Below are 55,666 nucleotides of genomic sequence, written 5' to 3'. Positions count from 1 at the left end.
TGGACCTGTTGCGCCAGTACTCGATTGCCCATACCGTCAACACCTGGGGCCGGCCGAAGCCGGAAGAACAGGTGGCGGTGGCGCACGCGGTCGGCAACTTCTGGCAGCTGGCCGGCCGCATCCTCGACAAGATGCGCGAAGACCCGTCCGGCCCCGGCTGGATGCAGTACGGCCTGCGCAAGCAGCGCGAACTGCCCGAGGTAGTGACCGACTCCTACCTGCATTCGATGATGATGGCCGGCATCGTCGCCGCACACGAGACCACCGCCAACGCCTCGGCCAACGCCATCAAGCTGTTGCTGCAGCATCCGCACGCCTGGCGCGAGCTCTGCGAAGACCCGGCGCTGATTCCCAATGCGGTCGAAGAATGCCTGCGCCACAACGGCTCCGTGGCGGCGTGGCGACGGCTGGTCACGCGCGACACCGAGGTGGGCGGCATCCGCCTGCCGGCGGGCAGCAAGCTGCTGATCGTGACCTCGTCGGCCAACCATGACGAGCGCCATTTCGCCGATGCCGACCTGTTCGACATCCGCCGCGACAACGCCAGCGAGCAGCTGACCTTCGGCTACGGCTCGCACCAGTGCATGGGCAAGAATCTGGCGCGCATGGAAATGCAGGTCTTCCTGGAAGAGCTGACGCGTCGGCTGCCGCATATGCGCCTGGCCGAGCAGACCTTCACCTATGTGCCCAACACTTCGTTCCGCGGCCCGGAGCACTTGCTGGTGGAATGGGATCCCGCGCACAACCCCGAGCGCCGCGACCCCGCCCTGCTGGCGGTGCGCCAGCCGGTGCGCATCGGCGAGCCGTCGGCGCATACCATCGCCCGCACGGTGGTGGTCGAGCGCGCCACGCCCGCCGCCGACGACGTGCTCCGGCTGCGGCTGGTGGCGCCCGATGGCAAGCCGCTGCCGCGCTGGGCGCCGGGCTCGCATATCGACGTGGAATGCGGCGACACCGGGCTGTCGCGCCAGTATTCGCTGTGCGGCGATCCGGACGATGCGGCGGCGCTGGAGATCGCGGTGCTGCGCGATCCCGCCAGCCGCGGCGGCTCTGCCTGGCTCCATGGCAGCGTCAGGGCCGGCGACCGCCTGCGCATCCGCGGCCCACGCAACCATTTCCGCTTCGACGAGCAGTGCCGGCGGGCCATCTTCATTGCCGGCGGCATCGGCGTCACACCCGTGAGCGCGATGGCGCGGCGCGCCCGCGCGCTTGGCATCGACTACACCTTCCATTACTGCGGGCGCTCGCGCCGGGCCATGGCCATGCTGGACGAATTGCAGGCGCTGCACGGCGCGCGGCTGCATGTCCACGCCAGCGACGAAGGCCGGCGCGCCGACTTGGGCAAGCTGCTGGGGCAGCCTGACGCGGACACCCAGATCTATGCCTGCGGCCCGCAGCGCCTGCTGGATGCGCTTGCCGAACGCTGCGCGGCGTGGCCGGCGGACGCGCTGCGCGTGGAGCATTTCGTCTCGAGGCTGGGCACGCTGGATGCGTCGAAGGAGCAGCCCTTTACCGTGGAGCTGAAGGACTCCGGCCTGGTGCTGGAAGTGCCGGCGGGACAGACTCTGCTGGGCGCGCTGCGCGGCGCCAATATCGACGTGCAGAGCGACTGCGAGGAAGGCCTGTGCGGCTCATGCGAGGTGCGCGTGCTGGCCGGCCAGGTCGACCACCGCGACGTGGTGCTGACGCGCGCCGAGCGTGACGCCAACCAGCGCATGATGGCGTGCTGCTCGCGCGCCTGCGGTGGCGGCCGGCTGGTGCTGGAGCTCTGAGCGCGTGGGCACGGCAAGCGCGCTGTTGCAACGTAGGACAAAGCCTGACAACGGCCGCAAGGACACAGGACTAAAGTAGCAGCGCAACCGCCGCCCCCGTTCTGTCTGCCTCATGCCCCTTGACCCCGCCGCCGTCCACGCCGTTCCCGATCCTGCTCTCTGCCGCTGGCGCCGCACCGCCGTCCACCTGTCGTTGCTGGCTGCGACACTTGCGCTTTCCGCCACACCAGCCGCCGCGCGAGCCGCGACCGTGGCCGCGCCGCCGCTGTCGGAGCTCGCCACGCTGCTGCTGGGCACCGTGCGCGGCAAGCCGACCGGCATGCACGGGGTCACGCGCCTGACCACCGGCGACGCCGACCGGCAACTGCGCCTGGCCTGCCAGGAGCTGATGCGCGCGGGCCCGATCGACCTCGACGACACCACGCGCTTCGACGGCTGCGTGGCGCGGCCCGGCAAGATCGTCGACTTCCACCTGAAGGTCTCCGGCGTGGATGCCGGCCGCGACGACACCCGTGCCTTCATGGCCACGGCCAAGCCGATCCTCGAGCGCGGCATCTGCCGCAACCCGGATGTGCCGGTGCTGGGCAAGCTGGGAATCCGGCTGCGCTATCACTATGCGGTCGGACAAAAGCCGCTGGTCCTGCTCGACATCCCGCCCGAGCAGTGCCGCGTCAGGTGAGGCGACGGACTCAGGCCGTGCGCCCGTTCCCCAGCACCTCTTCGCAGACCGCCAGCCACGCGCGGGCGGCGTGCGACAGGTAGCGCCCCGGCGACCAGATATGGGCCATGGTCCAGTCCACCGCGGGTTCGGTGAGGCGCGCCATGGCCAGCGTGTCCTGCGCCTGCAGGCGCTCGGCCAGCGGCTGGGGCAGGAAGGTGGTGCCCAGCCCCGCTGCCGCCATCGACGCCAGGAAGTCCCAGTGCCCGCTGCGCGCGACCACGCGCGGTTCGATCCGGGCCTCCACGAAGGCCTGCCGTAGCTTGCGCGTCAGCGAAAAATCCTCGGTCAGCATCACCAGCGGCTCGTCGCGCAGCGCCGCCAGCGACACGGTGCGCCCGCGCGCCCAGGCCGCCTTGCGCGGCCCCACCGCCCAGATCGGATAGCGGCCGAACTGGCGCGTTTCCAGCGACAGGCCGCTGTCGCCCGGCAGCACGGTGGCGCCCACCTCGAGCTCGCCGCTGGCCACCAGTTGCTCCACCACCTGCCCGCCGTGCTCGTCCAGCGTCAGTGACAGGTTGGGATAGCGCTGCCGGAACGCGCTGACCGCGGGCGAGAAAAACAGGTTCACCATCGGCGGGATGCCGACCGTCAACTGCCCCCGCCCCAGCGACGACAGGTCGGCGACCTCCAGCGTCAGCCGGTGCACCACGCCCAGCGCCTCCTGGCCGCGCTCGTAGACCACCCGGCCGACGTCGGTCAGGCGCACGCTCTTGCCTTCGCGGATCAATAGCGGCTGGCCAACTTCATCCTCGAGCTGGCGGACCATCTTGCTGATGGTGGACTGGGTCACGAACAGCGACGAAGCGGCCTGGGTAAAGCTGCGCAGCCGCGCGGTCTCGACGAAATAGCGCAGCGCGCGGATATCGATGGGCATGTTGGCGTGGAGGGCGGATGTGCCGATCCATGAATAACGCGAATGGAAAAGCCAATATTAAATCATGAATGGAATGTGAAAGGTGCGGCTACACTTCGCTCCCAACATGTCGCCCCCGCCCGAACCGCGCCCCCAATGAAGCGCGGAACGGCAGGCGGCGGCAAGCGCCCCCAACCTTCCCTTCAAGACCCCGCTCCATGGCTAGCTGGCCGAATGCACGACAGTGGCTGTTCTCGCTGAAGGCATTCGCCGCCGCCATGCTCGCGCTCTACATTGCGTTGGCGCTGGGCCTGGCGCGGCCGTACTGGGCCATGGCGACGGTGTACTTCGTCTCGCATCCGCTCACCGGCGCGACCCGCTCCAAGGCCGCGTATCGCGTCGCCGGCACGGTGCTGGGCGCCACCGCGGCGGTGGCGACGGTGCCGCAACTGGTCAACATGCCGATCATGCTGATGGGCGCGATCGCGCTGTGGATCAGCGTGCTGGTGTACCTGTCGCTGCTGCAGCGCACGCCGCGCAGCTACGTGTACCTGCTGGCGGCCTACACGCTGCCGATCGTGGCCTTGCCGGCAGTCAGCCAGCCGGCGCAGATCTTCGACATCGCCGTGGCACGGATCGAGGAAATCGTGATCGGCATCGTCTGCGCCGGGCTGGTGGGCTCGGTGGTGTTTCCGGCCAAGGTCGCGCCCGCGCTGCGCGCGCGTGCCGCCACGTGGCTGTCCGATGCCGCGGCCTGGGCCTCGGACATCCTTGCTGGCAGTCCTCGCGCAGATCACAGCCGCCACCGGCTTGCCGCCGACATCCTGCAGCTGGACCAGCTGATCAGCCAGCTGGCCTATGACACCGAAGGCGGCGACACGCTGCGCCACGCGCGCGCGCTGCGCCGGCGCATGACCATGCTGATGCCGGTGCTGTCGTCGCTGGAGAGCGTGCTGCAAGCGCTGCGCTGCCATGCCGGCGGCATTCCTGCGGAACTGCGCGAGGCGCTGGCGGCAACGGCAGCATGGCTTGCCGGCGATGCTGCCACGGGGCCTGCCGCTGCGCCCGAAGGCTGGCGGATGCTCTCCGGACATGACGCGAGCGGCTGGCATGCTCGCCTTGCCGCCACGGCGGCCGACCAGCTGCAGCGCCTGTGCGCCCTGTACGGCGAATGCCGCGCCCTGCAGCAAGGCATCGGCGACCACCGCGCCGGCACGCCACTGCCACGTGGCGAATCCGCTGCGGAAGCTGCCGGCCATCACCATGATCACGGCATGCTGCTGTTCGGCGCGGTGTCCAGCGGACTCGCGGTGTTCTGCGCCGGGCTGATGTGGATCTTCTCGGGCTGGGAGGACGGCGCCGGGGCGGTGGTGGTGGCTTCGATCGCGTGCTGTTTCTTTGCCGCGGTCGACGAGCCGCGGCGCATGGCCCGGGCCTTCGTGCGCTGGAGCGCGATCTGCCTGCTGATTTCGTCCGGCTACCTGTTCCTGGTGGTGCCGCATGCGCACACCTTCGAAGCGCTGGCCGCGCTGCTGGCCTTGCCCTATCTCGGCATCGGCCTGCTGATCTCGCGGCCGGGGTTCCAGCTGATCGCGATGCTGCTATCGGTCAACACCGCCGCGTTCGCCAACGTGCAGGGCGTGTTCGACGCGGATTTCCTCGCCATCTTCAATACCTGCCTGGCCAGCGCGGCGGCCATGGTGTTCGCGCCGCTGTGGTCGGTGGCGGCACGCCCGTTTGGCGCGCGCGCGGCGGCACGGCGGCTGGTGCGCGCCAGCTGGAGTGACCTGGCGCGGGCCGCCACGCTGCGCGCCACCGACGGCGATGCGCGGCTGGGGGCGCGCATGCTGGACCGGCTGGGCCAACTGGTGCCGCGCCTGGGCGCCGCCGGCGATCCCTTGTCCGCTGACGGCTTTCATGCGCTGCAGGTCGGCTATTGCGCGCTGGCGCTGCACAAGGCGCTGCCGGACTTGCCGCCGCCGGCGCGCAAGCCGGTGCGACGCGTGCTGGCCGCGGTGGCGCGGCATTTCCGTGCGCAACTGCGCGCGGGCCGGCGCGTACCGGTAGCGGCGGGCCTGGCCGCCGCCGTGGGCGAAGCCATGGCCGCGGTGGCGGCCGGCGGCCGCGCCCAGCGCGACACGCTGGGCGCGCTGGTGGTGCTGCAAATCACGCTGCTTCCGCTTGCGGCCATGTCCCCGTCCCGCTGATCCCCGCCCTCTGCGCTCCGCCTCATGCTTAGTCAAATCGACCTCTACGGCGTGTTCGTGCCCGGCGTGCTGGTGCTGGCCGTACTGGCCTTTGCGGTGGCCACGGCGATCCGCATGGTGCTGGCCGGGCTGGGTTGCTACCGGCACATCTGGCACCGCTCGCTGTTCAACCTTTTCCTCTATGTGATCGTCCTGGGCGCCGTGGCCGCGGTGTTTGCCGCGGTGCCCGGACTGCCGTCATGACCTTCCGACTCCGCTCCCTGCTTCCCGTGCTGCCGACGCTGCTGGCCGCCATCGCCGCGCTGCTGGTGCTGCGCCACCTGTGGGACTACTACACCGCTGCGCCCTGGACCCGCGACGGCCACGTGCGTGCCGACATCGTCCAGGTGGCGCCCGACGTCTCGGGGCTGGTCACGCGCGTGCTTGCGCGCGACAACCAGTACGTTCAGGCCGGCGAAGTCCTGTTCGAGATCGACCGCGACCGCTACGCGCTCGCCCTGGAACAGGCGCTGGCGACGCTGGCGACCCAGCGTGCCGCGCTCGCGCAGGCGCGGCGCGAAGCCGCGCGCAACCGCAGCCTGGACGGCGTGGTTGCCGCCGAAGTCGCCGAGCAAGGGCGCGCGCGCGTGGAGCAAGGCCAGGCCGCGCTGGCCCAGGCCGAAGCCGCACTGCGGCTGGCCCGGCTGAACCTGCAACGCACCAGCGTGCGCAGCCCGGTGGCGGGTTACTTGAACGACCGGCTGCCGCGGCTGGGCGACTACGTGTCCACCGGACGACCGGTGCTGTCGATGGTCGATGCCGGCTCCTTCCACGTCGAAGGCTATTTCGAGGAAACCAGGCTGCACCGCATCCACATCGGCAGCCCGGTCGACGTGCATATCATGGGCGAGCCCCGCCACTTGCGCGGCCACGTCCAGAGCATCGCCGCCGGCATCGAGGACCGCGACCGCAGCGCGGGTTCCAACCTGCTGCCCAACGTCAACCCCACCTTCAACTGGGTGCGGCTGGCGCAGCGCGTACCGGTGCGCATCGTGCTGGAAGACGTGCCTGCCGACGTGCGGCTGGTGTCGGGGCGCACCGCCACCGTGGCGGTGCGCGAGCCGGCCGCAGACCAGGGCGCCGCGCGCCGCCGGGGGCCGCGATCGTGAGGCCGCGCCGCGCCTGGGCGGCATGTCTGTGCGCATGCCTGAGTGCCTGCACGACGGTGGGACCGGACTATCGCCTGCCCGATGACGCGGCGATACGCGCGACCGCGGCCAATGGCCCGTTGCAAGGTGCACAAGCACCGGACGTGGCGATCGCGCCCGTGCCCGACGACTGGTGGCGCCTCTATGACGACGAACGCCTCGACCGGCTGGTGACGAAGGCACTGGCGGCGAACACTGACCTCCGCGCCGCCAGCGCCAACCTGCGTCGCGCGCTTGCGCTGCTGCACGAAGTAGAAGCCGAAAACCTGCCCCAGGGCAGCGCCGGCGCCGGCGTGTCGCGCGCGCAGCTGTCGGGGGAGAGTTTTTTGCAGCAGGCCCAGCCACCGGTGTTCAACCTGGGCGACGTGGACCTGGGCGCGTCCTACCTGATCGACTTCTTCGGCCAGCTGGCGCGCGCCGACGAGGCCGCGCTCGCCGGCGCCCAGGCCAGCGAGGCGACGCTGGACATGGTGCGCGTCACCGTCGCTGCGCAGACCGTGCGCGCCTACGTGCAAGGTTGCGCCGCGACGCATGACCTGCACGCCGCCACGCAGCAGCTGGCGGTGCAGCAGCGCACGCTGGACGCCACCCGCCGCCTGCTCGCCGCGGGCCGCGCCGGGCCCGCCGAGGTGGCGCGCGAACTTGCCCGCAGCGAAGCGCTGCGCGCGGCGCTGCCGCCGCTGCAAGCCGCACGCAGCGCCGCGCGCTACCGGCTGGCGCTGTTGCTGGGCCAACCGCCAGGCGCGCTGCTGGAGGCCGAGGCAGCCTGCGATGCCGAGCCCGCGCTGCGCGCGCCGCTGCCGGTCGGCGATGGCGCCGCGCTGCTGCGACGGCGCCCCGACGTGCGCCAGGCCGAACGCGAACTCGCCGCCGCCACCGCGCGCATCGGCGTGGCCACGGCGGACCTGTACCCGTCGATCCGCATCGGCGCCAGCGCCGGACTGACCGGCGTGCTGAGCCATCTTGGCAGCGGACCCACGGCGCGCTGGAGCGTGGGGCCGCTGCTGAGCTGGAGCTGGCCCACCAATGGCGTGCGGCATCGCATCCGCGGCCTGGAAGCCGCCGCGGATGCCGCCCTGGCGCGCTTCGACGGCGTGGTGCTGCGCGCGCTGCAGGAAACCGAGACCGCGCTGTCGGCCTACACGCGCGAACTGGAACGCCACGCGGCCTTGCATGCCGCCGGCGAACACGCCGCGCAAGCCGCCCGGCAGCAGCGCCGGCTCTGGGAGGCGGGGCGCCTGCCCTATCTGGCGCATCTCGATGCCGAGCGCGACCTCGCCGCCGCGCAGGCAGCGCTGGCAGCGTCCGCGGGCCAGGTTGCCGCGCGGCAGGTCGACCTGTTCCTGGCCCTCGGGGGCGGCTGGCAGAGCGCGCGCAAGATGGCTGCCGTGCCCGCATCGATCGATGAAAAAAACGACTGAAATCCGGAAAGTTAAATCATCACGGGAATAGCCAGGCGTGGCTACACTTGGTTCCGTGCCGGGCAAACTACCAGGCGCGGCACCGCCCACAAGGCGAATCCGGACGGCGCAGGCAGCAAACCCGCCAGCCTGCGCGGCCCCTTGCGGGCCAGCCGTCCCCTTACCCCAAAAAACAGCAGACATGCATAAAAACGCTCTCAAAGCCCTTCTTGCCACGACTCTCTCCCTCGCAGCAATCAGCGCCGCCACCCCCGCCATGGCACAAGGCCTGAACGATCGCGGCGTTGCCGGTGACCGCCACGGCTACGCCCTGCACAACGGCAAGCGCGATCCGTTCACTGACGGCGCGCGGGTCAACGACAAGCGCGACCCCTTCACCGATGGCGCGCGCGTCAACGACCAGCGTGACCCCTTCACCGACGGCGCCAACCGCGCCACCGGCCTGGAAGTTGCTGGCCTCGAAGTTGCAGGCCTGGATCGCAGCGGTGTCTCCGCGGCGCCGGCCCATCGCGGCGCGCGCGCTGCCGCCGCGGCCTGATCTGGCGGCGACACCACGCTGCGTGCTACTGATACGCGCGCTCCGGTGCTAGATTGAGAAGGCGTGCCGCCGCCCGGCGTCGGCGCGCCTGACAAGCCACCCCACCAGACGCGAGGAGCCGCGCATGTCCCTTCCCCACCTAGCTTCCGGACAGATCGCCAGCGTGCTGCCCCTGGGCGTGCGGCTGGACCAGACCGCCACCCAGGCCCTGTTCAAGGAAGGCCCCCTCGAAGTGATGCGGCTGGTGCTGAAGGCCGGCAAGCATGTGCCCCCGCATGCCGTGGACGGACCGATGACCGTGCAATGCCTGGAGGGCGAGGTCCGCGTGCGCGTGGACGGCAGCGAACGCCAGCTGCGCCAGGGCGACCTGCTGTACCTTGGGCCTTGCGTGCGCTACGACGTGACGGCGGTGTCGGATGCCTCGGTGCTGGTGACGATGGTGTTGCCGGCCAGCCTCTGAGCCTTTTCTAAGCCTCTACTGGCTGCCAGCGCGCGCTCGCCGCCACGAAGGCGTCGATCAGCGCCGCGACCGGCGCGCGGCGCAGCGCCGATTCACGCACCAGCACACCAACCTCGCGATAGAGCGGCCCGCCCGGAAGCGGCACCTGCACCACGCCGGCCGCCTCGCGCAGCGGCACCAGCTCGGCCGGAATGATGGCGCAGCCCAAGCCCGCCGCCACCATCTGCAGGATCACCGCCGGCTCGTCCAGCTCCATCCCTTCCCTGACCCAGAACCGCTGCCGCTTCAGATAGCGGTCCACCAGCTGGCCGCCGGTGCTGTGGCGGTTGTAGCGGATAAACGGCAGCGCCTCCACCAGCGCCCGCAGTTCCCGCGGCGCGCCGGCCGGCCCGATGCCGACGAAGCGCTCGCGCACCAGCGGCACCCACTTCAGGTCGGGCGGCAAACCCAGGCGCGGCCGGATCAGCACGGCCACATCGAGTTCGCGCGCATCGACCTGCGTCAGCAGCTGGGTCGACATGCCGGGCACCACGTTGACGTGCGAGTCCGGGAAGCGCTGGCGGAAGTGCCGCATTGCCTCGGCCAGCAAGGTGGCCTGCACCGTGGACACCGCGCCCAGCTCGACCGGCGCGGCCTCGGCGGGCGGGCCGGCGCGGTCCTTCATCGCGGCATAGAGCTCGACAAAGCGGCGCGCCTCCGGCAGCAACCGGTGCCCGGCTTCGCTGAGCGCGACCGACTTGCCGGTGCGCTCGAACAGGCGGCAATCCAGTTCCTCTTCAAGGCGCCGGATCTGCGTGCTGACGGCCGACTGGGTCAGCGCCAGCCGCGCCGCCGCGGCGGAAAACGAGCCGGTTTCGGCAGCCGTCAGGAAGGTCTGGAAGTAGCGGATCATCTATCGAAATCTTTGATGCTCAGGGCAAAAATGATTCGCTTCATATTACGGGTTGTGCTGATTACAATCAACGCGCGGGCCGATCCCGGCGCGCCAGAACCTTTCCCTCGCAAAGCCCCCATGAGCCTGACTTCCCCGATCCCCTTGTTTCACCTGGCGTTTCCCGTGCGCGACCTGGCCGAGGCGCGGCGTTTCTATGGCGGGTTGCTGGGCTGCCCCGAAGGCCGCAGTTCCGAGGCGTGGGTGGATTTCAATTTCTATGGCCACCAGGTGGTGGCGCACCTGTCGCCCGAGGAATGCGGCCATCGCGCCACCAGCGCCGTCGATGGCGACGACGTGCCGGTGCGCCATTTCGGCGCGATCCTGCCGATGGACCAATGGGAGGCGCTGGCCGAACGCCTGCGCGCGGCCGGCACCCGGTTCGTGATCGAACCGCATGTGCGCTTCAAGGGCCAGGTCGGCGAACAGGCGACCATGTTCTTCCTGGACCCGTCGGGCAACGCGCTCGAATTCAAGGCCTTTGGCGACCTGAGCCAGGTGTTCGCGAAGTAAGCCGATCCGGCGCGCGGCGGTCAGGCAATGCGGCGCATCGCCTCGCGGATCGGCTCGGCCTCGCTCGGGCGGACCAGCCTGGCCACTTCCTGGCCGTCGCGCAGGAACACCAGCGTCGGCCACAGCTTGATGCGGAACGACCGGCCCAGCGGGCGTCCGCTGCCGTCTTCGATCTTCAGGTGGCGCAGGTCCGGATGCACGGAAAAAGCCTCGGCCAAGGCCGGCTGGGCCCGCTGGCAGTAGCCGCACCACGGTGCGCCGAACTCCAGCACGGTGGCGCCGGACAGCGTGTCGACTTCGGTGCGGGTCGGCTCGGTGGCGGCGTAATGTTGGGTCATCGGCATGGTGTTTCCTTTCGGTTGGCGCGTGACGGTGTGCCTGCCAGATTCGTTCCAGGCCAGTTCCAGGCCGACCTGAGGCGGAACTACGGCGCCAGCATGCCGCATCCGCGACGCCAGCGTGTAATTTCTACGCCGCCGGCGCGATTTCCCACCATGATGGCAGCAATTCCCGCACCTCCGCCGCGGCAAAGCGGTCATCGATCAGATACAGCACGCCCTGGTCCTGCTGCGTGCGAATCACCCGGCCGGCGGCCTGCACCACCTTGCGCAGACCGGGATACAGGTAGGCATAGGCGTAGCCCCGGCCGAACGCCTGCTCCATGCGCGCGCGGAACTGCTCGTTGACGGCGTTGAACTGCGGCAGCCCCAGCGTTGCGACGAAGGCGCCGATCAGGCGCTCGCCCGGCAGGTCCACGCCCTCGGCAAAGGCGCCGCCGAGCACCGCAAAGCCAATCCCCTCGCCGTCTTCCGTAAAGGCCGCCAGGAACGCCGCCTGCGCGGCTTCATCCATGCCACGCGCCTGGACCCAATGCGGGATGTCCGGGTGCGACCCGGCGAAGCCGGCGACGGCCTGCTGCAGGTATTCGTGGCTGCTGAAGAAGGCCAGGTAGTTGCCCCGGCGCGCGCGGAACTGGTCCGCCATCAGCGCCACGATGGCCGGCAGCGACTGCTCGCGCCGCGCATAGCGGGTGGAGATGCGCGAGGCAATCCGCACCGACAGCTGCTCGGCGCGGAACGGCGATGGCACTTGCACGCGCGCGCAATCGGCCGGCAGGCCCAGCGTGTCGAGGTAATAGTCCGCGGGATCGAGGGTCGCGGAAAACAGCGTGACCGAATGCGCGGCGGCAAGGCGCGGGCGCAGGAACGGGGCCGGGATGACGTTGCGCAGGCAAAGCCGGGCGTGGTGGCCACGGCGGCGCGGCGCGCGCTGGATATCGAACAGCGAATGCGCATCGAGCTGTTCGGCAAGGCGGGCGAAATGCAGCGCATCAAAGTAAAAGCGCTGCAGCGCCGGATCGTGTGCGCCCGGATACTCGGTCATATAGGCCAGCGCCGCGGCACAGCATTCGTCCAGCGCACGGCGAAAGGCCGCGGGCACTTCCGGCAGGACCTCGTAGGCATCGTCACCCTGGCGCGCGAGTATGCTCCACTGCCGCGCCAGCCGTGCCAGCGGCCGGGATAGCGGCGCCGGCGCGCCGCGGCGCAGCTCGCGCAGCGCTTGCGGGTCCAGCTCCGCCGTGTACATCGCGCGGCCGCGCTCGACCAGGTTGTGGGCCTCGTCCACCAGCACGCTGGCGCGCCAGCCATTGGCCACGGTCAGCGCATACAGCATCGCGCTGCGGTCGAAGTAGTAGTTGTAGTCGGCCACCACCACGTCGCTCCAGCGCACCAGCTCCTGTGCCAGGTAATAAGGGCAGATGGCATGTTCGCGCGCCAGTTCGCGTACCGCGGCGCGGTCGCGCACCGGTACGGCGCGGGCCGCTTCGCGCGCGGCCGGCAGGCGGTCATAGAAGCCGCGCGCCAGCGGACACGATTCGCCATGGCAGGCCAGTTCCGGATGCTCGCAGGCCTTGTCGCGCGCAGTCAGTTCGAGCACGCGCAGCGGCTGCGCGCCATGGCCGCGCAGGGCCGCGGCGGCGTGCAGCGCCACCCCGCGCCCGGTGGAACGCGCAGACAGGAAGAACACCTTGTCGAGGCGCTGGCCCGGCATGGCCTTGAGCACCGGGAACAGCGTCCCGACCGACTTGCCGATGCCGGTGGGCGCCTGCGCCAGCAGGTGGCGGCCGGCGCGGTTGGCGTTGTAGACCGCCTGCGCCAGTTCGCGCTGGCCCGGGCGAAAGCCCTGGTGCGGGAACGCCAGCTGCGCCAACGCGGCATCGCGCGACTGCCGGTGCGCCAGCTCGGCCTGGGCCCAGTGCAGGAAACGCTCGCAGGACTGGACAAAGAACGCCTCGAGCGCCGGCGCGTCGAAATGCGCCACCACCGGGTGCTCGCGCTGGCTGACGATGTCGAAATAGACTACCGCGATCTCCAGCCCGGGCAGCCCCAGCTTGCGGCACAGCAGGCAGCCATAGATCCTGGCCTGGGCCCAGTGCAGGTGGCGGTGGTTGTCCGGCACGGCGGCATCGCCGCGGACCGTCTTGATTTCCTCGAGCCGGTTGGCAGCCGGATCGTAGCCGTCGGCACGGCCGCGGACGTGAAGCGGACCGAAATCCGCGGACAGTGCCACTTCCACCTGATAGCCCGCGCCGCGACGGCCGGTCACCACGCCATGGCCCGCCACCCCCTCCTGCGCCGACGGCGTAGGCACGAAACGCAGGTCCAGGTCACCCGCCTTGGCGGTGAACTCGCACAGCGCGCGCACGGCGACGACGTACGCCGGCTGCGTCGGCGCAGTGGGCGGTGCGGGCGGTGCGGGCGTGACGGGAGGGGGCGCGGTGACGGCAGACACAGACAATGGGCACAGCGAAAACTGTACAAATATACAGTAGTGGCTGGCCGAGGAACGCCCTTACCGCTCAACGGGCATAAAGAAAGAGCAAATCGTTATTTCCATGTGCCCCACGCGCCGCTCTATATTGTCCGGCTGACATAACAAGCGCCTGCCTGCCCGGCGGCGGACCACCGGAGCCCGACCTTGACCTGCGGCATCACCCTTGGCGACACCCTGACCTGGCCCGCGCGCAACCTGCCGCACAAGACCGCGCTGGTCAGCGGCATCGGCGCCGGACGGCGCGCGTGGACGTATGCCCAGCTGGATGCCGAGGTCAACCGCCACGCGCACGGCTTGCAGTCGCTCGGCATCGGCAAGGGCGACGTGGTGGCGGCCTTCCTCTACAACACGCCGGCCTTTGTCTTTACGCTGCTGGCCACGGCGCGCCTGGGCGCGGTCTTCAACCCGGTCAACTACCGCCTGGCGGCGCAGGAGCTGGCCTACATCCTGAACGATGGCGGCGCCAGGGCGCTGCTGTTCGAACGCGAAGGCGCGGCCGTCGTGGAAAAAGCCGCCGAACTGGCGCCCGGGACCACGTTGCGCCTCTATGCCGACGCCGACGCGGCGCCCGCTTGCGCCACGCACCGGCTCGACAGGCTGGCGGCAGGTCAGCCCGACACGCCGCCGACGGTGACGGTCGACGAGAACGCCCCCTGCATCCTGATGTACACCAGCGGCACCACCGGCCGGCCCAAGGGCGTCATGCACACCCATCGCAGCAAGCTGCAGCACAACGCGATGATGCACCAGGCCATGATGCTGTCGCGCGAGGACGTGGGCCTGTCGATCGCGCCGCTGAACCACACCGCCGAGCTGCACACCAGCTTCCTGCCGCGCCTGCAGGTCGGCGCCACCCAGGTGCTGCAGCGCCGCTTCGACGCGGGCGAGGCGTGGCAGCTGGTCGAAGCCGAGGGCGTCACGCACTTCTTCGCCGCGCCGACCATGGTCGGCATGCTGCTCGACCATCCGGACGCCGGTACCCGCGACCTGTCCTCGCTGCGGCTGGTAGAGTACGGCGGCGCGTCGATGGCGCCGCACCTGATCCGCGAATGGGACCGCAAGGTCGGCGCCGGGCTGGTGCAGGTCTACGGCACCACGGAAATGGGTCCGTGCATGTCGGTGCTCTACCCGCACGAACAACTGAGCCGCGCCGGCTCGGCCGGGCTGCCCGCGCTGGGCCACCAGCTGGTAGTGGCAAGGCTGCGCGAGGACGGCGCGCCGACCGACCCGTCGCAGCCGTGCGCGCCGGGCGAAGTCGGCGAAGTGCTGGTGCGCGGCCCGTGCATGATGCAGGGCTACCTGAACCGCCCGGACGCCAACGCGCGCGCAATGGCGCACGGCTGGTACCACACCGGCGATCTCGGCAGCCTGGACGCCGACGGCTACCTGTGGATCCGCGACCGCATCGACTACATGATCAATTCCGGCGCCGAGAACGTCTATCCGCGCGAGGTGGAAGACGCCCTGATCGAACATCCAGGCGTGTTCGAAGTCGCGGTACTGGGCGAGCCAGATCCCGCCTGGGGCCAGGTGGTCGGCGCCTACGTGGTGGCGCGCGGCGAGGCCGCGCCGAGCGCGGAACAGCTCGATGCCTTCCTGCTGCAAGGCGACCGGCTCGCTGCGTACAAGCGCCCACGCCGCTACCATTTCGTCGAGGCACTGCCCAAGACCACCAGCGGCAAGATCCAGAAACACCTGCTGCGCGCTGGCGGCGCGGCGTGATCCTGCCTCAGGCCAGGCGTGCGTCGTACTGCCAGCGGCGCACCTTGGTATAGGCCAGCCGGCCGGCATCCGCGTGCAAGGGATTGACCAGCACGTTGTGCTCTTCGGGAATCACGATGGAAGGCACCAGCAGCAAGGCGCTCGTGCCCGCGTGGATCCACGCCTCGCCGGTATCGAGGCTGGTCTTGCCGGCGGGAATGGCATCCCAGCCGACCGGCGCGCTGGCAGCCGTCAAGCGCCCTGCCGCGGCCCACAAGTCGTCGGGAATATCGATGCGGACCAGGTAGCGGTTCAACGGCAGGCCGGCCGAGCCCAGGTGAACCAGCGTTTCCAGGCACGCCAGCGCAATGCTCGAGGCCGCGTAAATCAGGGACGTGCCCTGCCGGTTCCAGCGCCCTCCGCTCGCCTTGGCGCCGGCGCCGCTGGCATCGTCCGCGGTATAGAGGGGCGTGTCGGTCGCGATGCGCCACGCCGGCGTCAAGCGTAGGCCCCGCTCTGCATCCTGGCCACCAGCTCGGAGACGATGCGCTGGCCCGCGACGGTATCCATCAGCGCGGCGGGGCGTTGGCCGCCCAGCGCCGGCGACGGCTGCTCCAGCCACTGCGCCACCCACTGCGCCGCATTGAAGCCGCGCGCATCGCCCGAGCTTTCCACCAGCGCCTGTACCTGGCCCACCAGCCGCACCATGCCGAGCACGCGCTCGCTCTGCTCGCTCGACAGGTTCTGGTGGGCGCGCGCCTTGCGGTCGACGGTGGCACGCGGCAAATCCAGCGTCTTGATCAGCTGTTCCTTGCTCGTGCCCATCGATTCGGCCAGCCGGTTGAGATCGGAAGCCGGCACGCCCTCGCGGATGGCTTGGATCACCGACATGGCGCCTTCGGTCGACAGCGTGGCCTCGTAGACCGCCAGGTAGCTATTGACGCCGAGTTCGCGGGCGGCGCGGCGTTGGTGTGCGAGCGGATAATGGCCTTCAGGCGTGAGCATGCGCGGCATGGCGGGCCTCATCAAATGAGCATTCAGTATAGCTCAATTGATTCCCCGCCAGCATCCCTTGCGCTGCGCTTCTTGCTGGAAGGCACGGTCGGCCTACAACCCCCGGCCGCGCCGTCGTCCCTTGCCGACGGACAGCGCGATGCGGGCCGGACGGCTCCGCCGGGGCGGCGTTGCCACAGCCGTGGGTTCGGCAGGCACCGCGCCAGCCTGCTCCCGGTACTCCGCCAGCAGGCTTTCCCGCTGACGTACCCGTTCTTCGAGCACCGCAATCGCCTGGCCAAGCCGGGTCATTTCGCTGCCCTGGCGCGACGCCGCCTCCGCGGCCCGGCTCAAGCGCTCGACCGCCGCCTTGCGTTCGGCCTCGAGCAGCTTTTGCGCTTCCCTGGCAGCCACGCGCGCCGCATCCAGTTCCAGCGCCATGCGGCGCTCGTTGGCGGCGGTGCGCTGCATCAGCGTTTCGCGCTCCTGGTCCCAGGCTGCGCGCTGGGCGTCGAAATCGTTCTGCATCGCATGGCGCGCGGCCAGCGCCGAGGCATGCTCGGCGCGCAGCGCTTCGGCCTGTTGCTGCCACGCGGCCGCGGCCGTTTCGGCGCGCGCCGCGCGCTCCGCTGCCTCGTCGCGCGCCCGTGTCAGTTGTGACATGGCAGCCTCGGCGCCGTCGAGCCGCGCCTGCATGACCTGGCGCTCCTGCTCCAGCGCTTCACGCTCCTGCTGCAAAGCCGCGGTGGCCGCCGCCAGTGCGGCTTCCCTCTGCGCCAGCGCGGCCTCGGCCGTGGTCCTGGCGCTCTGCAGCGCCGCTTCCCACAGGTAACGCGCGGCTTCGGTGACCGGCTCCGGGCAGCCTGGCGCCGGCGCAAAGCCTTGCGGATCCTGGATCCGCCCGCCCAGCGCCGCAAACCATGTATCGAGGTGCGGGCTGACCGTGTTCGGCGAGCCCCGGCCCAGATGCAGGCGGATGCGTTCGATGGTTGGCCGCTGGCCGGCCTTGAGCAGGCTGTCGGCGGCTTGCCAGACGTCGTCGCGGGTGATGCCTCGGCTGCGGAGCGTTTCCATGATGGGATCTCGGTCGAATTCCTGAAAAGCCACAAATAAGGTTCGATAATGGATGCTTATCGGCTTTTATTCGTTATTTATGTATGATATATTACAGCATACATCATATTTAATATGATCAAAATCCAAGCCGCCCACGAGGCCTATTTCCCACCGATTCCCTCCGATGTCGACTTACCGGCTCCGCTCCGCACGTCCCAACTGGATCCTCTCGCCGAGCAGGCGGCCAACGCGTTGCGCCAGGAAGGCGAATCCCGAAACACGGTGGCAAGCTACCGGTCCGCATTGCGCTACTGGTCTGCCTGGTATGCCCTGCGCTACCGGCAGGCAGTGCGGCTACCGCTCGCGCCCGCTGTCGTTGTCCAGTTCATCGTCGACCACGCCACGCGCCAGACGCCGCAGGGCCCTGTCTGCGAGATGCCGGCCGCGATCGACCAGGCGCTGGTCGCTGACGGATGCAAGGCACGACCCGGCCCGCCCGCGCTGTCCACGCTGACCCACCGGCTCGCGGTCATCGCCAAGGCCCACCAGCTGCAAGGCCTGCCCAACCCGTGCGCCGATGCCGGCGTGCGCGAACTGATGGCCAGCACCCGGCGCGCCTACGCGCGCCGCGGCCACCGCCAGACCCGCAAGGCCGCCTTGACCCGCGCGCCGCTGCTGCGCCTGCTCGATACCTGCGACGGCTCGCTGGCCGGGTTGCGCGACCGCGCGCTGCTGCTGTTCGCGTGGGCCAGCGGCGGGCGTCGCCGCTCCGAAGTCGCGCGCGCCACCATGGACCACCTGACGCGTGTGGGGCCCGGCGACTTTGTCTATGTGCTGGGCTGGTCGAAGACCAACCAGTCAGGCAGCGAGCACGCCGATACCCCCAAGCCAGTCACCGGCGCCGCCGGGCAGGCGCTCGAGGCATGGCTGGCCGCAGCGGGGATCGAACACGGCCCGCTGTTTCGCCGCATCCGCCGCGGTGGACATGTGGGAGAAGGCTTGTCGGATGCGGCGGTCAGCCGCATCGTCAAGGCCCGTTGCGCGCTGGCCGGGCTGGATGGCGACTATTCCGCGCATTCGCTGCGCTCGGGCTTTGTCACGGAAGCGGCGGCGCAGCAAGTGCCGCTGGCTGAAACCATGGCCATGACCGGACATGCCAGCGTATCGACGGTGGTCCGTTATTTCCGCGCTGCGGATGCACGGCGCTCGCGCGCGGCCGATCTCCTGGCACCGGATGCCACCGACAGCCCCTGAGCGACTCGCCATGTCCGCCAACCATGCGCCGCGGCCGGCGCAAATACGGGTATTTCGCTAGCCGGCGCCTCTGGCTCGCCCCGCGGGGCCTGCCTATACTGGCAGGCGCGCGGGACAGTGCCGGCACAGGCCGGACGCCGCGCACGGAACATCCGGCAGACAGTCACCGCCGCGCAAGCGCTGGCGGTACAGGCGCGCGACGACGCGCCGCTGCCCGGACCCGATCAAGTAGAAACGCGGAGATGGGCATGCCCAACGAACAATTCCTCGCCACGCAGGAAACGCGCCGCTCCGGGCTGAAGGCCCTGCGCGCAGCCCTGCTGCAGGTTCACAAGGAAGTCATCGGCTATGACCGGGCCCAGTATGAACGCCTGAACGGTCCGATTCCGGCCGGCCTGTTTGTACAGCTGGTGACTGAAGACAACTACTTCCGCTGGCTCGACCCGCTGTCGCGCCTGATCATCGAGATCGACGAAGAGCTGGAAGCCAAGGAACACCACGACGACACCTGCCGTGCCGTCGGGCGCGCCGCCGAAAAACTCTTCAGCGACGGGGCGGAGCCCGCGTTCCGCAAGCGCTACCAGGAAGCGCTGCAGGACGAGTCCGGCGTCATCGTGGCGCACGGGCGGCTGATGTCCGTGATCGGGCAACTGCGCCAACTGCCCTAGTGCCCGCGTCCGGACGCCTTGGTCCGGGACGCCTTATTTCCCCTGCACTTTACTTGCCCGGCTTCGACTTGCCGGGCCGACGCGTCACGTCGGTGTCGACCGCGACCGGGTCGCTGGCGGGGAAGGTATCCTTCAGCGCCTCATCCAGTTCGCGCTCGATCAGTTCGTCGCTGGATGGCTGCTGCGCTGGCTTCGGCGGTTGGGGCTGGTGCTTCTTAGCTGGCTTGCTCATGGCGATAAGGCTCCGTTGGCGACCATGAGCCGATGGTAATCCTGGCGGCACGGCATTGCCATGCAGACGCCCACCGCTCAGTGGCCTCTGCCGCCACCTCCTCTGCCACCCCCGCGCCCACCGCCATGCCAGCCACCCTGCCCGTGGTGGTGGCCATGGCCATGCCAGTGATGGCCACCGTGTCCGCCGCCGCCATAGATGAAGGCGAAGCTGCCATAGGCCGGCCATGGACGGTAGTACGGATAGCCGTATGCCGGATAGGCGGGATAGGCCGGGTAGGTCTGGTAGTACGGCGTCGACACCGTGTAGGCGGGATATCCCGGATACGGGTCGCCGGCATACGGGTACGCCACGCACCCTGCGAGCGCGGTCGCGACGAGGATCACTCCGATTCCGTATTGCATGATGCTCCCCCAGCGTCAGCGTTAAGCCTGCCAAACCTGCCAGGCACGGAAGTTAGACCGCGCGGCCGGCGCTGCATTCCGGTGAGCCGCTTCGGCCTGGCGCGCAAGGCTAAGCCGTGGGCGTGCGGGTGCCTATATCGGGACAAAACAAAGACATATTTAAGAAGTGTCCGATATTCAGATGAGAAACAACGGAATACATTGTTCTTGCACCCGACCCTGGGTGCCCGACAGAGCCAGGTTGCCCCCCTTCCTGGCTCCTTACGTTGCCACGATGGTCCCCGCCATCGTGGCATTTTTTTATGCCGCGACTTATGCCGCGATGTATGCCGCGGTCAGGGGCTACAGACCCTTCTCGACCATCTCGAGCACGCGCTGGCCCAGGATCTCCGCCTGTTCGCTGGCGCGGCTGCGCAGCGGGCCGTCGATCAGCAGGATCGCCAGGCCGTGCACGGCCGACCACGCCAGGTATTCGGCGCCCGGCCGGCGCTCGGCCGGCAGCACGCCGGCCTCCACCAGTTGATCCAGCGCCGCGCCCAGCAACTGGAACGGATTCAGACCGCTGTTGCCCGCCTTGGCCGGGTCGGCGTCGTCCTCGACTTCGTCCGGCACCGAGAATGCGGTGCGGAACAGGCCGGTTTCCGTGAGGGCAAAACGGAGGTAGCCCGTGCCGACCGCGCGCAGGCAGGCGCGCGCATGCGCGGCGGCGCCGCGCCCCGGGCGCAGCCCGCCGATCTCGGCCTCCATGGCGATCGCCAGCGCAGACAGGGCCGAGGCGCGCACCGCCTGCAGCAAGTCTTGCCTGCTGGCGAAATGGCGGTACGCGGCATTGGGCACCACGCCGGCGCGCCGCGTCGCCTCGCGCAGCACGATGGCGTCAGGCCCGCCCTCGCGTGCCAGGTCAATGCCGGCATCGAGCAGCGCGCGGCGCAGGTCGCCATGGCGGTAGGTCGCCCGTGCGGGCGGTGCGGAGGCTTCCCGGTTCATGCGGGCCTCCCGGAAAACGAATGACAGTTCATGATGTGCAGAGTCTTATAGTGAACAGTGTACACAATCAAACTGTCACAAGCTTGTTGCATCGACGATAACAGTGGCGCTGGCTGGCCGCGGCTCAGAGGATTGGCGCGAACAGCGTCGCCACGTGCATCGCCACGCGCAGCGGAGCCGGCGCGGCAAGGAACTCGTCCAGCCCGACCCGACGGGCCTGCGCGAAATCGGCCTCGAGCATTGCCGCCACCTGCGCCGCAAAGCCCTCGTCGGCAGTCATCACCATCAGCTCGAAATTGAGCCGGAACGAGCGGTTGTCGAGGTTGGCGGTGCCGATGGCGGCGGCCTCGTCGTCGATCAGGATCACCTTCTGGTGCAGGAAGCCGGGCTGGTAGCGATAGACCTTGATACCCGCAGCAATGGCCTTGTGGGCGTAGAGCGTGGAGGCGGCATAGACCACCAGGTGGTCCGGCCGCGCCGGGATCAGGATGCGCACATCCACGCCGCGCAGCACCGCCAGCCGCAGCACCGCGAACACGGCCTCGTCCGGAACGAAATACGGCGACGTGATCCACAGCCGGTGGCGCGCGGACTGGATCGCCTCGACAAAAAACAGCGAGCAGGTTTCCTGCGCATCGGCCGGCCCCGACGGCACCACCTGGCAGGTCATGCTCCCGCCCGCCTCCGACGGCGGCATCAGCAGATGCGGCACCTCGCGCGCGGCCCAGTACCAGTCTTCGGCAAAGGCCATCTGCAAGTCCAGCACGGCGCTGCCGCGCAGCGCGATATGGGTGTCGCGCCAGGGCGCCAGCGGCGGACGCTGGCCCAGGTATTCGACCCCGACATTGTGGCCGCCGATGAATGCTTCGCAGCCGTCCACGACCACCAGCTTGCGGTGGTTGCGGAAATTGAGCTGGAACCGGTTGACGAAACCGCGATGCGTGGAGAACGCCCTCGCCTCGACCCCGGCATCGAGCAGCGTGCGCACGTAGCGGCGCGACATCGCGTGGCAGCCGATGCGGTCGAACAGGAAGTACACCTTGACGCCAGCCTGCGCGCGCTCGCACATCAGCGCCTGCAGGCGCCGGCCGAGCGCATCGTCGTGGACGATGAAAAACTGCACGATCAACACCTGCCGGGCGCGCGCCATTGCCGCGAAGATCGCCTCGAAGGTCTGCTCGCCGTCGATGAGCAGGCGCACATCGTTATTGGCCAGGCAGGGCATGCCGGTCAGGCGCGGCAGCGCGCGCATGCAGGCCTGCACCGGCGCGTGGACCACGCAGGCGCTGCGCGCCTCGCGCTCGCGCGGGGTCATGCCGTGGCGGATTTCGCGCAGACGGTCGTCGTTGAAGCGGCGCGCGTCGACATAGCCGGCAAAGGTGCTGCGCCCGAAGATCAGGTAAGGCACCAGGGTGAAGTACGGCATCATCAGCAGCGAGCCGGCCCAGGCAATCGCGCCCGGCGCGGTGCGCACCGTCATGACGGCATGCAGCGCGGCCACCACGCCTACGACGTGAAAGGCCAGCACGATGATGGCGATGACACTCGGGCTCTGCAGCATCGGTGGGCTTGTGTCCGCTGACCGGGTCGCGATGCGCGCTATTTTGGCACAGCACGGTCCGGATGTTGGCGCCCCGCCGTGCGCGGCCAGCCGCAGCTGCCTTCTTTTTTGGCACGCCGATGGCATCACGGTGCCAGGCCGCTGTCAGGGCAGCATGCCCCCCCTTTGTCCACAGGAGCTGTGGACAACTTTCGGTAGCGCCCGGCAGCTGCCGCACCCTCGTGACAGACCCAGCTTCGATCACGGCTAACCGCGAGAATCGGCAGATATTTCAGCAATGTCTGATTGTTTTTCGGACCGCACTTTTAATACGCTTTCTGGCTAGGCAACGCGGTGCCATCGAGGTGTCGTGGCCAGGGCTGTCCGACCGCGGCCCCGGCGTTCATTGCCGGCTTTCGCCTTACGGTTCGTATCCTGCCCTGTGGTCCGCTCCGATGAATATTGCGCTGCTCATGGGCTTTTCGCCCCAACTCCGTACCATGGCCGAACTGCTGGAGGGCGCCGGCTTCCGCTGCAGCGTGTTCGAGACCGGCCGCGAGCTGATCCACCGCGTCAGCCAGGAGCGGTACGACATGCTGCTGATCGACGATGCCCTGGCCGACCTGCCGGCGCTGGAAGTGGTGCGCGCGGTGCGCAGCGCGCGCTCGCGCGATGTGCCGATCATCCTGCTGGCCGCCGACAACAGCGAAGACAAGCTGGTCGATGCGCTCGATGCGGGCGCCGACGACTACGTTTGCCGCCCGCTCAATGCGCGCGTGCTGATGGCGCGCATTACGGCATTGCGCCGGCGCGTAACCGGCGAACGGGTGCGCCAGGGCCTGGTGGTGCAGGCCGGCCCCTACCAGCTCAACAGCATAGGGCGCTTCGCCACGCTGCACGGCGAGCGCATCGCCATGACGCCGAAGGAATTCGACCTGGCCATGATGCTGTTTTCGAACGTCGGCCGCGTGCTCGCCGCAGAGCGCATCCAGCAGGCGATCTGGCGGCATGAACTGCCACCGCTGTCGCGGGCGCTGGCGGGCCTGATCTCGCGGCTGCGCAAGACCCTGCGCATCGGCGTGGCCAACGGCATTGTCATCACGGTGGTCTACGCGCACGGCTACCGGCTCGACGTGCTCGAAGAAAGCATCGCGCCCAGGCTGCCGAAGCCGCCGACGCGGACCACCATGTCCGGCCCCTCGGGCAACTGAGCCGCGGCGCTACGCCGGCAGCGTCTGCGCCAAGGCCATGAAGTCGAGCACGGCCATGCCGTCGGCGGAGCGCTTGGCCTCGCGCTTGGCCGCTGCCGCCGCGGCGCCGATCTGCTGGCTGCCCAGGCGCTGCAGGCCGGCCACACCCTCGCCGCTGACGCACACCACGCCCACCGCCATCGATACCGGAGGAAAGAACACCGGCCGCCCGTGCCGGTCTTCGCCGTGCATGCCGCCGGCGGCGCGGTCGGGCGGCGCATACATGGCGCGCGCGGCATCGTTGAAGCGCAGGATCGCGGCCCGCATGCGCTCGGCCCAGTCGGCGCTCTGGTACAGCACCAGGAAATCGTCGCCGCCTACGTGGCCCAAAAAGTCGCGGGCCGGGTCGCACGCCTCGGCCAGGATCGCGGCCGCGCCCTTGAGCATCTCGTCGCCTTTCCAGTAGCCATACTTGTCGTTGAACGGCTTGAAGTGGTTCAGGTCGACGTAGCAGGCATGGAACTCGCTGGCGGCCTCGATCAGGCGCTCGATATGCTGGTTCAGCGGGATATTGCCCGGCAGGAAGGTCAGCGGATTGGCGTAGCGCGCCGCTTCCATGCGCACCTCGGTAATCGCCCGGATCAGGTCGGCGCCGGTGCCCAGCCCGATATAGCGCCCCTGGTCGGTGATCACGAAGCCATCGGCGAGCGAGCGCGTGTTCTCGCCCGACAGGATCTGCGCCATGTCCTCCAGGCTGGCACGCTGGTCGAAGCAGGCCGGATCGCGGCTGGCCATGGCGATGCAGGCCTTCTTGCCATAGAGCTCGCGATGGAACGGCGCCGCGTAGCGGTCGATAAACGCCTGGCGGCCAATGATGGCCAGTGGCCGCCCTTCGTCATTGACCACCGCCACGGCCTGCAGCTCGGGCTGGTCCTGGAAGGTGCGCAGCACCGCATCGTTGCTGGCCGAGGGCGATACCGTCGGCGCCGGCCGCAGCAGCCGTCCCGCGGTGATGCCGGACCAGCCCGAGCGCACCATCTGCGGAAATACGGCAATGCGGCGCGACGCCAGCGCCTGCCGTACATGCAGTGCGGCCTGTGCCGCCGGTTGCGCCACCGGCCGTCCCACGTAATAGCCCTGGGCGCCGGTCACGCCCAGATCGCGCACCACGGCCAGTTCGTCTTCGTCTTCAATGCCTTCGGCGATCACGCGCCCGCCAAAGGCACTCATCATGCGCAGCAGCGCGCGCAAAATTTCCAGCCGGCGCGAGCACGACGCGATGCCGCGCACCAGCGACTTGTCGATCTTGACGAAATGCGGCGACAGGTGCGCGAGCAAGTCCAGGTTGGCGTGCCCGGTGCCGAAATCGTCCAGCGCGTACTGCATGCCGAGCTCGCGCAACACCGCCATGGCCACGCCAAAGCTGGCGGCGTCGCCAATCGGGGTTTGTTCGGTAACCTCGATCACCAGCCGCGACGGTGCGATGCCGGCTTCGAGCAGGGCCGCCATCAGCCGCCCCCGGTCCGCCAGCAGGTGGCGCAAGGTCTGCGGGCTGAAATTGAGGAAGAGCTTGCCGGGCAGGTCGAAACCGCGCCAGGCAACCAGCGCGGTTCGCGCCGCTTCCACTTCCAGCGCGATGGTGGCGGGAACGCCCTGCGCCAGCCGGAACAGCGCCTCCGGGGCCGCCCACGGCGAGCCCACGGGCCCGCGGAGCAGTGCTTCGTAGCCGAGGATGGCGCCGCTGTCCGCCTGCACGATCGGCTGGAACACGGCGTGCAGCGGCGGCAGGCGCGCCGGCGCAAGCGCGGTCCCGCCCAGGGCGAAGCTGGCAGCGGCGGAGGCGGGGTGGTGCTGGGGCGTGGCGACAGTCAGGCCATTCATAGGGAGCAAGCGGGGGGTGGTGCGGCAGCGGTCAGGCCGCGGCGCGGTCCACATTGCATGACACTCACATGACAGCGCGATGACAGTCCATAGCGTAAGGATGTCACGTTGGCGTCACGTTGATCGACGACGATCCCGATTCGCCGCGGCGACCGTCCCGTACCGAGGACGGCGCGCGCGGCGAAATCGGGTCAAGCCCGGGCTGCGCAGGCTGGTCAGGCCGGTGCGCCCGTCTGGAGTCATCTCCGTGTTGCAAGTTTTCAAGACATCCCTGCCCGGCCAGCGTCGGGCAGTCGCCCCCGCGCGCTGGCTGGCACGGCTGGGCCGCCTGCCGCTGGTGGCGCGCCTGTGCGCTGCCTTTGCCCTGGTCTACCTGTTCGGCGCCGCGGTCGGCCTGACGGGAATCGCCAATCTGGTCTCGATCAAGGCGCGCACCGATACCCTGTACCAGCACGACATGCATGGCGCCATCTCCGCGGAGCGGGCGCAATCGGCGCTGGCCGCGCTCGGGCGCGCGCAACTGGCGCTGACCATGGCCACCAGCAGCACCGAGCGCGACGGCGCCGCCGACGAGATTGCAGCGGCGCTGGCGCAACTCGATGCGGCACTGGCCGGCGTGGAGCGGGCTGCCCCTGCCCAGGCGGCGCCTCTGCTGCGCGAACGCCAGCGCGCCAGCGAGCTGGCCCAGGCCTACGTGGCGTTGCTGCGCAAGCAGCCGCTGGATCCGCTGCAGTTCGACAGCGCGGTCTCGGTCGACGGCCATTTCGTCACCGGGCAGCTGCAGCGGCTCAGCAGCCAGGTCGAGGCCGTACGCCGCCAGCAAGAGCAGCAGGCCGCCGCCACCGTTGCCAGCGTCGCCGCCAGCCAGCTGCGCGCGCAGGCCTGGATGGCGACCCTGCTCGGCGCCAGCCTGCTCGCTGCCGTCGCGCTGGCGTGGATTGCCGCGCGCAGCCTGCGCGCCGAACTGGGCGGCGAGCCGCGCGATGCCGCCGACATCGCCCGCCGCATTGCCGCCGGCGACCTGACCGCCCCGATCGCGCTGCGCCGTTCGGACCACAGCAGCATGCTGCACCATGTGGCCAGCATGCGCGACCAACTTGCCGGCGTGCTGGCGCGGATCCAGGCCAGCGCCCACGAGGTCAGCGCGGCCAGCCAGCAGATCGCTGCGGGCAACCAGGCGCTGTCGGCACGTACCGAGCAACAGGCCAGCGCGCTCGACGCCACCACCGACAGCATGCAGGCGCTGGCGGCGCACGTCGCCGCCGCGCACGCGCAGGCCACCGAATCGAGCGAGATGGCCAGCGCCGCCCGCGCCGCCACCGACGACGGCGCGGCCGTGGTGCAGCGCATGCGCGGCGCCATGGACGCCCTGCACGGCCATTCGCGCCATATCGCCGAGATTGTCGGCGTGATCGAAAGCATCGCGTTCCAGACCAATATCCTGGCGCTGAACGCCGCCGTGGAAGCGGCGCGTGCGGGCCCGGCTGGGCGCGGTTTTGCCGTGGTGGCGCAGGAAGTGCGCGCGCTGGCACAGCGCAGCGCCGAGGCGGCGCGCGAGATCGGCGGCATCGTCGGCAATGCCACGCACGAGATCCAGCAAGGCGCCAGCCTGAGCGGCAGTGTGGTGGCGGCAATGGACCGCATTGCCGTCACGGTGGGCCACAGCCATGCGCTGGCCGAGGGGTTGCGCACGCTCGCGGACGAGCAGGCCGACCGCGTGCGGGGCGCCGGTCAGGCGGCGGCGCAACTGCGCCAGACGGCCCAGCAGAATGCTGCGCTGGTCGACGAACTGGCGGGCCAGGCGGCGCGGCTCGACCATCAGGCCGCCGCGCTGGCCAGCGACGTGGCGCGCTTTCGCTTCCGGCAGCCGTGACCGGGCAATCGCGGCAAAGATGTGTCGGGTCGAAACATTTGTCATGACGACGTAACCGGCATTTACGTCTTCCGCGACAAAGTTACAGATATGTTGCAACTGAACCAGCACTGGTAACGTGACAGCCCGGTTGCGGCGAGTAATCTTGCTTCACACCAACTGAACTGGCACCCGCACAGGAAACCATGGCTGAACGACTGATCATGCTGGACGTACCCGGCGTCCTGTACTCCGACCGCTCCCGCGCCCGCCTCGGCGGCCTTCCGGATTCGGGCACGCCGCGCGACGTCAGGTTTTTCGACCCGGTCGCGCTTGGCTTCGTGCGCAGGCTGTTCGGCGTGGCCGGCGCCCGTGTGGTGGTATCCGATGCCTGGCGCCGGGGCACGCCGGCTGCCATCCTGCAACAGCTGGACCTGCAGGTCGAAGCCATGACGCCGCCGGTCGCGGGCGGCCACGGTGCCGAGATCGAAGCGTTTTTCGCCCAGGGCGCGTGCCCGGTGCATTACGTGATCCTGTCCTGCGCCACGGCCGAGTCGATGCCCGAGGCGCTGCGCGAGCATCTGGTCACGGTCGACCCGAGCGTGGGCCTGACCCTGGAGAACTTCCAGCTGGCGCTGGATATCCTGGGCGTGGCCTGCCCGTCGACGGTGATGCCGGCGCCCAAGCTGGATGCGGGCCTCAAGGCAAAGCTGGCGCAGCTGCAGCAACTGGCACGGGACAACCCCGCGCGCTTCGGCGGCGCGCTGGCACCGGCACGCGAAGTGACGGCCGTCCACGCCTGAGCTGCCGCTGCCATGCAGTCCCCGACGGGGCGCCCACGGGCGCTCCGTTTTGCATCCGACGATCGTGAACGCGCGATACAAAGAGGCCGGGCTTCGTCGCTCCGGCGTATGCCCGTCGCAGTGATCCCGTATCATGCTCGCTGTCGCCGGCGCCATGCCGGAGCTTTGTGCCAGGACCCGCCATGCCTCACCTCGTCATCGAACTGACTGAAAACACCCGCCTGAACTGCTCGCAGGAAGAACTGCTGGATGAGGCCAATGCCGCCCTGCTGGCTTCCGGCCAGTTCCAGGAGGCGGATATCAAGTCGCGTTGCATCACGCTGTCGACCTACCGCCAGGGCATCGATGCCGTCGAGCGGGCCTTTGTCCATGCGCGCCTGTCGATCCTGGACGGGCGCGATACCGCCGTGCGCCAGGCGCTGGCGCAGGCCGTCTGCGATGTGATTGCCGAGGCCGTGCGCTCGGGCGGCGGCACCGGCCAGAACGTGCAGGTGTCGGTGGAAGTCTGCGAGATGGCGCGCGCCACCTACGCCAAGCAGTTGGTGGCCTGATCCGCCGCGCCGTCGGGCGGCCGCCCAATAAAAAACCCGCGGCCGTTGCGGCCGCGGGCGGAAGCTTCAGGAAGACTCCGGAAGCTCTGTCATGGGGAGCGCCCCCGCACCCATGACGTAGTCGATTCTAGGTGGGCGACACGGCCCCCGACTTGACCTGGATTAAACGCTGCCGGATTGGTGCCGGCGGCCATAAAAAAAAAGGAGCCGGCAGCGGCTCCTTTTCTTTCTGGACAACTGGGGCAGATCAGGCTGCGGCGTCCTTCAGCTTCTTCAGCGGACGGACCTTGACCTTGACGCTGGCCGGCTTGGCCGGGAACCAGCGCTCTTCACCGGTGAACGGGTCCTTGCCGAAGCGCTTCTTCTTGGCCGGCACTTGCTGCGCCGTGACCTTCAGCAGGCCGGGCAGGGTGAACTCGCCAGCGCCCTTCTTGTTCAGCGCGCCGACGATGGTGTTTTCCAGGTGGGCCAGCACCGTCTTCACGGTCTTGGCTTCCAGTTCCGTCTGGGCTACCAGGTGAGCGACCAGGCTCGACTTGTTGAAGGTGTCCTTCAGCGGGCGCGCCACGGGCGCAGCTGCGGGAGCAGCCTTCTTGGCCGGCGCGGCCTTCTTGGCGGCAGCCTTCACGGGTGCCTTGGTTGCCGCAGCCTTCTTGGCGGCGGGCTTGGTTGCAGTCTTCGCGGTCGGTTTCGCTTTGGTCGCCATATCGATATTCGTAAGTTGAACAGATGGATGCCGGCAGGTGTTATGCATTGCTACTGAGCGTTGCGCAATCGCCTGATCGACGCCCACTGAATCATAGCGGAAAGTGCCGTAAGTCAAGGGGTTTTCATGCATGCGACACGCAAAACCCGGTGAAAACCCCGGGTTTTGTCGCGGCTTTGCCTCAGTGCGAGCGCGAAAACGGCCTACGTCCCCCCGTTTTGGCGTGCGCGGCCGCGGCGCGTAGCCTCGCACGCAATGCCGCGCGCGCGTCTGCACGCTACCGTTCGCGTTCGCGTGGAGCGTTCCGTTCAGCCCGCATTCAGCTGTTTTGATGCAAACTCCGAGCCATGACCCCTTGTTTCCAGGCCCTTATGCGTCCGCGCGCGCTGGTGGCCGCCGCGCTGCTGGCACTGGCGGCGGTCCCCGCCGCGCACGCCGACAAGGATGCCGATCGCGCCCGCGCCGCGGTGCAGTCCGGCGAAATCCTGCCGTTGTCGCGCATCCTCGAGACCGTCTCGCGCCAGTACAGCGGCGACGTCATCGGGGTCGAACTCGATCACGACGATGGCATCTGGCAGTACGAGGTCAAGCTGCTGCTGCCCGGCGGCTCGGTGGCCAAGCTCGAATACGATGCGCGCACCGCCGCCCTGCTCAAGGCCAAGGGGCGAGGGCTGGAAGGCGCGCGCCGCAAACCCTGACCCGGCAACGACAACCATGCGCATCCTGCTGGTCGAAGATGAAACCGCCCTTGCCGCGCAGGTCCGTGCCAGCCTGGCCGACGCCGGCTATGCCGTCGACACGGCTGCCGATGGCCTGGACGCCTGGCACCTGGGCGCCGAAGAACCTTACGACGCGGTCATCCTTGACCTCGGCCTGCCGCGGCTGGACGGACTCTCGGTGCTGCGCCGCTGGCGCACCGCGCAGGTCAACGCGCCGGTGCTGATCCTGACCGCGCGCGACAGCTGGACCGAGAAGGTCGAAGGCATCGATGCCGGCGCCGACGACTACCTGGCCAAGCCTTTCCGCATGGAAGAGCTGCTGGCGCGCATCCGGGCGCTGATCCGGCGCGCGCACGGCATGCCCGCGCCGGAACTGCAGTGCGGCCCGGTGCGGATGAATCCCCGCGCTGGCACGGTCAGCGTGGACGGCGCCCCGGTGGTGCTGACCGCCCATGAATTCCGCGTGCTGGACTACCTGATGCACCACCCCGGCGCGATCGTCAGCAAGACCGCGCTGACCGAACACATCTACGCGCAGGACTTCGACCGCGACAGCAATACCATCGAGGTCTTTGTCGGGCGCCTGCGGCGCAAGCTCGGCGTGGATGTCATTGAAACCGTGCGCGGCCAGGGCTATCGGCTGCGCCCGCCGTCGCAGGCGCGCGCCTAGATGCCGGTGCGCCTGCGTCGCTCGCTTGCGCTGCGCCTGCTGGTGGTGGCGGCGATCTGGCTGGCCGCGGCGCTGGGGGTCAGCGGCTGGCTGCTGTCGGCCCTGTTCGAGCGCCACGTCAACCAGACCTATGTGCGCCAGCTCGAGCACCAGCTCGCCAGCCTGGCCGCGGCGCTGGACTGGAGCACCGAGGGCAAGCTGGTCCTGCACCGCAGTCCCGCCGATCCCCGCTACGAACTGCCCTATTCCGGCGCCTACTGGCAGGCGCGGGCCCCCGGCGCGCTGCTGCGCTCGCGCTCGCTGTGGGATACGGAGATGCCGGCGACAGCGCTGCGCCGTATTTCCGATGCGTCCGATACGTCCGATACGTCCGATGCCTCGGACGCCTCGGCTGGAATCGCCGAGGTGCGCTCCGGTCCGAACCACCAATCGCTGCTGGTGGTGTCGCGGCAACTGGTGCTGGCGTCGGCCGATACTCCGGTGGAAATCTCGGTGGCGCTGGACCGCACCGAACTGCGCGCCGCGCGCCGCAGTTTCAACCAGACGCTGGCCTGGTCACTGACGGCGCTGGGGCTGGGCCTGATGCTCGCGGTGGCGGCGCAGGTGCGCTTCGGCCTGGCGCCGCTGGCACGGCTGCGGCGTGCGCTCGGCACCATGCAGGCACGGCGCGAGGCGCGCCTGGTCGGCGCCTGGCCCGCCGAGGTCGAACCGCTGGTGACCGAAATCAATGCCCTGCTGGCGCGCAATGCGCAGGCGCTGGAGCGCTCGCGCCGCCAGGCCGCCGACCTGGCGCATGCGGTCAAGACCCCGCTGGCGGTGCTGGCCAACGAAGCCGCGGCATTACCTGGTGCCGCGGCGCTGGCCGTCTCGGGCCAGGTCGAAGCGATGCGGCGCCAGGTGGACCGGCACCTCGCGCGCGCCCGTGCCGCCGGCGCGGCCGCGGCCCGCGGCGAGCGCATCGACGCCGCCCCCGCGTTGCGCGAGCTCGCGTGTGCACTGGCGCGGCTGCATCGTGAACGGGCCCTGGAACTGACCGTCGACGGTGGCGGGCATTTCGCCGGCGACCGTCAGGACCTGGTCGAAATGCTGGGCAACCTGCTCGACAACGCCTGCCAATGGGCGCGCACGCGCGTGCGCGTCACGCTGCGGGACGACGCTGGCGTGCTGGAAATCCTGGTCGAGGACGATGGCGCAGGCATGCCGCCCGAGGCGCAGGCGCTGGCGACCGCACGCTTTGGCCGGCTCGACGAGGCCGCCGCCGGCAGCGGCCTGGGCCTGGCCATCGTTACGGAAATCGCCGCCTTGTATGACGGCAGCCTGGCGCTGGCATCGAGTCCGCTGGGCGGCCTGGCGGCCTGTCTGCGGCTGCCGGCGGGGCAAGCCTGATCAGTGCGCGCGGGCGGCCATGGCATCGCGCGTATCGCGCGCCAGGCCCAGCGCAAAGGCCGTCTCGGCGACCAGGAACAGCGGCCCGATCAGCAGCCCGACCAGGTCGTCGACAAAGGCCGGCTTGCGCCCTTCGTAATAGTGGCCGATGAACTGGATCACCCAACCCACCACGAACAGGCCGACGCCGAGCGCGAGCCACCAGCTCGTCGGCATCGCCGCGATCTGCGCGCCAGCGTAGAGGAACACCGCGAGGATCAGCGCCATCGCCACGCCAAAGGCCAGCGACAGGCGCAGGTAGAACAGGCACGACAGGATATAAAGCAGCATGGCCGGCGTCAGCACGGCGCTGCCATCGCCCAGTGCCAGCGCCGGCCGCGCCAGCAGCGTGGTCACGGCCAGCACGATCATCGGGATGCCGATGAAATGCGTGAATACATTGCGCGGGTCGCGGTGGTAGGCGGCGTAGTTGGCGAGATGTTCGATCAGGGTTTTCACGGGGCGTCTCCTGGACTGCGCTGTGGTGCGCGCGCGGCGGGCGCGAGGTGGATTTATAGTAATGGGCGCGCACCGGCCGGTCTGTCAGGTTTTTGACATTCCACCAGGTGCCCGGACATGGAGACCGGCATGCGGCTGGCGCGCCCGCCACACCCCGCTCTGCTCGCCCCACACGACCTCAAGATGCAGCCTCCAGACATAACGTCCAGCCCGATGTTGCCATGCAGCGACCCGCTCGCCGCGGTGCGCGCGGGCGCGTGGTTCAGCCAGTTGCCGCCGGCGCTGCGGCAAGCGCTGCTGGACGACGGCAGCCTGCGCCGGCTGGTCGCCGGCGAGACCCTGTTTGCGCGCGGTGACCGCTTCGATGGCCTGTATTGTGTCGCCAGCGGCACCATGCAGATCCACGCCAGCGGCGTATCGGGCAAGGCAGCGGTGCTGGGCCTGCTCGAACCCGGCACCTGGTTCGGCGAAATCTGCCTGTTCGACGGCCTGCCGCGCACCCATGACGCGCGTGCGGCCAGCGCCGCCACGCTGTGGCATGTGCCGCGCGCCGCCCTGGCGCAGCGCCTCGCGCAGCAGCCGGCATGGTGGCAGGCATTCGGGCAACTGCTGGCGGCCAAGACCCGCGAGGCCTTCCACTACGTCGAGGAAGCGCAGCTGCTGCCGCCGCCGGCACGCGTCGCGCGCCGGCTGGCGGCAATCGCGCATGGCTATGGCAACCTGCCGGACGGCAGTGCCGCGCGGCGCGTGCGCATTGCGCAAGAACAGCTGGCGCAGATGCTGGGCTTGTCCCGCCAGACCGTGAACCACGCCCTGCGCGAGCTGGAGGCGCACGGCCTGCTGCGTCTTCAATATGGCGGCATCGAACTGCTCGACCTGGCCGCGCTGGAAACGCTCAACTGATTGCACCCTACCGGAGCCGCACACACCATGACTACCCTGGACGCCGCCCAACTGGACGCCTGGCTGGTGCGCCTCGGCATCGCCGCGCCACCCTCGCCGACGCTGCAAGCGCTGGACGCGGTACTGGCCGCGCACCTGGCCAGCATTCCGTTCGAGAACGTCGACCCGCTGCTGCGCCGCCCGGTGCGCATCGACCTCGATGCCGTGTTCGACAAGCTGGTCAGGCGTCGGCGCGGCGGCTACTGCTTTGAACTCAATACGCTGCTCAGCGCCGGGCTGGGCGCGCTGGGCTACGAGGTGACGCCGCTGGCCGCGCGCGTGCGCTGGGGCGTGCCGGACGACGTGCCGACCATGACCTCGCACATGCTGCTGCGCGTGGAGGTAGCGCACCGCAGCTATCTGGTCGATGTCGGCTTCGGCGGTCCCACGCCGTTCCGTGCGATGCCGCTGTCCGAACCGGCCGAGGATGGCTTTCCCTACCGGCTCGCGCCCTCCCCCGCGCAAGCCGGCACCAGCGCATTCCACAGCTACGACCTGCAGGCACGCGGCGATGCGGGCTGGATCCCGGTCTACCGCTTCGACCTGACGCCGCAGCCGCCGATCGATTTCGAGGCACGCAACTGGTATGTCTCGACGCACCCGGACAGCGTCTTCCTGCAGCGCCTGATGGCCGCGCGCACCGATGGTGGCACGCGCGTGACGCTGGCCAACGGCGAACTGGCCGAGCGCGCCCCGGACGGCAGCGTGCGCCGCACGCACCTGCAGCATGCCGACGCCGTGGTGCAAACCCTGTCGGAGCGCTTCGGCATCGTGCTGGACGACGCGCTGCGCCAGGGCCTGATGGCGGCGCTGCCTGACTTGCTGGCGCCTGCGACCACATCCGCCGGCGGCTGAATGGTAGCGGCTGCGCACTGCAGCATCGGGCTCCATGCACCGCGCGCATTGCCGGCAGAAAGAATGCTGATAAGGCCTGTAACCGCCACCCGGCGCTGTGGACGCGGCCATGGCCGCGCCACATAATGTCCCGGCGATGCTGCCTGCGGGCGCGTCCGCAGGACAACAGCGCGGCACCCCGCCGCCAGCACAAGCCGGCCAGCATCGCTGACGCCGGCGCAGCCATACAGGAGACTCCATGTCATTGTTCGATCTGACGGGCAAGGTTGCCATCGTCACGGGCTCTTCGCGCGGCATCGGCCGCGCCATCGCCGAGCAGATGGCCGTACAGGGCGCCAAGGTCGTGATTTCCTCGCGCAAGGCCGAGGCCTGCCAGGAAGTGGTGGATGCCATCAACGCCCGCCATGGTGCCGGCACCGCGATCGCAGTCCCGGCCAACATCTCTTCGAAGGACGACCTGCAGCGCCTGGTCGACGAGACCAACCGCGCCTTCGGCAAGATCAACGTGCTGGTCTGCAATGCCGCCTCCAACCCGTACTACGGGCCGATGAGCGGCGTCTCCGACGACCAGTTCCGCAAGGTGCTGGACAACAACGTCATCTCCAACCACTGGCTGATCCAGATGGTGGCGCCGCAGATGATCGACCGCAAGGAGGGCTCGATCATCATCGTGTCGTCGATCGGCGGCCTGCGCGGCTCGCCCACCATCGGCGTCTACAACATTTCCAAGGCCGCCGACTTCCAGCTGGCGCGCAACCTCGCGGTCGAGTTCGGGCCGCACAATGTGCGTGTGAATTGCATCGCGCCGGGGCTGATCAAGACCGACTTCGCGCGCGCGCTGTGGGAAGATCCCGAGCGCTACAAGCAGTCCACCCAGGGCGCCCCGCTGCGCCGCATCGGCGAGCCCATCGAGATCGCCGGCGCCGCAGTGTTCCTGGCCTCCGCGGCTAGCACCTTCATGACCGGCCAGGCCATGGTGGTGGACGGCGGCGTGACCATCTGAGCCTCAGACGCGAGCGTTGCCAGGCGGCCGGCGCTGATTGCGCTGGCCGCTTTCCTGCATTTCCCTCAACCTGCAGTGCAGTTCCGGGAGGCAGTCCATGTCGAGCAATCCGCAGTGGGCCGGCACCTGGCCGGTCATGTCGCTGGCCGAGGCGCACGCCCGCCTGACCGCGCCGGGCGCGCCATTCGAAACCGAGACGCGCGTGATCCGCGGCATCCCCACCACGGTCTGGAAGAACGCGCCGCCCACGCTGCGCGAGCTGCTGCTGGCCACGCGCGCGTTTGCCGAGCGCACCTTCGTGGTGTACGAGGACGAGCGCGTCACCTACGATGCGTTCCTGCGCGCCGCCATCGCCATGGCCCACGCGCTGGTGCGCGACGGCGTGCGCAAGGGCGACCGCGTGGCGCTGGCCATGCGCAACCTGCCCGAATGGCCGGTGGCCTTCTACGGCGCGCTGCTGACCGGCGCCATCGTGACCCCGCTCAACGCGTGGTGGACCGGGCAGGAGCTGGAATATGGCCTGGCCGATTCCGGCAGCCGCATCGCCATCGTCGATGCCGAGCGGCTCGATCGCATCCTCGAACACCTGCCCGGCTGCCCGGCGCTGGAACGCATCTACGTCTCGCGCGCGGGCGCCGCGCCGGCCGAGCCGCGCGTGACGGCGCTGGAAAGCGTGATCGGCGCTTCGGCGAGCTGGGCGGCGCTGCCGGAGCAAGCGCCGCCTGCGGTCGACATCGACCCCGACGACGACGCCACCATCTTCTACACCTCCGGCACCACCGGCAAGCCGAAGGGTGCACTGGGCACGCATCGCAATTCCACCTCGGTGGCGGTGGCCGGCGGCTTCAGCCCGCTGCGCAACCTGCTGCGCCGCGGCGAGCCGATCCCAGCGCCGGATCCGGCCGCGCCGCAGAAATCGATGCTGCTGGCGGTGCCGTTCTTCCACGTCACCGGCTGCATGGCGGTGCTCAACGGCGCCATCGCCACCGGCGGCAAGATCGTGCTGCTGCACCGCTGGGACGCGCTGCGTGGCATGGAACTGATCGAGCGCGAGCGCTGCACTGCGGCCGGTGGCGTCCCCACTATCGCATGGCAGATCCTTGAGCATCCCGAGCGCGGCCGCTTCGACCTCTCGTCGCTCGAAAACATCAACTACGGCGGCGCGCCGGCTTCGCCGGAGCTGGTCCGACGCATTCGCGAAGTCTTCCCCATGGCCGCGCCGGGCATAGGCTGGGGCATGACCGAAACCTCGTCGACCTTCACCAGCCACAGTGCCGAAGAGTACGTGATGCGCCCGGACAGCAGCGGCCCGGCGTTGCCGATCGGCGAGATGAAGGTAGTCGACGGCCGCGGCCAGGCGCTGCCGCCTGGTGAAACCGGCGAGCTGATGGCGCGCGGCGCCAATGTCGTGCGCGGCTACTGGAACAAGCCCGAGGCCACCGCCCAGACCTTTGTCGATGGCTGGCTGCGCACCGGCGACATTGCCCGGCTGGACCATGAGGGCTACGTCTACATCGTCGACCGGATGAAGGACATGCTGATCCGCGGCGGCGAGAACATCTACTGCATCGAAGTGGAAAGCGCACTTTACGAGCATCCCGCGGTCATGGATGCGTCGGTGGTCGGGCTGCCGCACCGGACCCTGGGCGAGGAGCCGGCCGCCGTGGTCAGCCTGAAGCCGGGCATGCAGGCGAGCGAAGCCGAGCTGCAGGATTTCGTGCGCGAGCGGCTGGCAGCGTTCAAGGTGCCGGTGCGTATCCTGATTTACCACGAGATGCTGCCGCGCAATGCCAATGGCAAGATCATGAAATCGAACCTGCGCAAGCTGTTCGACGCCGCGTAAGCCGAAGCGGCACGACCGCATCGATCCGATCCCTCACCAGGAAGACAAATTGACGGAACAAGGCAAGCCGGATTCCTCCCTCTCCCAACCCCTGCGGGCGCTTGGCGCGGCAGCGCTCGCCGCGCTGCTGGCCGGCTGCGCCGCCGGCGGCACCAACCTGTCAGCCGTGCCCGAGCTGCGCCCCGGCGTGCCGGCCGGCTATCTTGCCGCCGATGCGCGCCCCGACAGCCTGAAGCTGCTGTCGGCGCCGCCGGTGCAGGGTTCGGCCGCGCTGGCGCTGGACGAGGACGCCGCGCGCCAGGCTGGTCCGCTGCGCGGTTCGCCACGCTGGCAACTGGCGTCCGACGATGCCGTGCTGACGTTCCCGCAGGCCGCCAAAACCTTCTCCTGCGCGCTGGGCGTGCCCGTCGGCGAGAAAGACACGCCTTACCTGAACATGCTGCTGCGCCGCAGCCTGGTCGATGCCGGCCTGTCCACGTACAAGGCCAAGGACCATTACAAGCGCACCCGCCCGTTCGTGGCCACCAAGACCCCGATGTGCACGCAGGCCGAAGCCGCCAAGCTGGAGAAGGATGGTTCCTACCCGTCCGGCCACAGCGCCATCGGCTGGGCCTGGGCGCTGATCCTGACCGAGATCGAGCCGGCGCGCGCCAATGAACTGCTGGCGCGCGGCCAGGCCTTCGGGCAAAGCCGCGTGGTCTGCAACGTGCACTGGCAGAGCGATGTCAACGCGGGCCGCACCATGGCGGCGGCGACGGTGGCGCGGCTGCATGCCGACCCCACTTTCCGCGCCGACCTGGAACGGGCGCGCAGTGAAGTGGCTGCCGCGCGCGCAGCCGGCACGCGGCCATCGCGCGACTGCCTGGCGGAATCCGCGGTGCTGGCCCGCTGATCACGGGCGCCCCCGGCCGACGCGCTTATTTCACCGGAATCACCGTGCCGGCCGGCACCGGCACGGCGGTCACGCTGTTCTGCGGGCTGCCGCTGACGATGCGGTCCGAATACGTCAGGTAGACCAGCGTATTGCGCTTGCGGTCGACCGCGCGCACCACGTGCAGCGCCTTGAACAGGATCGACATGCGCTCGGAGAAAACATTGTCCTGCTGCTTGATCGGCGCCTTGAAGCCGATCGGACCCACCTGCCGGCACGCGATCGAGGCCTCGGGCGGGTCTTCCGCCATGCCGAGCTGGCCCTTGATGCCGCCGGTGCGGGCACGCGACACGTAGCAGGTGACGCCGTCCACCTGCGGGTCGTCATAGGCTTCGATCACGACCTTGTCGGAGCCGGTCATGCGGAAATTGGTGCTGACGCTGCCGATCTCCTCGGCACTGGCCCCCGCGGCTGCGCCGGCGCAGGCGGCGGCGAGCAGGAGGCGAACGAGTGGGTGGCGGGATTCCATGGCTGTATCGCGCATCGGCACTCAGTTCACCGACGACTTGATGTCGCCGTGGCGCTTTTCCATCTCCTGGCGCAGCGCGCGGCGCTGCTGCGCGGCGGCAAAGCGCTGGCGCTCGACCTCGTCGCGCGGCTCCAGCGGCGGCACCTCGGCGGGGGTGCCGTTGTCGTCCACCGCCACCATGGTGAAATAGCAGCTGTTGGTATGGCGCACCAGCTTGCTGCGGATGTTCTCGGTCACCACCTTGATGCCGATCTCCATCGAGCTGCGGCCGGTGTAGTTGACCGATGCCAGGAAGGTCACCAGCTCGCCCACGTGGATGGGCTGGCGGAACACCACCTGGTCTACCGACAGCGTGACCACGTAGCGGCCGGCATAGCGGCTGGCGCAGGCATACGCCACCATGTCCAGGTACTTGAGGATGGTGCCGCCGTGGACGTTGCCAGAGAAATTGGCCATGTCCGGCGTCATCAGCACGGTCATGGAAAGCTGGTGGGACAGGTCATTCATGATGCGGGATACGAAGATTGCGGGGGCGGGATTGCCGGCTGCGGGCGCCGGCAGTTTAACCCGGATCGCCGCGCCGGTGCCCGCGGCATGGCGCCGGCCCCTGCCCCGCCTGACCCGGCACATAAAAAAAAGCGGCCTGCCAGGCCGCTTCTTTCGCTATGGACGCAAACTGCTTACTTTTTCTTGTTCACGGCGTCCTTGAAACCCTGGCCTGCCGAGAACTTGACCGTCTTGGCGGCCGGAATCTTGATGGTTTCGCCGGTGCGCGGATTGCGGCCGGTACGGGCTGCGCGCTTGCCGGCGCTGAAGCTGCCAAAACCCACCAGCGTTACAGAATCGCCCTTTGCCACTGCCTTCTTGATACTGTCCAGCGCTGCGTTGAGCGCACGCTCGGCGGCGGCATTGCTCAATTCTGCTTCCGCGGCGATGGCCGATACCAGTTCACCTTTATTCATGGCTGATTTCCCTTGTTGGTCGTCGTCACCGATGTGCGTGCCTCGCGGCAGGCCATCGATCGGCGCAGTCTAATCTGCCCTTCGCGCGTTGAGCAATCCCCAGTGGCACCAATGCGACAAAAAAACCCGCAAATCCTTGCTTGAGGCCGGTTAGCGGGCAATTTCCCCTGTTGTTTGCACTTGCCGGCCGCCGCTTTTTGCCGGGCCCGAGCGGCCGCCTGGAATCGCACCCCCAAAACTACTCAGCATAGGACAGATTCCCCCAAATGGGGCGACGCACCACAACGGGTCGCGCAATGCCCCCTTGGCTGCTCCATTCTGGCGCAGCCTGGTCCAGCCGCTGGCAACAGGCCGGTGTCGCCTTGCCCACGGGATGGGACCGCGTGCGGCATGCCGGTGCGGTTTCTTACCCTGGACGGTGCACGCGGCACCAGGATGCAGCGGTCTCTGGAACGCTTTTTGCATACTGGTGCGCCCATTTTGAGCATGAGGTCACTATGGACAACTGGAAGACCGGCACCGACGCGCTCTTCATCTTGCTTGGCGCCATCATGGTGCTGGCCATGCACGCCGGCTTTGCCTTCCTCGAACTCGGCACGGTACGCAAGAAGAACCAGGTCAATGCGCTGGTAAAGATTCTGGTGGATTTCGCGGTCTCCACCATCGCCTATTTCTTTATCGGCTACACCATCGCGTATGGGGTGCAGTTCTTTTCCGGCGCTGCAACGCTGGCCCAGAAGAACGGTTATGAACTGGTCAAGTTCTTTTTCCTGGCAACCTTTGCAGCGGCCATTCCGGCGATTATCTCCGGCGGTATTGCCGAGCGCTCGCGTTTCAATCCGCAACTGGTCGCCACCTTCGTGCTGGTGGGCTTTGTCTACCCGTTTTTCGAGGGCATGGTGTGGAATCAGCGCTACGGCGTGCAGGACTGGATCGCGCGCGTGGCCGGCGCGCCCTTCCACGACTTTGCCGGTTCGGTGGTGGTGCACGCGCTGGGCGGGTGGATTGCGCTGCCGGCGGTGCTGCTGCTGGGCGCGCGCCGTGGGCGCTACCAGAAGGATGGCCGCATCAGCGCGCATCCGCCCTCGAACATCCCGTTCCTGGCGCTGGGCGCCTGGATTCTTGCGGTGGGCTGGTTCGGCTTCAACGTGATGAGCGCGCAGACCGTCGACAAGATCAGCGGCCTGGTAGCGATCAATTCGCTGATGGCGATGGCCGGCGGCACGCTGGCCGCCTGGCTGGCCGGGCGCAACGATCCGGGCTTCGTCTACAACGGGCCGCTGGCCGGCCTGGTGGCGGTCTGCGCAGGCTCGGACCTGATGCATCCGCTCGGGGCGCTGGTCACCGGTGCCGTGGCCGGCGCGCTGTTCGTCTATATGTTCACGCTGGCGCAAAACAAATGGCATATCGATGATGTGCTCGGCGTGTGGCCGCTGCACGGGCTGTGCGGCGCCTGGGGCGGCATCGCCGCCGGCATCTTCGGGGCGAAGGCGCTGGGCGGCCTTGGCGGGGTGTCGCTCGGCGCGCAGTTGCTCGGCACCTTGCTTGGCATCGTGGTGGCGCTGGCCGGCGGCACGCTGGTCTATGGCACGCTGAAGCGGCTGGTGGGCATCCGCCTCGACGCCGAAGGCGAGTTCAACGGCGCCGACCTGACGCTGCACCGGATTTCCGCCACCGCCGAGCGCGAAACCAACTGGTAATAGCCGCCAGCGCATTTCCGATATAAACGGAGGAGCCGCGCCACGCGCCTTGTCTTAACAATTATTTGCTTGCACTTCCGCGCACGGCCTCTCAATAATTGCCGTGCCCGGGAATTGCGCGCAACGCGCAGGGGCTCGCACGCCGCAGCCGGCTGGTTCGGGTGATGTTGGGTCGGCGGCTGGCCGGTTATACCAACACGAAAGGAATACGCCGATGGACGCCTCTACCTTCGACAACCTCAAGACCCTGGTGGTCTCGTACGCCACCGAATTCGGCGTCAAGATCCTCGCGGCCCTCGCCTTCTGGGTCATTGGCCGCTGGCTGATCCACTTTGTCGTGCGCCTGGTGCAGAACGCGCTCGGCAAGCAGAAGGTCGATCCGACGCTGCTGCGCTATGTCGGCTCCATCGTCACCGTGACGCTGAACGTGGTGCTGGTGATAGGCATCCTCGGCTACTTCGGCATCCAGACCACCACCTTCGCCGCGCTGATTGCCGCCGCCGGCGTGGCCATCGGCATGGCCTGGTCGGGGCTGATGGCCAACTTCGCCGCCGGCGCCTTCCTGGTGGTACTGCGGCCGTTCAAGGTAGGCGACTTCGTCACCATTGGCGGCGTGACCGGGACCGTGCGCGAGATCGGCCTGTTCGCAACCACGCTGGACACGCCAGACAATGTGCAGACGGTGATCGGCAACAACAAGATCTTCAGCGACACCATCCAGAACTTCACCGCCAATGCGTTCCGGCGCGTGGAACTGAAAGCGCAGCTGGCAGGCAGCACCGACGTGGCCGAGGCGGTGGCGCTGCTGAAGACCCGCATTGCCGAGATCCCCAACGTGCTGGCTGAGCCGCCGGTCGACGTCGAAATCCTGGAATTCACGCTGGTCGGTCCGGTGCTGGCGGTGCGGCCCTATTGCCATAACGACCATTACTGGCAAGTCTATTTCGACACCAACCGCGTCATCCGCGAGTGCTTCGGCCAGGCCGGCTACGCCGCGCCGATGCCGGCCCACATGGTGGTGGTGCAACAGGCCGGGGTGCCGCATGCCGCCGCGGAGCAAGCCGCGGCGCAGCAGGCCGCCTGAACTGGCGCGGCGGCGGTTTCAGCGGGTGCCCGGGCGCGTGCGAGCGCCCGAGCGCCCGTAATGGCGCATCAGCACCGCGCCGGCGCCGCAGGCCGCCATCACCACGCCCAGCGGCAGCGCGCTGCCGTCGCGCCACACGCTGACCGCGGCGCCGCCGAGCGTGCCGAGCGAAAACTGCAGCGTGCCCATCAGCGCCGAAGCCGTGCCGGCGCGATGCCCTTGGTGCGCCAGCGCCAGCGCCGAAGCGTTCGGCGAGACGCAGCCCAGCGCACCGATAAACACGAAGAACCCGCCCAGCAGCACCGGCAGCACCGCCATCCCCGCCAGCGCGGCCAGCGCCAGCACCAGCCCCGCCGCCAGCGCCGCCAGCAGCGTGGCCCCCAGCACCTGGTCGAGCGAACGCCCGCGCACCAGCCGGGCATTGAGCTGCGACATCGTGATCAGCCCGAGCGCATTGGCGCCGAACACAAAGCCGTAGTGCGACGGCGCGATGCCGTGCAGTTCGATCAGCACAAAGGGCGAGCCCGAGATATACGCAAACATGCCCGCCGAGCCGAAGCCGGCCGACAGCGAATAACCCAGGAATTCCCGATCGCGCAGCAGTTCCGCGTAGCTGCGGGCGACGGTGCCGAGCCGCAGCGGCGCTACATGGCCGCGGTCCAGCGATTCCTCCATGCGCAGGTGGACCAGCAGCAGGATCAGCAGGCCGGCCCCCGCCAGCACCCAGAAGATGGCGCGCCAGCCCGATACGGTCAGCACCGCGCCGCCGACGATCGGTGCCAGGATCGGCGCAACCCCCATCACCAGCATCAGCGAGGAAAACGCCCGCGCCGATTCATGCGCCTCGAGCCGGTCGCGGATCACCGCCCGGGCCATCACCATGCCGGCGCAGCCCCCCAGCGCCTGCAGGAAACGCCATAGCATCAGCGATTCCACGTTGCGCGCCAGCGCGCAGCCCACCGCGGCAATGACGTAAAGACATAGCCCGACATAGAGCGGCGGCTTGCGCCCGAAGCGGTCGCTGAAGGGACCATAGAAGGCCTGTCCGATCGCCAGCCCGACCAGGAAGGTGCCCAGCGTCAGCTGGACCTGCCCGATGTCGACGCCAAGGTCGCCCGCGAGCGTTGGGAAACTCGGCAGGTACATGTCGATCGACAGCGGCGCGATCGCCATCAGCGAGCCGCAGATCAGCAGCCAGGCAGGGAAACGCGGCGTCGGCGCGGCGCTTTGTGAATGAGGCATGGAGGACAGTATCCGAGGGCGATGGCGCTGCCGTGCGGCACGGGCAGCCCAGGGGAAAGACGCAATTGTTGCACAACATAACCAATGCAGCCGCGCAGGCGGCGACGTTGGCATGCGTCGGTTGGCGCAGAAATGCCGGCCTGCGAGGTCGCCATCGCCGGAGTCGGGTTCGGCAAAGCTGGCAAACCTCGCAGGATTGGTGAATAGTGGTAACACGCCCTGGTGTTCATGGGCATGGCATGGCGGCAATGCTACGACGCTGGCGGGGCGCGACTTTCATGCGCGCCGGGGTGGAGGGTACAATGCCAGCCTGTCGGCGTAAGACTCGCCGTCGGCCTCGCAGAGAGGGACGACAGTACAGGTCCCCGCAACATTAGCCTGCATGAGAACACGACAAACGCCGCTTTCCGCTTCGCTAGGCACTGCCGCTTTCGTGGTCGTGCTGCTGCTGCCGCTGCCCCGGACGGGCAAGGCGGCGCCGGCGCAGTTGCGCAGTGCCAGCGTCCCGTTGCTGGTGCCCGCGGCCGATGAAGCCGACCCGGTGGCGCGCATGCTCAAGGGCGCGGCCACCGGCCAGAACACCGGCGCCGCCGGCGTGCCCGAACTGCTGCGCAACGCCACCCGCCCCGACAACGTGCTGGCGCGCGCCTGCCGCCAGCTCAACGATGCCCTGCCGATCGAGATCGACGGCGAGACCCGCCTGCGCCGCTGCCAGTCGGTTCCGGGCAAACACGTGCTGTTCCAGCTGGAACTGACCAACTACCGCGGGCCGATGCTGGACCTGGCCAGCTTCGAGGTCAACTACGCCGCGCCGCTGCAGCGCAATATCTGCGCCAACCGCGATGTCGAGATCCTGACCAAGCTCGGCGTCAGCATGCTGTTCCGCTACATGACCCGCAAGGACCGTGGCGAGCGCCGCATCGGCGACGTCTATATCAACGGCCCGATCTGCAGCGCCGCGTTGCGCTGACCTGCGCGCCGGTGCCAACAAAAACGGCCCGCTGGTGCGGGCCGTTTTTTGTTTCACGCAACGCGCCTTAGGCGGCGCGCGGGCGCAGCGGCACCACGTTGGCGGCGCGCCGCACCAGCATGCGGGTGTCCTTCCAGCCGGCGTCGGCCAGCGGCGAGCCCCACACCAGTTCATGCAAGCGCGCCAGCGCGAACGGGTTGCCCAGCAGCACGTGCTTCTGCGCCGGCGTGAGCGCGCGCGGGCCGTGCGTCAGCGCATGCTCGACCAGGCTCTCGTGGCGCTTGCGCGCCGATTCCGGCTGCACCACGCGCGGCGTCGCGGTGGCGCACATCAGCGCGTTGGTGACCGGATCCACCACGGCGTCGACGAAGTTGGGCGTTTCGGCGGCATTTTCGACATGCTGCTGGGTTTCGACGATCTCGCGCGGCACCAGCGTCTCCTCCGGGATCATGAACAGCCCCGCGTTGCGCGAAGCGCGGCCCAGCGAGACCCGCGACAGCATCACCGACAGCGGGATCGACAGCGCCAGCGAGCCGACGATCGGCAGCAGCCACAGCACATAGGACGGGTTCAGCCAGTACACCAGCCCGCCCCACGCCAGCCCCAGCGCGGTATGCCAGCCGTGGCGGCGGAAGGCTTCGCCCCAGGTGGTCTGGGCGTCTTCACGCGGCGGCGATTTCCACGAGATGCCCCAGCCGCTGTACGCCGCGACCACGAACTTGGTATGGAACAGCATGCGCGTGGGCGCCAGCAGCGCCGACAGCAATACCTCGATCAGCATGCTGGCAAAGAGTTGCACCGCGCCGCCGTAGCGCCGCGCTTGCTTCATCAGCAGCGCCACGCTGGCGAGCTTGGGCAGGAACAGCAGCGTGGCCGTGGCCGAGAACAGCGCCAGCGCCTTTTCCGGATGCCATTCGGGCCAGGTCGGGAACAGCTGGTACTGCTGCGTGAAGTATTCCGGCGGCACCAGCGCGTGCTTGGCCAGCATTGCCGTCGACAGCAGCAGGAACAGCAACCACAGCGGCGCCGACAGGTACGCCATGATCCCGGTCAGGAACACCGCGCGGTGCACCACGTGGAAGCCCTGCTTGAGCCACAGCCGGAAGTTCATCAGGTTGCCCTGGCACCAGCGGCGGTCGCGCTTGACCTCGTCCAGCAGGTTGGGCGGCAGTTCTTCGTACGAGCCCTCGAGGTCGTAGGCGATCCACACGCCCCAGCCGGCACGGCGCATCAGCGCGGCCTCGACAAAGTCGTGCGACAGGATCTCGCCCGACAGCGGTCCGCGGCCGGGCAGCGGCGCCAGCGCGCAGTGTTCGATGAACGGCTTGACGCGGATGATGGCGTTGTGGCCCCAGTAGTGCGACTCGCCCAGCTGCCAGTAGTGCAGCCCGGCGGTGAACAGCGGCCCGTATACGCGGGTGGCGAACTGCTGCACGCGCGCATACAGCGTTTCGCGGCCCACCGCGAGCGGCGCGGTCTGGATGATGCCGGCGCCGGGGTTGGCTTCCATCAGCCGCACCAGCGTGGCCAGGCAGTCGCCGCTCATCACGCTGTCGGCGTCGAGCACCACCATGTAGCGGTACTTGCTGCCCCAGCGGCGGCAGAAATCGGCCACGTTGCCGGTCTTGCGCTTCACCCGATGACGGCGCCAGCGATAAAAGATGCGGCCGAAGCCGCCGACGGCCCGGCACAGTTCCATCCAGGCATCGTGCTCGGCGGTGCGCAAGTCCGGATTGCCGCTGTCCGACAGCACGATGAAATCGAAGTTGGACAGGTGCGGCGTGCGCGACAGCGATTCATAGGTGGCGCGCAAGCCCGCGAAGACGCGCGTCACGTCTTCATTGCAGATCGGCATGATGATCGCGGTGCGGGCCTCGGCCGCGATCGGCGCGTCGGGCCGGTCCGGCACCGCCGAGCGCGAGATCAGATGCTTGTCGCCGCCCTTGGCCAGCACCAGGAAGCCCATCATCGCGGTCCAGAAGCCGGCCGACACCCACGAGAACAGGATGGCGAACAGCACCAGGATGGCAATCTCGAGCGGATCGGCACCGTGGTACGGCAGCACGTTGGTCATGAAGTACGTGGCCAGCACGGTCTGGAGCGCGACCAGCGCCAGCAGCACCCAGCGCCGGTGCGAGCCGGCGGGGTGCCATTTGCCTTCGGCATCGGGCCCGTCGTGCAGGGTGTCCCAGGTTTCGGGCACCGCCGGGCGGCCCAGCATGCGGCGCCACGTGTTGCGCAGCCAGCCGGTGACGATATGCGGCGGCCACTGGCGCGGCACCATCGAGCTGCGCTCGGGCGCGGGGCCGGTGTCGGCCTTCACGGTGCCGTCTTCGCGCCGGCGCAGCAGCGGCGCGCCGCCGACCTGCGGATTGCCGTAGGCCATGGCGAAACGACGCTGCACCGAGGCGTAGGCGCTGCTGCCGTGCGCCGGCGGCGCTTCCTTGCCGGCCAGGCGCGACTGCAGGCGCGTGATCGCTTCCTGCGCGTCGCGGCCATCGGCCGTGACCGGGATCACCGGCGTCACCGAAGCCAGCGGCGTGGCGGGTGCCGCCGCGGCGGCCATGCCGGCGCTGTCGGCCAGCAGTTCGCTGCGCACTTCAGGCGATACGGGCAGGCGATCGAGATAGCGCTCGCATGCCGCCGCCTGGGCCGGTCGCTGCTTTAGGCGGGGGGTAAGATGTAGCTCCACGTCTCGGACAGGGTTGTATTGCCGTTGCGAAGATAGCCGCGCAACTCTACCGGCTTGGTTTCGTCCTTGCGGCGCATCAGCATGGTCATGCGCCAGCCGCCGGTCGCGTCATTGCGCTGCACCGACGTCTTCAACAGCTCGCCGTTGGCATCGGCCGAAACCACCGGGTCGATGCGCACGTCCGCCGGCAGCCTGCGGAAGGCCGGGCCTTCGAAGTCCACCACCAGCGAAAAGCTCGTATCCTCCTTGCTGCGGGTCTGGCCCTGGCCCAGGCGGGTCTGGGTCACCCACGACAGCGGCGGCTCTTGTTCGCCGTCCTTCTGCCACAGCAGGCGGTATTCATAATCGAAGGCCTGCTTCGGCCTGGGCGGGTTGTCGGGCACCCAGTACGCGACGATGTTGTCGTTGGTCTCGTCCGGCGTCGGGATCTGCACCAGTTCCACCCGGCCCGAGCCCCAGTTGCCACGCGGCTGCACCCAGCCGCTGGGCCGGCGCTCATACCACGCGCCGATCTCCTGGTAGCTGTTGAAGCTGCGGTCGCGCTGCATCAGCCCGAAGCCCTGCGGATTGGTCGCGGCAAACGACGTCACCAGCAGCCGCTTGGGATTGACCAGCGGACGCCAGACCCACTCGCCGGTGCCGAGGTGGATCGACAGGCCGTCCGAGTCATGCACCTCCGGCCGGAAATCCTGCGCCGGCGCCGGCTGATTCTCGCCGAACAAATACATGCTGGTCAGCGGCGCCAGGCCAAGCTTGGTCACGTTCTCGCGCAGGTAGAGGCGCGACTTGACCTCCATCGCGGTCTCCGCGCCGGGCTTGATGGTGAAGCGGTACGCCCCGCTCATGCGGCGCGAATCCATCAGCGCATAGATGGTGATTTCCCTGGCATTGGCGCCTGGGCGTTCGATCCAGTATTCGACGAAACGCGGGAATTCCTCGCCCGAGTTGAGCGCGGTATCCACCGCCAGGCCGCGCGCCGAGAGCCCGTACCACTGGTCCTTGCCGAGCGCGCGGAAGTAGCTGGCGCCCAGGAACGACGCCAGTTCGTCCTTGCGCTTGCCCTGGTTCAGCGGATACAGGATGCGGAAGCCGGCGTAGCCCAGCCCTTTCAGCTTGGCGGCATCGACCTTGTGCGGGCCGTAGTTGAACGCGGAGGGGTCGAAGCGGAATTCGCGCACGCTGTTGCCCACCACTTCATGGATGCGCACGGGCTGATCGAACACCATGCCCTCGTGGAAGAACGACAGCTCGAACGGCGAACGCGTGCCGCGCCAGGCGAAGCGCTCGGGCTTGTACTCGATCTCGCGGTAGCGCTCGTAGGTCAGCTCGCGCAACTCGCGCGGCAGGTTCTGTGCCGGCGCCTTGTAAGGCGACGCCGCCAGCTGACGCGCGCGCGCGGCGACGGTGTCGAAGTCGAACGCATGGGCCGCCATCGCACACAGCGCCAGCGCCCCGCCACCGAGCCAGGCCGCGATCCGTGTCCCGGCGCGCGCAGCGCGGACGGCGCGGCAGCGGGCCCCCGGCCCGGCGGCGGGCAAGGTAAACGGTACGGCTATTCGTGGCGTGGCGATCTGTGACATGTATGCCAGGGTGAGCGGTTGAATCGGAGTGGCCGGCATCGGCGGCCTGAACGATGAAGGACACGGCAAGAGATAAGCCCGGCGCCGAGTGGCGAGGCCCTGACGCGGGGCAGGTTGCCCGCGGGGCACCGTGTCCGGGTTGTTGCGATGCGCAATAAACCATAGCAATTCGAGACGCGAAAGTCACGTTTCGATCACGCAAGGTTTGAAACAAAATGTTGGCCACGTAGCCCGAAAGCCGCTCCACGCATGGCTTTGCGGGCGATCAGGTCACATCGCCGCGAGCCTCGGCACGGTCAGCCCCGATCGGCGGCCCCGGTCGCGCACCGATGCGGGCCGGAACGTGTCCGGCCCGTTTAATACACTGTTACTTTTTGGCGCCTTCGCTGTAGGGATCAAACTTGCCGCTCTTGGCGCCTTCGGAATAGGGATCGAACTTGCCGCTGTTCATGCCGCCCTGGCTGAACGAGTCGAACGATTTCTGCGCGCCACCCTGGATCGGTTCCATCTGGTCGGGCCTGGCGCCCGGGTTCAGCGCGGTCACGTTGTCGCTTTTTGCGCCGTCGGTGTACGGGCTGAACTTGTCCTGCTTCGCCCCGTCGGTGTAGGGATTGAACTTGTCCTGCTTGGCACCGTCGGTGTACGGACTGAACTGGTCGGCCTTGCCCGCGGTCTGGGCGTGCACCGTGCCGAAGGCGCAGGCGACGGCCAGGCCGATTGTGAGATAGCGCAGCGTCATGGGATCTCCTTTCGCAGGACTGGACGCCCGTCGTGCAGCGGCACGATGGGACAGAAATCAACGCTAGGTCAGGGGCACGCAGGTGTCAACCGCGGCCCGGTGGCGGCGATTGGCGAGGCGCATCGGCAAGCGCGGTCACCGCCGCGCATTGCGCTTACAATGCCACTCGAACGCCACCATGTAGCTACAAGGAACCGTCATGCTGACTCGGCAAACCTCACTCTCCGGCAGCCTCGCCCGCCCCGCCCTGCGTGCCGCACTTGCGGGCGCGCTGGGGGCCGTGCTGCTCTGCGCCGCGCCGGCGCATGCGTACTTCGACAACTACCTGAGCGGCACCATCATCGGCACGCTCAATGACAAGGAAGGCGCGTCGCTGGCCAAGTCGGTGCGCACTGCGCTGAACGATACGGCCGATGGCCAGTCGGTGGCGTGGACCTTTCCGGCCGCGGGACGGCGTCAGCAGATCGACGGCACCATCACCCCGGTCGAGAGCAAGACCGACAAGGGCCAGCCGTGCCGGCGCCTGAAGTCAGACCTCAAGCGCGGCAGTGCCGAAGAGCACTGGAGCGGCTGGTTCTGCAAGCAGTCCAACGGACAATGGAAGTCGCGCCACGTGGGCGAATAAGCCAGGCTGCAGCAGGCTGTGCCTGCGCGGCTCCGGCCTAGCGGCACAGCTTGCGCAGCAGTTCCCCGGCGATGGTGCCGGGGCCGGCCACCTGGAAGGTGCCGGATCGCGGCGCGCGGATGGTATAGAGCGATTCCCCGCGCGCAAAGCGCTTGCTGTAAAGGGTCTGCTCGACCACGGCAAACATCGACGTGGCACAGTTCAGCACCATGCGCTTGAGCGAGGAACGGATCGGTTCGCCGCTGGCGGTGCGAATCACGCCCGACGGCGAGTTGCGCATCACCACCACGCCAACCTGCGTGCCCTGGCGGCGCACCGCCGACTGATCGAAATAGGAAATCACGCCGTTGGCGCCCATCAGCGGCAACCAGCGCTGCGGATCGGGCGCGCCGGGATCGGGCGCGGCCACCAGGCGGCAACCTTCCCTGGGCGTCGAACGGAACACGGTACCGGTGCCAGCGACCTGGCACTCGTAGAGGCCGGCGGCAGCGGCCGGGCGGGACACAGAGGCGGGCGCTACGTCAGCGCCCGGCGCGGCGCCGTCATCGGCGTGCGCCTGCGCCAGGGCCAGGCCGAACACGCAGCCGGCCAGCGCGGCTGCGTGTCGAAACATGCGGAACATCATGGAATTACCCTCATGTAGACGGGAAAAAGCGATGCGCATTGTCGCACAGGATGCATGCATTGCGGCGCGCGGGCACGCCCTGATCCATGCATCCCGGAATCAATCGTCAGCCGTGCAGGCGCCGCCAGGCGACCAGGTCTTCGATGGTCAGCACCGGCAAGCGGTACATCCCGGCAAAGGCCAGCGCTTGCGCACGCCGCGCCATGGTGCCATCCGGATTCATCAGCTCGCACAGCACCGCGGCGGGCGACAGCCCCGCCATGCGCGCGAGGTCGACTGAACCTTCGGTATGGCCGCGGCGCTCGAGCACGCCGCCATCGCGCGCCACCAGTGGGAACACGTGGCCGGGGCTGACCACGGCATCGGTGCCGGCATCCTCGGCAATCGCCGCGCGGATGGTGGTGATCCGGTCGGCCGCGCTGACCCCCGTGCTGACGCCCTCGCGGGCCTCGATCGACACGGTGAAGGCGGTGCCGTACTGGCTGCGGTTGTGCTCGACCATCGGCCGCAGGCCCAGGCGGCGCACCTTGTCCGTCGGCAGGCACAGGCATACGATGCCGCTGCATTCACGGATCATCATGGCCATGTTGGCCTGGGTCAGGCGCTCGGCGGCAAGGATCAGGTCGGCCTCGTTCTCGCGGTCGTCGTCATCGAGCAGCACTACGGGCCGGCCCTCGCGCATGGCCTCGAGGGCCTGCTCGATGCGCAACTCCAGCGCGCGCGGGTCGGCGCCAGTCATCGTATCGACAGTGGCACTGGGGTTGGCATCCGCGGACAGCGCGGGGGCAATGGCTTCGGTGGAAAAGCTGGACATGAAACGCTCCTGGTTCAGCATCAATGGGCGTTCCAGGGGAAGGGTCAACGGAACTGCAAGGTCCGCACGCCAAACTGCGGGCACGCGCGCAAACCGCCGCGCCCTGCGCGCGCAAGGCTCGGCAAACCACGGGGCCAGGCAGGCGCCAGGCCACGCAGGCAAGCTCCGTCCATCTTCTTTCATCCGGACTATGACCGTCGGCCCTGGCTTCTCACCAGGTCTGCTGACCTCGCACGGGAATGCGAGCGCTCGCGGGCTCGCCGGACACGCGCTGCGCGTCGCGGCATACCGCCGGTGGGGACTTCCACCCCGCCCTGAAGACGTAACGTAACCGGGCCGGCCAGGCGGCCGGCACCGGCCCGCGCATGTTAGCACGATTGTCCTTTGTCACTGCGCGCCGCGCCCCGAGCCCGTATCCCGCTGCGGACAACGCCGTTGCGCCGGCCACCTTCGGCCTCGGCAACGTGCCTTCCCGTGTACTACAAATAGGGTAAGGAGGCAGCGCCGGGGAGCTGCAAGCGCCGGTTTTCCCATGGCTTGCCTGACAACAACGCAGCATCTTTTCAGCGTGCTTCCCATGCGCCGACCAGACCAAGAAGCCAGACAAGACAGCCATGCGAGTTGCATCCCCCTCCTTCCGACTTGCTCCGTGCGGCGCTGGCAACGGCCGCGCCGCGCCGCCATGGCGGCGCTGCTTGCACTGGCCGGCCTGAGCACAGCCGCGCGCGCGGCGCCTGCCATCCAGCTCGGCTATGGCTTCGACGACAGCCATCACGTGCAAAAGGCGGAGATCGCCATGCTGTGGGATTCGGGCCTGGCGTGGGGCAACCCGCAGGGCTGGCAGGTGGACCTGCAATGGGAGGTCAACGTGGCGCGCTGGCTCAGCGACAGCAACAACAATCCGAACGATCTGTGGGAGTTTGGCGCGTCACCGGTAGCGCGGATCGCCTGGTGGCGCCACACCTGGGTGCCGTTCCTGGAGTTGTCGGTGGGCGCGCGGCTGCTGAGCGGCACGCGCACCTCCGACGATCACGTGATCTCCAGCGCGTTCCAGTTCTCGGAATACGCCGGCCTTGGCGTGATGCTAGGCAAGGACCGCAACTTTGCCGCGGGCTACCGCATCCAGCATCTGTCCAATGGTGGCATCAAGGAGCCCAACCCTGGCACCACTTTCCACGTCATCTACCTGCGCTACCGCTTCTGACCGGCCGGTCGTGCGCCCCGCCCTGCGTTTCAAACAGGACTCGCGTGGCGTCGTCGGCCGGGAAGAAGCATTCGATGCGCAGTTCCTGCAGCGTGACGTCCTGCGGAATGCCGAGCGTGGTCAGGGTCGAGAACAACGACGCGCGGAACGCCCCCGCGTGCAGCACCACCGGCAACAACGGCGGAGGCGGGCCGTCGCTGCCGTCATCCTCGGGCAGCAGCACGCCGCCCGGGCCGACCATGTCCGGATGCCAGTCGGCGATGCGCGCGAACAGAGCGCGCGCGGTCTGGTCGTGCGCCTGCACCTGCAGCTCCTGCCAGACACGACGCAACAGGTAGCGGCCGACCTGGCGCGCGTTTTCGATCACCGGCCACAGGCCGTCGGGGTCGAACACCGTCAGCATCAGGTTGATCCGGTGCGGAGCGTCGGCAAGCGAAGCCGGCGGGCGGCCGCCGAGCAAGGTGTCGAACATGCGGCGGTAGGCGGCATTGGCGTCGACCAGGTTCCAGAAGCGGTCCAGTACCACGGCCGGGTACGGCTCCTGCTTGGCCAGGATCAGGGCGATCGCCTGCTGCACCATCTGCAACGGCGGCGCGCTCAGCGCATGTTCGCTGTAGGCCGGGGCGAAACCGCTCGCCAGCAGCAGCCGGTTGCGCTGGCGCAGCGGCACGCCGAGGCGCTCGGCCAGCGCCAGCACCATCTCGCGGCTGGGACGGGCACGCCCGGACTCGAGGAAGGAGATGTGGCGCTGCGAGACCCCGGCGGCCAGCGACAGCGCCAGCTGGCTGTAGCCGCGCTTGCCGCGCCAGTAGCGCAACAGTCCGGGGAAGTCGAGAGTGGCCTCGGAGGCAGGGGTGAGCGTTTCCATGCGGGCTATTACAGCATGGCGGCGGCCTTGCAGCGAATACCTTGCAGGTAATCGCGGCGATTCATTGACGTACTCGATGGCCGGAAAGGTGCCACTGTGTGCGGCGCGGGCAGCACAGCGACGATGTTGTGTAACAGGCGAATGGTATGCTTGATCTTTTCAGACACCTGGCGCGCGGAGGGCGCGCACCCTGATGGAAATTGCCATATTACTGGCGCTGATTCTGCTGAACGGCCTGTTTGCGATGTCCGAGATTGCACTCGTTACAGCCCGCAAGGCACGCCTGCAACGCCAGATCGAGAACGGCGACCGCGGCGCCATTGCCGCGGCCAAGCTGGGCGAGGACCCGACCCGTTTCCTCTCCACCGTGCAGATCGGCATCACCTCGATCGGCGTGCTCAATGGCGTGGTCGGCGAATCGACGCTGGCGCAGCCGCTGGGCGTGTGGCTGCAGGGTTTCGGCGTCTCGCAAAGCACCGCCGGCTATGTAGCCACCGCGATCGTGGTGGCCGGCCTGACCTATTTTTCCATCGTGCTGGGCGAACTGGTGCCCAAGCGCCTGGGCCAGATGGCGCCCGAGGCCATCGCGCGACTGGTGGCGCGGCCGATCGGCTGGCTGGCGGTGGCCTCGACTCCCTTCGTCAAGCTGTTGTCGAGCTCCACGCGGCTGGTGCTGCGACTGCTCGGCACCCAGGTGGACCGCGGCCCCGGCGTGACCGAGGAAGAAATCCATGCGCTGCTGGTAGAAGGCTCCGAAGCCGGGGTGATCGAGCAGCATGAGCACACCATGGTGCGCAATGTGTTCCGGCTGGATGACCGCCAGCTGGCGTCACTGATGGTGCCGCGCGGCGACGTGGTCTACCTGGATGTGGAAGCCACCATGGACGAGAACCTGCGCCGCATCGAGGAATCCGATCACTCGCGCTTCCCGGTGGTGCGTGGCGGCATGCACGACATCATCGGCGTGGTCAGCGCGCGCCAGTTGCTGGCGCGCCGGCTGCGCGGCGAGGAAGCCGACCTGCAGGCGGCGGTCCAGCCCGCGGTGTTCGTGCCGGAAAGCGTGACCGGCATGGAGCTGCTGGAAAACTTCCGCGCCTCCGGCGGGCAGATCGCCTTTGTCATCGACGAATACGGCGAGGTGCTGGGCCTGGTGACGCTGCAGGACCTGATCGAGGCCATCACCGGCGAATTCAAGGCCGAGGCCGCCGGCGAGCAATGGGCGGTACAGCGCGACGACGGCTCGTGGCTGCTCGACGGCCTGATCCCGATCCCCGAGCTGAAAGACCGCATCGGCCTGCGCCAGGTGCCCGAAGAAGAAAAGGAGCGCTACCACACGCTGTCCGGCATGCTGCTGTTGCTGCTGGGGCGCCTGCCCCAGATTGCCGACACGGTGCAATGGGGGGACTGGCGCTTCGAGATCGTCGACATGGACGGCAAGCGCATCGACAAGGTGCTGGCCGAGCGCCTGCCGCCGCAGGAAGGGCCCGAGGAAGAAACTACCGGCTGAGTCCCGCAGGCCGACACCACCGGCCACGCCGCGGCGTCAATCGTATCTTCGCTGGATGGATGGCGCGGCATTGATCCAAATCAAATGAAGTTGCGGCCGAATCACATTGGCGCAATCGGCAACGCCCCTCCCCCTTCCCCTCGCTTATGATCGGGCTTCGCGGCCCCGGCCGGCCGCGGCACGCATGGCTGCACCCTGGCGACGACTGCGACCGCAGCGGGCCGGCGGCCTGCCGAAGAACCATTTCAGACACGGGGAGACGCGTGCGCCGCAAGCCATGTCCGGCGGCCCGCCAGATCATGCATGGATCCTGATGCCGACGACCTCGTCGAAAGCGCTGCCAGTGGCGGCAGTGGCGCGATGCAACCGTCCGCGCTGGTAGGCGCGCTGGCCGCGCGCCGCGCCCAGGCCGGTCCGCCGGCGGCGATCCTGGCCATCCGCCTGGACCGCTTTGCCAACGCTTGTGAAACCCTCGGGACTGG

55 protein-coding genes and 1 riboswitch (2 of these 56 running past the window's edge) are annotated in these 55,666 nt (G+C 68.7%); of the genes, 31 read left to right on the top strand and 24 right to left on the bottom strand.

The features are described 5' to 3' along the window. Together MKD50_RS10410 and MKD50_RS10405 are read left to right on the top strand one after the other, a co-directional pair. A protein-coding gene (locus MKD50_RS10410; RefSeq protein ID WP_252667076.1) for a cytochrome P450/oxidoreductase crosses the window boundary here: on the top strand, positions 1-1,772 show its 3' portion. The gene continues 568 nt to the left of window position 1, outside the view; only the last 1,772 of its 2,340 coding nucleotides appear in the window; the start codon falls outside the window, past its left edge; the stop codon is at positions 1,770-1,772. Between the two features lie 112 nt (positions 1,773-1,884). Beyond that, a complete protein-coding gene (locus MKD50_RS10405; RefSeq protein WP_252667075.1) occupies positions 1,885-2,451 on the top strand; it encodes a hypothetical protein in 567 nt (188 codons plus the stop codon). Between the two features lie 10 nt (positions 2,452-2,461). Here the strand turns inward: MKD50_RS10405 and MKD50_RS10400 are convergent, their stop codons facing one another. Then, a complete protein-coding gene (locus MKD50_RS10400; RefSeq protein ID WP_252667074.1) occupies positions 2,462-3,367 on the bottom strand; it encodes a LysR family transcriptional regulator in 906 nt (301 codons plus the stop codon). Between the two features lie 197 nt (positions 3,368-3,564). Here MKD50_RS10400 and MKD50_RS10395 point away from each other — a divergent pair, with 197 nt between their 5' ends. The 6 genes from MKD50_RS10395 (at position 3,565) to MKD50_RS10370 (ending at position 9,159) form a co-directional block, all read left to right on the top strand. Next, complete coding sequence (locus MKD50_RS10395) at positions 3,565-5,553, top strand: FUSC family protein (protein WP_252667073.1); 1,989 nt, start codon at positions 3,565-3,567, stop codon at positions 5,551-5,553. Positions 5,554-5,577: 24 nt separating this feature from the next. Next, positions 5,578-5,796: a DUF1656 domain-containing protein gene (locus MKD50_RS10390; protein WP_252667072.1), complete on the top strand. Its 219-nt coding sequence runs from the start codon at positions 5,578-5,580 to the stop codon at positions 5,794-5,796. After that, positions 5,793-6,701, top strand: a complete 909-nt coding sequence (locus tag MKD50_RS10385; protein WP_252667071.1) for an efflux RND transporter periplasmic adaptor subunit — start codon at positions 5,793-5,795, stop codon at positions 6,699-6,701. Before MKD50_RS10390 ends, MKD50_RS10385 begins: the two co-directional genes overlap by 4 nt. Next, positions 6,698-8,161: an efflux transporter outer membrane subunit gene (locus tag MKD50_RS10380; RefSeq protein ID WP_252667070.1), complete on the top strand. Its 1,464-nt coding sequence runs from the start codon at positions 6,698-6,700 to the stop codon at positions 8,159-8,161. The genes MKD50_RS10385 and MKD50_RS10380 overlap by 4 nt, the downstream gene beginning before the upstream one ends. Before the next feature lie 181 nt (positions 8,162-8,342). Then, positions 8,343-8,699 carry a hypothetical protein gene (locus MKD50_RS10375; protein WP_252667069.1) on the top strand — a complete coding sequence of 119 codons (357 nt, stop codon included), beginning with the start codon at positions 8,343-8,345 and terminating at the stop codon, positions 8,697-8,699. A 124-nt stretch (positions 8,700-8,823) separates the two neighbouring features. Further along, complete coding sequence (locus tag MKD50_RS10370; RefSeq protein ID WP_240070641.1) at positions 8,824-9,159, top strand: cupin domain-containing protein; 336 nt, start codon at positions 8,824-8,826, stop codon at positions 9,157-9,159. A 7-nt stretch (positions 9,160-9,166) separates the two neighbouring features. Here MKD50_RS10370 and MKD50_RS10365 read toward each other — a convergent pair whose 3' ends face one another. Further along, entirely contained in the window at positions 9,167-10,051 is an 885-nt protein-coding gene (locus MKD50_RS10365) for a LysR family transcriptional regulator (RefSeq protein ID WP_252667068.1), read from the bottom strand. Between the two features lie 120 nt (positions 10,052-10,171). Between MKD50_RS10365 and MKD50_RS10360 the strand changes: the two genes are divergently transcribed. Further along, positions 10,172-10,603, top strand: a complete 432-nt coding sequence (locus MKD50_RS10360; protein WP_252667067.1) for a VOC family protein — start codon at positions 10,172-10,174, stop codon at positions 10,601-10,603. A gap of 20 nt (positions 10,604-10,623) precedes the next feature. Here MKD50_RS10360 and MKD50_RS10355 read toward each other — a convergent pair whose 3' ends face one another. Both MKD50_RS10355 and MKD50_RS10350 read right to left on the bottom strand, forming a co-directional pair. Continuing rightward, positions 10,624-10,947, bottom strand: a complete 324-nt coding sequence (locus MKD50_RS10355) for a thioredoxin family protein (protein ID WP_240070638.1) — start codon at positions 10,945-10,947, stop codon at positions 10,624-10,626. A 124-nt stretch (positions 10,948-11,071) separates the two neighbouring features. Continuing rightward, a complete protein-coding gene (locus MKD50_RS10350) occupies positions 11,072-13,396 on the bottom strand; it encodes an ATP-dependent DNA helicase (protein WP_371925327.1) in 2,325 nt (774 codons plus the stop codon). A 186-nt stretch (positions 13,397-13,582) separates the two neighbouring features. On the opposite strand from MKD50_RS10350, the gene MKD50_RS10345 reads away from it, so the two are divergent. Continuing rightward, positions 13,583-15,160 (top strand): fatty acid--CoA ligase, encoded by a 1,578-nt coding sequence (locus MKD50_RS10345; RefSeq protein WP_252667065.1) that lies wholly within the window; start codon positions 13,583-13,585, stop codon positions 15,158-15,160. A gap of 7 nt (positions 15,161-15,167) precedes the next feature. On the opposite strand, the gene MKD50_RS10340 is transcribed toward MKD50_RS10345, so the two are convergent. The 3 genes from MKD50_RS10340 to MKD50_RS10330 all read right to left on the bottom strand — a co-directional run bounded on the left by MKD50_RS10340 (position 15,168) and on the right by MKD50_RS10330 (position 17,206). Continuing rightward, positions 15,168-15,641, bottom strand: coding sequence for an RES family NAD+ phosphorylase (locus MKD50_RS10340; RefSeq protein WP_252667064.1), 474 nt, complete (start codon positions 15,639-15,641; stop codon positions 15,168-15,170). Next, positions 15,638-16,153 (bottom strand): Xre family toxin-antitoxin system antitoxin, encoded by a 516-nt coding sequence (locus MKD50_RS10335; protein ID WP_240070635.1) that lies wholly within the window; start codon positions 16,151-16,153, stop codon positions 15,638-15,640. Before MKD50_RS10335 ends, MKD50_RS10340 begins: the two co-directional genes overlap by 4 nt. A 93-nt stretch (positions 16,154-16,246) precedes the next feature. Next, entirely contained in the window at positions 16,247-17,206 is a 960-nt protein-coding gene (locus MKD50_RS10330) for a DNA-binding protein (protein WP_252667063.1), read from the bottom strand. A gap of 114 nt (positions 17,207-17,320) precedes the next feature. On the opposite strand from MKD50_RS10330, the gene MKD50_RS10325 reads away from it, so the two are divergent. Next, complete coding sequence (locus tag MKD50_RS10325; protein WP_252667062.1) at positions 17,321-18,442, top strand: site-specific integrase; 1,122 nt, start codon at positions 17,321-17,323, stop codon at positions 18,440-18,442. Positions 18,443-18,684: 242 nt separating this feature from the next. Beyond that, positions 18,685-19,110, top strand: coding sequence for a hypothetical protein (locus tag MKD50_RS10320; RefSeq protein WP_115700426.1), 426 nt, complete (start codon positions 18,685-18,687; stop codon positions 19,108-19,110). 49 nt (positions 19,111-19,159) lie between these two features. Here MKD50_RS10320 and MKD50_RS10315 read toward each other — a convergent pair whose 3' ends face one another. From MKD50_RS10315 to cls, 4 genes are all read right to left on the bottom strand, one after another. Next, the gene (locus MKD50_RS10315; protein ID WP_252667061.1) at positions 19,160-19,342 is read right to left on the bottom strand and encodes a hypothetical protein; all 183 of its coding nucleotides are present in this window, start codon (positions 19,340-19,342) and stop codon (positions 19,160-19,162) included. Between the two features lie 77 nt (positions 19,343-19,419). Further along, positions 19,420-19,746 (bottom strand): hypothetical protein, encoded by a 327-nt coding sequence (locus MKD50_RS10310; RefSeq protein ID WP_115700422.1) that lies wholly within the window; start codon positions 19,744-19,746, stop codon positions 19,420-19,422. Positions 19,747-20,088: 342 nt separating this feature from the next. After that, a complete protein-coding gene (locus MKD50_RS10305) occupies positions 20,089-20,733 on the bottom strand; it encodes a TetR/AcrR family transcriptional regulator (RefSeq protein WP_115683015.1) in 645 nt (214 codons plus the stop codon). A 124-nt stretch (positions 20,734-20,857) separates the two neighbouring features. Further along, entirely contained in the window at positions 20,858-22,294 is a 1,437-nt protein-coding gene (cls, locus tag MKD50_RS10300) for a cardiolipin synthase (RefSeq protein ID WP_240070631.1), read from the bottom strand. A 434-nt stretch (positions 22,295-22,728) separates the two neighbouring features. Between cls and MKD50_RS10295 the strand changes: the two genes are divergently transcribed. Further along, positions 22,729-23,484, top strand: coding sequence for a response regulator transcription factor (locus tag MKD50_RS10295; RefSeq protein WP_252667060.1), 756 nt, complete (start codon positions 22,729-22,731; stop codon positions 23,482-23,484). A 9-nt stretch (positions 23,485-23,493) separates the two neighbouring features. Here the strand turns inward: MKD50_RS10295 and MKD50_RS10290 are convergent, their stop codons facing one another. Then, a complete protein-coding gene (locus MKD50_RS10290) occupies positions 23,494-25,344 on the bottom strand; it encodes an EAL domain-containing protein (RefSeq protein ID WP_252667059.1) in 1,851 nt (616 codons plus the stop codon). Positions 25,345-25,591: 247 nt separating this feature from the next. Here MKD50_RS10290 and MKD50_RS10285 point away from each other — a divergent pair, with 247 nt between their 5' ends. The 3 genes from MKD50_RS10285 (at position 25,592) to MKD50_RS10275 (ending at position 28,550) form a co-directional block, all read left to right on the top strand. Beyond that, on the top strand, positions 25,592-27,217 hold the full coding sequence (locus MKD50_RS10285; RefSeq protein ID WP_252667058.1) for a methyl-accepting chemotaxis protein: 1,626 nt from the start codon (positions 25,592-25,594) through the stop codon (positions 27,215-27,217). 185 nt (positions 27,218-27,402) lie between these two features. Next, positions 27,403-27,999, top strand: a complete 597-nt coding sequence (locus MKD50_RS10280; RefSeq protein WP_115700410.1) for an HAD domain-containing protein — start codon at positions 27,403-27,405, stop codon at positions 27,997-27,999. Positions 28,000-28,181: 182 nt separating this feature from the next. Next, positions 28,182-28,550, top strand: coding sequence for a 5-carboxymethyl-2-hydroxymuconate Delta-isomerase (locus MKD50_RS10275; protein ID WP_026163988.1), 369 nt, complete (start codon positions 28,182-28,184; stop codon positions 28,548-28,550). Positions 28,551-28,797: 247 nt separating this feature from the next. Here the strand turns inward: MKD50_RS10275 and MKD50_RS10270 are convergent, their stop codons facing one another. Further along, the gene (locus MKD50_RS10270) at positions 28,798-29,256 is read right to left on the bottom strand and encodes an HU family DNA-binding protein (protein ID WP_115700407.1); all 459 of its coding nucleotides are present in this window, start codon (positions 29,254-29,256) and stop codon (positions 28,798-28,800) included. Positions 29,257-29,603: 347 nt separating this feature from the next. Between MKD50_RS10270 and MKD50_RS10265 the strand changes: the two genes are divergently transcribed. From MKD50_RS10265 to MKD50_RS10255, 3 genes are read left to right on the top strand one after another with little or no spacing between them, the layout of a single operon-like run. After that, the gene (locus tag MKD50_RS10265) at positions 29,604-29,954 is read left to right on the top strand and encodes a PepSY domain-containing protein (RefSeq protein WP_115700405.1); all 351 of its coding nucleotides are present in this window, start codon (positions 29,604-29,606) and stop codon (positions 29,952-29,954) included. A 16-nt stretch (positions 29,955-29,970) separates the two neighbouring features. Further along, positions 29,971-30,645 carry a response regulator transcription factor gene (locus tag MKD50_RS10260; protein ID WP_240070626.1) on the top strand — a complete coding sequence of 225 codons (675 nt, stop codon included), beginning with the start codon at positions 29,971-29,973 and terminating at the stop codon, positions 30,643-30,645. Beyond that, entirely contained in the window at positions 30,646-32,031 is a 1,386-nt protein-coding gene (locus tag MKD50_RS10255) for a sensor histidine kinase (RefSeq protein WP_252667057.1), read from the top strand. It begins immediately after the preceding gene. Here MKD50_RS10255 and MKD50_RS10250 read toward each other — a convergent pair whose 3' ends face one another. Further along, positions 32,032-32,529, bottom strand: coding sequence for an Mpo1 family 2-hydroxy fatty acid dioxygenase (locus MKD50_RS10250; RefSeq protein WP_240070624.1), 498 nt, complete (start codon positions 32,527-32,529; stop codon positions 32,032-32,034). It lies immediately after the preceding gene. Positions 32,530-32,742: 213 nt separating this feature from the next. On the opposite strand from MKD50_RS10250, the gene MKD50_RS10245 reads away from it, so the two are divergent. The 5 genes from MKD50_RS10245 to MKD50_RS10225 all read left to right on the top strand — a co-directional run bounded on the left by MKD50_RS10245 (position 32,743) and on the right by MKD50_RS10225 (position 38,064). Beyond that, positions 32,743-33,432: a Crp/Fnr family transcriptional regulator gene (locus MKD50_RS10245; protein WP_115700395.1), complete on the top strand. Its 690-nt coding sequence runs from the start codon at positions 32,743-32,745 to the stop codon at positions 33,430-33,432. A 27-nt stretch (positions 33,433-33,459) separates the two neighbouring features. Beyond that, entirely contained in the window at positions 33,460-34,326 is an 867-nt protein-coding gene (locus MKD50_RS10240; RefSeq protein ID WP_252667056.1) for an arylamine N-acetyltransferase family protein, read from the top strand. A 238-nt stretch (positions 34,327-34,564) separates the two neighbouring features. Next, on the top strand, positions 34,565-35,329 hold the full coding sequence (locus tag MKD50_RS10235; RefSeq protein ID WP_252667055.1) for an SDR family oxidoreductase: 765 nt from the start codon (positions 34,565-34,567) through the stop codon (positions 35,327-35,329). A 97-nt stretch (positions 35,330-35,426) separates the two neighbouring features. Beyond that, positions 35,427-37,172 carry a class I adenylate-forming enzyme family protein gene (locus MKD50_RS10230; protein WP_240070622.1) on the top strand — a complete coding sequence of 582 codons (1,746 nt, stop codon included), beginning with the start codon at positions 35,427-35,429 and terminating at the stop codon, positions 37,170-37,172. A gap of 49 nt (positions 37,173-37,221) precedes the next feature. After that, entirely contained in the window at positions 37,222-38,064 is an 843-nt protein-coding gene (locus tag MKD50_RS10225) for an acid phosphatase (RefSeq protein WP_371925319.1), read from the top strand. Positions 38,065-38,089: 25 nt separating this feature from the next. Here the strand turns inward: MKD50_RS10225 and MKD50_RS10220 are convergent, their stop codons facing one another. The 3 genes from MKD50_RS10220 to MKD50_RS10210 form a co-directional block, all read right to left on the bottom strand. After that, entirely contained in the window at positions 38,090-38,572 is a 483-nt protein-coding gene (locus MKD50_RS10220; RefSeq protein WP_240070621.1) for a CreA family protein, read from the bottom strand. A 21-nt stretch (positions 38,573-38,593) separates the two neighbouring features. Further along, positions 38,594-39,079 carry an acyl-CoA thioesterase gene (locus tag MKD50_RS10215; protein WP_012355963.1) on the bottom strand — a complete coding sequence of 162 codons (486 nt, stop codon included), beginning with the start codon at positions 39,077-39,079 and terminating at the stop codon, positions 38,594-38,596. Between the two features lie 173 nt (positions 39,080-39,252). Next, the gene (locus tag MKD50_RS10210) at positions 39,253-39,534 is read right to left on the bottom strand and encodes an HU family DNA-binding protein (RefSeq protein WP_010814166.1); all 282 of its coding nucleotides are present in this window, start codon (positions 39,532-39,534) and stop codon (positions 39,253-39,255) included. Positions 39,535-40,031: 497 nt separating this feature from the next. Between MKD50_RS10210 and MKD50_RS10205 the strand changes: the two genes are divergently transcribed. Together MKD50_RS10205 and MKD50_RS10200 are read left to right on the top strand one after the other, a co-directional pair. Then, positions 40,032-41,234, top strand: coding sequence for an ammonium transporter (locus tag MKD50_RS10205; RefSeq protein WP_240070620.1), 1,203 nt, complete (start codon positions 40,032-40,034; stop codon positions 41,232-41,234). Positions 41,235-41,448: 214 nt separating this feature from the next. Then, positions 41,449-42,318 carry a mechanosensitive ion channel family protein gene (locus MKD50_RS10200; RefSeq protein ID WP_062803164.1) on the top strand — a complete coding sequence of 290 codons (870 nt, stop codon included), beginning with the start codon at positions 41,449-41,451 and terminating at the stop codon, positions 42,316-42,318. An 18-nt stretch (positions 42,319-42,336) separates the two neighbouring features. On the opposite strand, the gene MKD50_RS10195 is transcribed toward MKD50_RS10200, so the two are convergent. Beyond that, complete coding sequence (locus MKD50_RS10195; RefSeq protein WP_240070619.1) at positions 42,337-43,560, bottom strand: Bcr/CflA family multidrug efflux MFS transporter; 1,224 nt, start codon at positions 43,558-43,560, stop codon at positions 42,337-42,339. A 382-nt stretch (positions 43,561-43,942) separates the two neighbouring features. Between MKD50_RS10195 and MKD50_RS10190 the strand changes: the two genes are divergently transcribed. Continuing rightward, the gene (locus MKD50_RS10190; RefSeq protein WP_252667054.1) at positions 43,943-44,530 is read left to right on the top strand and encodes a hypothetical protein; all 588 of its coding nucleotides are present in this window, start codon (positions 43,943-43,945) and stop codon (positions 44,528-44,530) included. Positions 44,531-44,597: 67 nt separating this feature from the next. Here the strand turns inward: MKD50_RS10190 and mdoH are convergent, their stop codons facing one another. The 3 genes from mdoH to MKD50_RS10175 form a co-directional block, all read right to left on the bottom strand. Next, on the bottom strand, positions 44,598-47,222 hold the full coding sequence (gene mdoH / locus MKD50_RS10185) for a glucans biosynthesis glucosyltransferase MdoH (protein ID WP_252667053.1): 2,625 nt from the start codon (positions 47,220-47,222) through the stop codon (positions 44,598-44,600). Next, positions 47,195-48,802, bottom strand: a complete 1,608-nt coding sequence (locus MKD50_RS10180; protein ID WP_252667052.1) for a glucan biosynthesis protein G — start codon at positions 48,800-48,802, stop codon at positions 47,195-47,197. The genes mdoH and MKD50_RS10180 overlap by 28 nt, the downstream gene beginning before the upstream one ends. A 367-nt stretch (positions 48,803-49,169) precedes the next feature. Next, complete coding sequence (locus tag MKD50_RS10175) at positions 49,170-49,541, bottom strand: hypothetical protein (protein WP_115700380.1); 372 nt, start codon at positions 49,539-49,541, stop codon at positions 49,170-49,172. Positions 49,542-49,740: 199 nt separating this feature from the next. Here MKD50_RS10175 and MKD50_RS10170 point away from each other — a divergent pair, with 199 nt between their 5' ends. Beyond that, a complete protein-coding gene (locus MKD50_RS10170; RefSeq protein ID WP_115700378.1) occupies positions 49,741-50,166 on the top strand; it encodes an RT0821/Lpp0805 family surface protein in 426 nt (141 codons plus the stop codon). A 37-nt stretch (positions 50,167-50,203) separates the two neighbouring features. Here MKD50_RS10170 and MKD50_RS10165 read toward each other — a convergent pair whose 3' ends face one another. Next, a complete protein-coding gene (locus MKD50_RS10165) occupies positions 50,204-50,791 on the bottom strand; it encodes a surface-adhesin E family protein (RefSeq protein WP_252667051.1) in 588 nt (195 codons plus the stop codon). A gap of 106 nt (positions 50,792-50,897) precedes the next feature. Further along, complete coding sequence (ribB, locus tag MKD50_RS10160; protein WP_252667050.1) at positions 50,898-51,605, bottom strand: 3,4-dihydroxy-2-butanone-4-phosphate synthase; 708 nt, start codon at positions 51,603-51,605, stop codon at positions 50,898-50,900. Between the two features lie 167 nt (positions 51,606-51,772). Then, a riboswitch (FMN riboswitch) is annotated at positions 51,773-51,931 on the bottom strand. Between the two features lie 356 nt (positions 51,932-52,287). Between ribB and MKD50_RS10155 the strand changes: the two genes are divergently transcribed. Further along, positions 52,288-52,809 carry an acyloxyacyl hydrolase gene (locus MKD50_RS10155; protein ID WP_115700372.1) on the top strand — a complete coding sequence of 174 codons (522 nt, stop codon included), beginning with the start codon at positions 52,288-52,290 and terminating at the stop codon, positions 52,807-52,809. On the opposite strand, the gene MKD50_RS10150 is transcribed toward MKD50_RS10155, so the two are convergent. After that, positions 52,784-53,677 (bottom strand): helix-turn-helix domain-containing protein, encoded by an 894-nt coding sequence (locus tag MKD50_RS10150; protein WP_115700370.1) that lies wholly within the window; start codon positions 53,675-53,677, stop codon positions 52,784-52,786. The two genes, MKD50_RS10155 and MKD50_RS10150, sit on opposite strands and share 26 nt — an antisense overlap. A gap of 193 nt (positions 53,678-53,870) precedes the next feature. On the opposite strand from MKD50_RS10150, the gene MKD50_RS10145 reads away from it, so the two are divergent. Beyond that, positions 53,871-55,184 carry a hemolysin family protein gene (locus tag MKD50_RS10145; protein ID WP_115700369.1) on the top strand — a complete coding sequence of 438 codons (1,314 nt, stop codon included), beginning with the start codon at positions 53,871-53,873 and terminating at the stop codon, positions 55,182-55,184. A gap of 303 nt (positions 55,185-55,487) precedes the next feature. Then, positions 55,488-55,666: the beginning of a GGDEF domain-containing protein gene (locus MKD50_RS10140; protein WP_252667049.1), read on the top strand. 1,138 nt of this gene lie beyond the right edge of the window; the window shows 179 of its 1,317 coding nt (coding positions 1-179); it begins with the start codon at positions 55,488-55,490; the stop codon falls past the right edge of the window.

Source organism: Cupriavidus mimosae (genome assembly GCF_023952485.1).
Taxonomy (GTDB): domain Bacteria; phylum Pseudomonadota; class Gammaproteobacteria; order Burkholderiales; family Burkholderiaceae; genus Cupriavidus; species Cupriavidus taiwanensis_C.
This window is presented reverse-complemented; position numbering and strand designations above follow the sequence as displayed.

Coding starts and splice junctions, on each gene's coding strand:
- MKD50_RS10405 (WP_252667075.1), top strand. CDS start 1,885: ATGCCCCTTGACCCCGCCGCCGTCCACGCCGTTCCCGATCCTGCTCTC.
- MKD50_RS10400 (WP_252667074.1), bottom strand. CDS start 3,367: ATGCCCATCGATATCCGCGCGCTGCGCTATTTCGTCGAGACCGCGCGG.
- MKD50_RS10395 (WP_252667073.1), top strand. CDS start 3,565: ATGGCTAGCTGGCCGAATGCACGACAGTGGCTGTTCTCGCTGAAGGCA.
- MKD50_RS10390 (WP_252667072.1), top strand. CDS start 5,578: ATGCTTAGTCAAATCGACCTCTACGGCGTGTTCGTGCCCGGCGTGCTG.
- MKD50_RS10385 (WP_252667071.1), top strand. CDS start 5,793: ATGACCTTCCGACTCCGCTCCCTGCTTCCCGTGCTGCCGACGCTGCTG.
- MKD50_RS10375 (WP_252667069.1), top strand. CDS start 8,343: ATGCATAAAAACGCTCTCAAAGCCCTTCTTGCCACGACTCTCTCCCTC.
- MKD50_RS10370 (WP_240070641.1), top strand. CDS start 8,824: ATGTCCCTTCCCCACCTAGCTTCCGGACAGATCGCCAGCGTGCTGCCC.
- MKD50_RS10365 (WP_252667068.1), bottom strand. CDS start 10,051: ATGATCCGCTACTTCCAGACCTTCCTGACGGCTGCCGAAACCGGCTCG.
- MKD50_RS10360 (WP_252667067.1), top strand. CDS start 10,172: ATGAGCCTGACTTCCCCGATCCCCTTGTTTCACCTGGCGTTTCCCGTG.
- MKD50_RS10355 (WP_240070638.1), bottom strand. CDS start 10,947: ATGCCGATGACCCAACATTACGCCGCCACCGAGCCGACCCGCACCGAA.
- MKD50_RS10335 (WP_240070635.1), bottom strand. CDS start 16,153: ATGCCGCGCATGCTCACGCCTGAAGGCCATTATCCGCTCGCACACCAA.
- MKD50_RS10330 (WP_252667063.1), bottom strand. CDS start 17,206: ATGGAAACGCTCCGCAGCCGAGGCATCACCCGCGACGACGTCTGGCAA.
- MKD50_RS10325 (WP_252667062.1), top strand. CDS start 17,321: ATGATCAAAATCCAAGCCGCCCACGAGGCCTATTTCCCACCGATTCCC.
- MKD50_RS10320 (WP_115700426.1), top strand. CDS start 18,685: ATGGGCATGCCCAACGAACAATTCCTCGCCACGCAGGAAACGCGCCGC.
- MKD50_RS10315 (WP_252667061.1), bottom strand. CDS start 19,342: ATGAGCAAGCCAGCTAAGAAGCACCAGCCCCAACCGCCGAAGCCAGCG.
- MKD50_RS10310 (WP_115700422.1), bottom strand. CDS start 19,746: ATGCAATACGGAATCGGAGTGATCCTCGTCGCGACCGCGCTCGCAGGG.
- MKD50_RS10305 (WP_115683015.1), bottom strand. CDS start 20,733: ATGAACCGGGAAGCCTCCGCACCGCCCGCACGGGCGACCTACCGCCAT.
- cls (WP_240070631.1), bottom strand. CDS start 22,294: ATGCTGCAGAGCCCGAGTGTCATCGCCATCATCGTGCTGGCCTTTCAC.
- MKD50_RS10295 (WP_252667060.1), top strand. CDS start 22,729: ATGAATATTGCGCTGCTCATGGGCTTTTCGCCCCAACTCCGTACCATG.
- MKD50_RS10290 (WP_252667059.1), bottom strand. CDS start 25,344: ATGAATGGCCTGACTGTCGCCACGCCCCAGCACCACCCCGCCTCCGCC.
- MKD50_RS10280 (WP_115700410.1), top strand. CDS start 27,403: ATGGCTGAACGACTGATCATGCTGGACGTACCCGGCGTCCTGTACTCC.
- MKD50_RS10275 (WP_026163988.1), top strand. CDS start 28,182: ATGCCTCACCTCGTCATCGAACTGACTGAAAACACCCGCCTGAACTGC.
- MKD50_RS10270 (WP_115700407.1), bottom strand. CDS start 29,256: ATGGCGACCAAAGCGAAACCGACCGCGAAGACTGCAACCAAGCCCGCC.
- MKD50_RS10265 (WP_115700405.1), top strand. CDS start 29,604: ATGACCCCTTGTTTCCAGGCCCTTATGCGTCCGCGCGCGCTGGTGGCC.
- MKD50_RS10260 (WP_240070626.1), top strand. CDS start 29,971: ATGCGCATCCTGCTGGTCGAAGATGAAACCGCCCTTGCCGCGCAGGTC.
- MKD50_RS10255 (WP_252667057.1), top strand. CDS start 30,646: ATGCCGGTGCGCCTGCGTCGCTCGCTTGCGCTGCGCCTGCTGGTGGTG.
- MKD50_RS10245 (WP_115700395.1), top strand. CDS start 32,743: ATGTTGCCATGCAGCGACCCGCTCGCCGCGGTGCGCGCGGGCGCGTGG.
- MKD50_RS10240 (WP_252667056.1), top strand. CDS start 33,460: ATGACTACCCTGGACGCCGCCCAACTGGACGCCTGGCTGGTGCGCCTC.
- MKD50_RS10235 (WP_252667055.1), top strand. CDS start 34,565: ATGTCATTGTTCGATCTGACGGGCAAGGTTGCCATCGTCACGGGCTCT.
- MKD50_RS10230 (WP_240070622.1), top strand. CDS start 35,427: ATGTCGAGCAATCCGCAGTGGGCCGGCACCTGGCCGGTCATGTCGCTG.
- MKD50_RS10220 (WP_240070621.1), bottom strand. CDS start 38,572: ATGGAATCCCGCCACCCACTCGTTCGCCTCCTGCTCGCCGCCGCCTGC.
- MKD50_RS10215 (WP_012355963.1), bottom strand. CDS start 39,079: ATGAATGACCTGTCCCACCAGCTTTCCATGACCGTGCTGATGACGCCG.
- MKD50_RS10210 (WP_010814166.1), bottom strand. CDS start 39,534: ATGAATAAAGGTGAACTGGTATCGGCCATCGCCGCGGAAGCAGAATTG.
- MKD50_RS10205 (WP_240070620.1), top strand. CDS start 40,032: ATGGACAACTGGAAGACCGGCACCGACGCGCTCTTCATCTTGCTTGGC.
- MKD50_RS10200 (WP_062803164.1), top strand. CDS start 41,449: ATGGACGCCTCTACCTTCGACAACCTCAAGACCCTGGTGGTCTCGTAC.
- MKD50_RS10195 (WP_240070619.1), bottom strand. CDS start 43,560: ATGCCTCATTCACAAAGCGCCGCGCCGACGCCGCGTTTCCCTGCCTGG.
- MKD50_RS10190 (WP_252667054.1), top strand. CDS start 43,943: ATGAGAACACGACAAACGCCGCTTTCCGCTTCGCTAGGCACTGCCGCT.
- MKD50_RS10180 (WP_252667052.1), bottom strand. CDS start 48,802: ATGTCACAGATCGCCACGCCACGAATAGCCGTACCGTTTACCTTGCCC.
- MKD50_RS10175 (WP_115700380.1), bottom strand. CDS start 49,541: ATGACGCTGCGCTATCTCACAATCGGCCTGGCCGTCGCCTGCGCCTTC.
- MKD50_RS10170 (WP_115700378.1), top strand. CDS start 49,741: ATGCTGACTCGGCAAACCTCACTCTCCGGCAGCCTCGCCCGCCCCGCC.
- MKD50_RS10165 (WP_252667051.1), bottom strand. CDS start 50,791: ATGATGTTCCGCATGTTTCGACACGCAGCCGCGCTGGCCGGCTGCGTG.
- ribB (WP_252667050.1), bottom strand. CDS start 51,605: ATGTCCAGCTTTTCCACCGAAGCCATTGCCCCCGCGCTGTCCGCGGAT.
- MKD50_RS10155 (WP_115700372.1), top strand. CDS start 52,288: ATGGCGGCGCTGCTTGCACTGGCCGGCCTGAGCACAGCCGCGCGCGCG.
- MKD50_RS10150 (WP_115700370.1), bottom strand. CDS start 53,677: ATGGAAACGCTCACCCCTGCCTCCGAGGCCACTCTCGACTTCCCCGGA.
- MKD50_RS10145 (WP_115700369.1), top strand. CDS start 53,871: ATGGAAATTGCCATATTACTGGCGCTGATTCTGCTGAACGGCCTGTTT.